Annotated in this window: 48 protein-coding genes and 1 pseudogene (2 of these 49 cut by a window edge); 18 read left to right on the plus strand and 31 right to left on the minus strand. The window is 43.2% G+C overall.

Going from position 1 to position 57671, the window contains the following annotated elements:
• The 5 genes from NSB03_RS00770 to NSB03_RS00790 all read right to left on the minus strand — a co-directional run.
• A protein-coding gene (locus NSB03_RS00770; RefSeq protein WP_257466142.1) for a glycoside hydrolase family 18 crosses the window boundary here: on the minus strand, positions 1-473 show its 5' end (the start). The gene continues 646 nt to the left of window position 1, outside the view; only the first 473 of its 1119 coding nucleotides appear in the window; its start codon is at positions 471-473; its stop codon lies off the left edge, out of view.
• Between the two features lie 19 nt (positions 474-492).
• Complete coding sequence (locus NSB03_RS00775; RefSeq protein WP_024986147.1) at positions 493-2112, minus strand: SusD/RagB family nutrient-binding outer membrane lipoprotein; 1620 nt, start codon at positions 2110-2112, stop codon at positions 493-495.
• Positions 2113-2133: 21 nt separating this feature from the next.
• Entirely contained in the window at positions 2134-5412 is a 3279-nt protein-coding gene (locus NSB03_RS00780) for a SusC/RagA family TonB-linked outer membrane protein (protein WP_024986146.1), read from the minus strand.
• A gap of 185 nt (positions 5413-5597) precedes the next feature.
• Entirely contained in the window at positions 5598-6587 is a 990-nt protein-coding gene (locus tag NSB03_RS00785) for a FecR family protein (RefSeq protein ID WP_172503519.1), read from the minus strand.
• Between the two features lie 52 nt (positions 6588-6639).
• Entirely contained in the window at positions 6640-7185 is a 546-nt protein-coding gene (locus NSB03_RS00790; protein WP_024986145.1) for an RNA polymerase sigma-70 factor, read from the minus strand.
• A gap of 269 nt (positions 7186-7454) precedes the next feature.
• On the opposite strand from NSB03_RS00790, the gene NSB03_RS00795 reads away from it, so the two are divergent.
• Positions 7455-8522, plus strand: a complete 1068-nt coding sequence (locus tag NSB03_RS00795; RefSeq protein ID WP_024986144.1) for a M20 family metallo-hydrolase — start codon at positions 7455-7457, stop codon at positions 8520-8522.
• Between the two features lie 86 nt (positions 8523-8608).
• Here the strand turns inward: NSB03_RS00795 and NSB03_RS00800 are convergent, their stop codons facing one another.
• From NSB03_RS00800 to NSB03_RS00830, 7 genes are all read right to left on the minus strand, one after another.
• Entirely contained in the window at positions 8609-10690 is a 2082-nt protein-coding gene (locus tag NSB03_RS00800; RefSeq protein ID WP_257466143.1) for a hypothetical protein, read from the minus strand.
• A gap of 31 nt (positions 10691-10721) precedes the next feature.
• Positions 10722-12125, minus strand: a complete 1404-nt coding sequence (locus NSB03_RS00805) for an O-antigen ligase family protein (RefSeq protein ID WP_257466144.1) — start codon at positions 12123-12125, stop codon at positions 10722-10724.
• Between the two features lie 201 nt (positions 12126-12326).
• Positions 12327-12998, minus strand: coding sequence for a TlpA family protein disulfide reductase (locus NSB03_RS00810; protein ID WP_024986139.1), 672 nt, complete (start codon positions 12996-12998; stop codon positions 12327-12329).
• 76 nt (positions 12999-13074) lie between these two features.
• On the minus strand, positions 13075-13590 hold the full coding sequence (locus tag NSB03_RS00815; protein WP_257466145.1) for a hypothetical protein: 516 nt from the start codon (positions 13588-13590) through the stop codon (positions 13075-13077).
• A gap of 4 nt (positions 13591-13594) precedes the next feature.
• A complete protein-coding gene (locus NSB03_RS00820) occupies positions 13595-14125 on the minus strand; it encodes a hypothetical protein (RefSeq protein WP_257466146.1) in 531 nt (176 codons plus the stop codon).
• Positions 14126-14216: 91 nt separating this feature from the next.
• Positions 14217-15224 (minus strand): Ig-like domain-containing protein, encoded by a 1008-nt coding sequence (locus NSB03_RS00825; RefSeq protein ID WP_024986137.1) that lies wholly within the window; start codon positions 15222-15224, stop codon positions 14217-14219.
• A gap of 49 nt (positions 15225-15273) precedes the next feature.
• Positions 15274-15642, minus strand: coding sequence for a DUF1573 domain-containing protein (locus tag NSB03_RS00830; RefSeq protein WP_024986136.1), 369 nt, complete (start codon positions 15640-15642; stop codon positions 15274-15276).
• A gap of 499 nt (positions 15643-16141) precedes the next feature.
• Between NSB03_RS00830 and NSB03_RS00835 the strand changes: the two genes are divergently transcribed.
• Positions 16142-16849, plus strand: a complete 708-nt coding sequence (locus tag NSB03_RS00835) for a hypothetical protein (protein WP_128824200.1) — start codon at positions 16142-16144, stop codon at positions 16847-16849.
• 275 nt (positions 16850-17124) lie between these two features.
• Here NSB03_RS00835 and NSB03_RS00840 read toward each other — a convergent pair whose 3' ends face one another.
• Together NSB03_RS00840 and NSB03_RS00845 are read right to left on the minus strand one after the other, a co-directional pair.
• A complete protein-coding gene (locus tag NSB03_RS00840; RefSeq protein WP_024986133.1) occupies positions 17125-17925 on the minus strand; it encodes a hypothetical protein in 801 nt (266 codons plus the stop codon).
• 221 nt (positions 17926-18146) lie between these two features.
• Positions 18147-18782 (minus strand): HU family DNA-binding protein, encoded by a 636-nt coding sequence (locus NSB03_RS00845; protein WP_024986132.1) that lies wholly within the window; start codon positions 18780-18782, stop codon positions 18147-18149.
• Positions 18783-19054: 272 nt separating this feature from the next.
• Between NSB03_RS00845 and NSB03_RS00850 the strand changes: the two are divergent.
• Positions 19055-19324 (plus strand): annotated as a pseudogene (locus NSB03_RS00850) (DUF3874 domain-containing protein); the annotation flags it as partial.
• Between the two features lie 126 nt (positions 19325-19450).
• Here the strand turns inward: NSB03_RS00850 and NSB03_RS00855 are convergent.
• The 4 genes from NSB03_RS00855 to dut are packed head-to-tail and all read right to left on the minus strand — an operon-like array spanning position 19451 to position 23540.
• The gene (locus tag NSB03_RS00855) at positions 19451-20752 is read right to left on the minus strand and encodes a murein hydrolase activator EnvC family protein (protein ID WP_024986130.1); all 1302 of its coding nucleotides are present in this window, start codon (positions 20750-20752) and stop codon (positions 19451-19453) included.
• A complete protein-coding gene (gene lolB1 / locus NSB03_RS00860; protein WP_136014393.1) occupies positions 20749-21315 on the minus strand; it encodes a lipoprotein insertase outer membrane protein LolB1 in 567 nt (188 codons plus the stop codon). Before lolB1 ends, NSB03_RS00855 begins: the two co-directional genes overlap by 4 nt.
• Entirely contained in the window at positions 21312-23084 is a 1773-nt protein-coding gene (locus NSB03_RS00865; RefSeq protein ID WP_024986129.1) for a tetratricopeptide repeat protein, read from the minus strand. The genes lolB1 and NSB03_RS00865 overlap by 4 nt, the downstream gene beginning before the upstream one ends.
• 24 nt (positions 23085-23108) lie before the next feature.
• Positions 23109-23540 carry a dUTP diphosphatase gene (gene dut, locus NSB03_RS00870; RefSeq protein ID WP_121765467.1) on the minus strand — a complete coding sequence of 144 codons (432 nt, stop codon included), beginning with the start codon at positions 23538-23540 and terminating at the stop codon, positions 23109-23111.
• A 124-nt stretch (positions 23541-23664) separates the two neighbouring features.
• Between dut and NSB03_RS00875 the strand changes: the two genes are divergently transcribed.
• Positions 23665-25011, plus strand: a complete 1347-nt coding sequence (locus tag NSB03_RS00875) for a deoxyguanosinetriphosphate triphosphohydrolase (protein WP_024986128.1) — start codon at positions 23665-23667, stop codon at positions 25009-25011.
• Here the strand turns inward: NSB03_RS00875 and glsB are convergent.
• Positions 24983-25996, minus strand: a complete 1014-nt coding sequence (gene glsB / locus NSB03_RS00880; RefSeq protein WP_024986127.1) for a glycine N(alpha)-acyltransferase GlsB — start codon at positions 25994-25996, stop codon at positions 24983-24985. The genes NSB03_RS00875 and glsB overlap by 29 nt on opposite strands.
• Positions 25997-26022: 26 nt before the next feature.
• On the minus strand, positions 26023-26841 hold the full coding sequence (gene glsA / locus NSB03_RS00885; RefSeq protein ID WP_024986126.1) for a lyso-glycine lipid O-acyltransferase GlsA: 819 nt from the start codon (positions 26839-26841) through the stop codon (positions 26023-26025).
• A 258-nt stretch (positions 26842-27099) separates the two neighbouring features.
• Between glsA and NSB03_RS00890 the strand changes: the two genes are divergently transcribed.
• The gene (locus NSB03_RS00890; protein ID WP_024986125.1) at positions 27100-27603 is read left to right on the plus strand and encodes an RNA polymerase sigma factor; all 504 of its coding nucleotides are present in this window, start codon (positions 27100-27102) and stop codon (positions 27601-27603) included.
• A gap of 151 nt (positions 27604-27754) precedes the next feature.
• Here NSB03_RS00890 and NSB03_RS00895 read toward each other — a convergent pair whose 3' ends face one another.
• The 5 genes from NSB03_RS00895 to NSB03_RS00915 all read right to left on the minus strand — a co-directional run bounded on the left by NSB03_RS00895 (position 27755) and on the right by NSB03_RS00915 (position 30212).
• Positions 27755-28219 carry a hypothetical protein gene (locus NSB03_RS00895; RefSeq protein WP_128824198.1) on the minus strand — a complete coding sequence of 155 codons (465 nt, stop codon included), beginning with the start codon at positions 28217-28219 and terminating at the stop codon, positions 27755-27757.
• 56 nt (positions 28220-28275) lie between these two features.
• Positions 28276-28809 (minus strand): DUF5043 domain-containing protein, encoded by a 534-nt coding sequence (locus NSB03_RS00900; RefSeq protein ID WP_121765470.1) that lies wholly within the window; start codon positions 28807-28809, stop codon positions 28276-28278.
• A complete protein-coding gene (locus tag NSB03_RS00905) occupies positions 28806-29441 on the minus strand; it encodes a peptidase M76 family protein (protein WP_024986124.1) in 636 nt (211 codons plus the stop codon). Before NSB03_RS00905 ends, NSB03_RS00900 begins: the two co-directional genes overlap by 4 nt.
• A gap of 102 nt (positions 29442-29543) precedes the next feature.
• On the minus strand, positions 29544-29741 hold the full coding sequence (locus NSB03_RS00910; protein ID WP_024986123.1) for a hypothetical protein: 198 nt from the start codon (positions 29739-29741) through the stop codon (positions 29544-29546).
• A 21-nt stretch (positions 29742-29762) separates the two neighbouring features.
• Positions 29763-30212, minus strand: a complete 450-nt coding sequence (locus NSB03_RS00915; RefSeq protein ID WP_242357393.1) for an O-antigen ligase family protein — start codon at positions 30210-30212, stop codon at positions 29763-29765.
• 538 nt (positions 30213-30750) lie between these two features.
• On the opposite strand from NSB03_RS00915, the gene rsmH reads away from it, so the two are divergent.
• From rsmH to NSB03_RS00980, 13 genes are all read left to right on the plus strand, one after another.
• Positions 30751-31665 carry a 16S rRNA (cytosine(1402)-N(4))-methyltransferase RsmH gene (gene rsmH / locus NSB03_RS00920; protein ID WP_024986120.1) on the plus strand — a complete coding sequence of 305 codons (915 nt, stop codon included), beginning with the start codon at positions 30751-30753 and terminating at the stop codon, positions 31663-31665.
• 6 nt (positions 31666-31671) lie between these two features.
• Positions 31672-32037 (plus strand): FtsL-like putative cell division protein, encoded by a 366-nt coding sequence (locus NSB03_RS00925; protein ID WP_024986119.1) that lies wholly within the window; start codon positions 31672-31674, stop codon positions 32035-32037.
• Positions 32038-32116: 79 nt separating this feature from the next.
• Complete coding sequence (locus tag NSB03_RS00930) at positions 32117-34246, plus strand: PASTA domain-containing penicillin-binding protein (protein ID WP_121765474.1); 2130 nt, start codon at positions 32117-32119, stop codon at positions 34244-34246.
• A 30-nt stretch (positions 34247-34276) separates the two neighbouring features.
• On the plus strand, positions 34277-35725 hold the full coding sequence (locus NSB03_RS00935) for a UDP-N-acetylmuramoyl-L-alanyl-D-glutamate--2,6-diaminopimelate ligase (RefSeq protein ID WP_024986118.1): 1449 nt from the start codon (positions 34277-34279) through the stop codon (positions 35723-35725).
• A gap of 77 nt (positions 35726-35802) precedes the next feature.
• Entirely contained in the window at positions 35803-37071 is a 1269-nt protein-coding gene (mraY, locus tag NSB03_RS00940) for a phospho-N-acetylmuramoyl-pentapeptide-transferase (protein WP_121765476.1), read from the plus strand.
• A gap of 139 nt (positions 37072-37210) precedes the next feature.
• Positions 37211-38545, plus strand: a complete 1335-nt coding sequence (murD, locus tag NSB03_RS00945) for a UDP-N-acetylmuramoyl-L-alanine--D-glutamate ligase (protein WP_024986117.1) — start codon at positions 37211-37213, stop codon at positions 38543-38545.
• A 15-nt stretch (positions 38546-38560) separates the two neighbouring features.
• A complete protein-coding gene (locus NSB03_RS00950) occupies positions 38561-39898 on the plus strand; it encodes an FtsW/RodA/SpoVE family cell cycle protein (RefSeq protein ID WP_257466147.1) in 1338 nt (445 codons plus the stop codon).
• Positions 39899-39942: 44 nt separating this feature from the next.
• Positions 39943-41064 (plus strand): undecaprenyldiphospho-muramoylpentapeptide beta-N-acetylglucosaminyltransferase, encoded by a 1122-nt coding sequence (gene murG, locus NSB03_RS00955; protein ID WP_257466148.1) that lies wholly within the window; start codon positions 39943-39945, stop codon positions 41062-41064.
• A gap of 74 nt (positions 41065-41138) precedes the next feature.
• Entirely contained in the window at positions 41139-42515 is a 1377-nt protein-coding gene (murC, locus tag NSB03_RS00960) for a UDP-N-acetylmuramate--L-alanine ligase (protein ID WP_024986116.1), read from the plus strand.
• Between the two features lie 5 nt (positions 42516-42520).
• Positions 42521-43267 carry a cell division protein FtsQ/DivIB gene (locus NSB03_RS00965; protein WP_136014262.1) on the plus strand — a complete coding sequence of 249 codons (747 nt, stop codon included), beginning with the start codon at positions 42521-42523 and terminating at the stop codon, positions 43265-43267.
• A gap of 7 nt (positions 43268-43274) precedes the next feature.
• On the plus strand, positions 43275-44741 hold the full coding sequence (gene ftsA / locus NSB03_RS00970) for a cell division protein FtsA (RefSeq protein ID WP_024986115.1): 1467 nt from the start codon (positions 43275-43277) through the stop codon (positions 44739-44741).
• 59 nt (positions 44742-44800) lie between these two features.
• Positions 44801-46111: a cell division protein FtsZ gene (ftsZ, locus tag NSB03_RS00975; RefSeq protein WP_121765482.1), complete on the plus strand. Its 1311-nt coding sequence runs from the start codon at positions 44801-44803 to the stop codon at positions 46109-46111.
• 58 nt (positions 46112-46169) lie between these two features.
• The gene (locus tag NSB03_RS00980; RefSeq protein WP_024986114.1) at positions 46170-46619 is read left to right on the plus strand and encodes a GatB/YqeY domain-containing protein; all 450 of its coding nucleotides are present in this window, start codon (positions 46170-46172) and stop codon (positions 46617-46619) included.
• A gap of 288 nt (positions 46620-46907) precedes the next feature.
• Here the strand turns inward: NSB03_RS00980 and NSB03_RS00985 are convergent, their stop codons facing one another.
• From NSB03_RS00985 to NSB03_RS01010, 6 genes are all read right to left on the minus strand, one after another.
• Complete coding sequence (locus NSB03_RS00985) at positions 46908-48389, minus strand: glycoside hydrolase family 30 protein (RefSeq protein ID WP_024986113.1); 1482 nt, start codon at positions 48387-48389, stop codon at positions 46908-46910.
• Positions 48390-48499: 110 nt separating this feature from the next.
• Positions 48500-50050: a sulfatase family protein gene (locus NSB03_RS00990; protein WP_024986112.1), complete on the minus strand. Its 1551-nt coding sequence runs from the start codon at positions 50048-50050 to the stop codon at positions 48500-48502.
• Between the two features lie 135 nt (positions 50051-50185).
• On the minus strand, positions 50186-51868 hold the full coding sequence (locus tag NSB03_RS00995; RefSeq protein ID WP_135038397.1) for a RagB/SusD family nutrient uptake outer membrane protein: 1683 nt from the start codon (positions 51866-51868) through the stop codon (positions 50186-50188).
• A gap of 13 nt (positions 51869-51881) precedes the next feature.
• Positions 51882-54644, minus strand: a complete 2763-nt coding sequence (locus NSB03_RS01000) for a SusC/RagA family TonB-linked outer membrane protein (RefSeq protein WP_135038399.1) — start codon at positions 54642-54644, stop codon at positions 51882-51884.
• A 38-nt stretch (positions 54645-54682) separates the two neighbouring features.
• Positions 54683-56515, minus strand: coding sequence for a RagB/SusD family nutrient uptake outer membrane protein (locus tag NSB03_RS01005; protein ID WP_024986111.1), 1833 nt, complete (start codon positions 56513-56515; stop codon positions 54683-54685).
• 17 nt (positions 56516-56532) lie between these two features.
• Positions 56533-57671, minus strand: partial view of a SusC/RagA family TonB-linked outer membrane protein gene (locus NSB03_RS01010; protein WP_024986110.1) — the 3' portion only. It continues 2005 nt past the right edge of the window; only the last 1139 of its 3144 coding nucleotides appear in the window; the start codon falls outside the window, past its right edge; the stop codon is at positions 56533-56535.

Genomic DNA, 57671 nt, shown 5'->3' on the forward strand with positions numbered 1-57671 from the left:
TGGAGCCCGTTGCCTACCTCCTCAATAATCCATCCAACTATCACCTTGGTACCTTTCTTCTGTACCTCTTTCATCTGTTTCAACCGTTTGTCGCTGATATTGAAACAATTTCCCCAAATGGAGACAATATCCATACTGTCGGGAAGCAACGTCAAATTGAAATATTCACCCGGAGCGGTCTCGTCCCATGAGTTGAACCATCCGAACATCACCGGATGCTTGGTCTTTTTATACTCCCTCAAATCTGCAAGATAGAGTTCATAGAGGCGTTCGTTCTCCTTGGCTATTCGTACGGAGTCCTCATAATTCTGTCGCTTCTGCTCATCTTCTTCCGCCCATTTATCCTTATCACGCTTGTTGTACAAATCTTCCACAGCCTGTTTTTCCAAGTCGATGGTCTCTACATCAGTGCAGGCAAACATACAACCCGCTATAAGCGATAGAGCAAGCCATATTTTTATGCTATTCATCATTTCTGTATGTATTTAAGAGTTAATTTTTTACTTTTTTATCCCACCATACATTTACGGCGGCATTGTCTACACCACCCAAATACTGCTGGATGGCTTTTGTCAGGTTCTCATTATTGAGTTTGTATTCATCTTCCGGATAGGGGATACGACGCACTCCATCCTTGTATCCGTCGGTTGTCTTCACACCGGCATTAGTAAGATTGAGCACCGGAGGAATCTGACGCGGATATCCTGTACGTCTCCATTCGCTCCACGCCTCTTGTCCATCGGGGAAAAGGGCAAGATATTTCTGCGTGATGATGCGTTCCAACTTCTTCTCCATTTCGTCTTCTTCCACCCACTTCACGGTAATATTGCTGGGAGCCGCATGATTATAGGCAGCCTCCTTCATATCCTTGAAATCTGCCGGAGAAGCGGTACTGTTCAAATAACTGCCCAAGCTTACCTTACACTCCTCAAACGATTTCTGGATGCCCGATTCATAGAAATACTTAGCACTTCCGCCTCCCATATTGAAACCGGCCAGCACACCTTCGGCACGCAGGAAGTCTACTTCCGAAGCTCTCATCCAGTAGACAGGATCTTCCTCTTGAATGTTGGGCAAAGATGCCGCGTCATAGGTGTTTGCAGTAACCGGCATACCAGCACGCACCGCAGATGCTCCATTATTTTGGAAATAGGTAGCAATACGCGGATCATTATACCCTTTCAAGTAAGATTGAATAGTGGCTCCCATGCGGCTGTCATTATATTGTCCGGGATTAGCAATCTGGAACATAGGGTTTCTGATTTCAAAATTGGCACCTTTATGCATTTTCGCCATATCATCTACGCTTTCCATCACACCCAGCGGGTTTGTAACAGCCATTTCAGCATATTTGCGAGCCAATTCTTCATCGGCATAGCGCACGCGGATAGCCAAACGTAACATCAAAGAGTTGGCAAAACGTATCCACTTCGCCACATTGCCTTCGTACACCATGTCCGAAGCCAAAGGAACAACAGCACCGCCTCTCATGTAGAAATCGTAAAGAATCTGAACCGCTTCATCCAATTCTTCAAAGAACGAATGATACACCGCTTCCTGCGAATCGTATTCCACAGTGAACGAACCACTTCCCGCCTTTGAGTAAGGGATAGGGCCATACTTATCGGCAGAACGGTGCAACCCCATAATTTTAGCAATCTGTACAATAGCATACAATTCTCTATTAGGATTATCACCATTCAGATTGATTTTCTTCAACTGAATCCAGGGAGTAAAGATCTTAGACGTAGCATAATCAAACATATGATTTGTCCGATTTACATGGAAAAAGAACGTAGTGGGATTAGCTCCTTCTTCCCATTTGTTGTCGCGCGGGGAGAAGTAGCCCACCCATGAGTCGCCACAAAGATTGATGGATACCTGATATGCATTAACCTCAGCTGTATTGTCTGTTTTTAAAGGCACAGGAATGACGTGTTTTTCCAAGTTAGGCACATAAGCACCATTGAGCACACCGTCCAACTGTTCCATTTCCGTGTCGGAGTAATACGGGTTCTTATTGATTTCTTCAAATTCCGAGCATGAGGTAATTGCCATGAGTTCCGCGCATGCCAATAGTACCCCTGTTATCTTTTTTATTTGTAATTTCATAAATCTGAATATATTTAGTTGTTACAAGCTGAACTTAACACTGAATCCTAAGTTTCTCAAACTAGGCGGCATAAAGAAATCGCTACGGTTGTAAGTACCTGTAGAACCATTCATATCAGGATCGAACGGAGCTTTGCAGTAAAACATAAAAAGGTTACGTCCTACGAAAGAAACAGTAGCGTTGCTGAACACATTGCCTAGCCACTTCTTCGGCAACGAATAGGTCAATGAAAGTTCTTGAAGACGAATGTTGGTAGCATCATAAGTATAGTAAGCCATCAGTCCCTGTCCACCTACAGTGTTATAAAAGCGTTCGGGGTCATACATATACCCATCAAGCATAACACCACCATTATCGCGCGCCTTGGCAGATACTTCGGACACGCCGAATGCGTCCATAAATGCCTGTGTCTGAGATGTAACGACACCACCGAAGCGTCCGGTAACCATCACACCCAACGAGAAGTTCTTGTAACTGATATCATGGCGCCATCCCATAGTGAAGTCGGGATCGGAAGAGCCCAGGCGAATACGCTGGCTGCGGTCTACCTGATAGCCATTTGCCTGTTCCACCAATTTGCCGTCTCTGCCACGTTGCAAAACACCTGTGGTGAAGATATCAGACATAGAATAGCCTTCGCGCAGATAAACGCCACCAGCTTCCTGCAACGAAAGTTCGGTAATACTAATTGATGTACCATCAATCGGATTAATCTGATTGTGCACCATCTCTTGAATCTTGTTCTTGTTGGCAGTGAACGTCAGGTGTGTAGAGTAGTTTACCTTACCATATTTGTCATTATACCCCCACGTCATTTCCACACCGCGGTTGCGCACCTTACCAGCCTGCACATAGAAGCCTGAATAACCGGTGGAAGAAGCCAACTGTGAGAAGAATGTCTGATTGTAAGTATTGGATTGGTAGATGGTACCGTCGAACGTAATACGTCCGTCCCAGAAACGTGCATTAAGACCTAACTCGTAGGACTTCGTACGCTCAGGCTTGAAATCGGGATACGGGAAACTACCTATCGGATCAATCGCACCACTATTGATGACATGAGTAATAGTACCTGGAGTGATACCCACCTGTGAGATAGGCGAACCTACCTCGGTGTAAGATGCGCGCAACTTTAAATAAGAGATAAAGTCGGGCAACTTCACCATTTCGCTGATAATACCGGAAAGTCCGATAGAAGGGTAGAAGATTCCCTCTACATCACCGTTACTAACCAATTGCGAGGCCCAATCACAACGTCCGGTAGCCGACAAATAAAGCATATTTTTCCATCCCAATTCAGCACTGGCAAATACAGCAAGGTTACGTGTACGATGGTAGCCTTGTGCTCTCTTACCCGAAGCAGGTTCCAAATTGGCAAGGGAGAAAAGGTTGGGTATTGTCATCAACTTGCCGCCCAAATCGACGCTACGCGTATAATGGTCTTCAAAGCTACCGCCCACATTGGCAGTCAGCGAGAAATCCTTGCCAAAACGTTTGTTTACGTTTGCCATCACATCAGCGTACGTCTGTGTGTAGAATTCTTCTTTCAGCTCATAGCTACCTTTGGAAGAACCGGTGTAGAGCTCAAGCGTAGAAGCGCTAAGCTTGCGTTCTTCAGTAGCGTGGCTCTTGTCCAACCGCACACGTCCGGCAATATTCAACCAGTCAAGGATGTCATATTGCAGTCTGGCATGAAGCATATAGCGGTTTTTCTTGGAGGGGAACATTTCGCGGTTGACAATCCAATAGGGATTTTCAAACGAAAGTCCTTGGTCACCATACTCCCAATGCTGCGTGGAAAAACGACGTTCTTCGTTGTAACGTTCGTATATCTTCACATTCTCGAAATCCTCACCACGGGGAAACAGATAAAGCGGGAACAACGGGTTGAAGTAGCGTCCGCCCGAAACCATGTTCTGCTCGGCTTGAATGACGTAGCTGGCACCTAAATCGACATGCAATTTATCGTTCAGCATCAACGCAGTATTTCTGAAAGAGAAATTGTAACGGTAATATTCGTTGTTCTTGATAATACCTTTAGAATTGGTAGAGGCCAAAGAGATAAACGTTTGATTAGTTCTGGTACCCGAAGAAATGTTCAGCGAATTGATGGTGTTCATACCAGTCTTGAAAAAATCCATGGGATCAAATGAGGAAGGTGTAGCCAGTTTCTCGCCCCAGCTTCGATAGGAGTTTTCCCGGTTACCATAACTGTTCTGAAATTCCGGCGACATCATCGGTTTGGAAAACTCTGTATTGGATGAGAAGTTAATCTTCATCTTTCCCTCTACACCCTTCTTGGTGTTAATCAGAATCACACCGTTAGCTGCCGACGCACCGTAAAGGGCTGCTGCCGACGGACCTGTCAGTACAGAGATGCTTTCGATATCCTCAGGGTTGAAATCGGAGATACCTTCACTACCAGCCACTGCACCATATTCTGTCTGGATGACACCACGTGAAGGGTTTCCAACAGGTATACCGTCCACCACATACAACGCATTATTGTCACCAACGATAGATTTGGAACCACGCATGATGACGCGTGTAGCACCGCCCACACCAGAGGAACTCTTCTGGATATTGACACCAGCCACCTTACCGTTCAAGCTGTTCATAAAGTTAGCGTCTTTGGCTGCGGTCAGTTCTGAATTACTTACAGTCTGTACATTGTAGGAAAGCGCTTTTTCAGCACGTTTGATACCTAAAGCCGTAACAACCACTTCATCCAGTGCCTGCGAACCATCCTCCAACACTACATTGATTACATTTTCTTTTACAGCCACATCCTTCGGCTGATAGCCGATATAGGAAAACACCAATACGGGAGTGGCACCTTGTGTGGTAATATGATAGTTACCGTCTATATTAGTTACAGTTCCGTTAGCAGTCCCTTTTTCAAGCACAGTAACTCCAATTAGCGGATCACCTTTTCCATCCACTACATTACCCGCCACATTTCTGCTTTTAGATTTTTTAGCAGCCTGTTCCGGAATAATCATTATATAAGTATCTTTTACGGTATACGTGAACCCCGTTCCGGCAAGAATAGTATTCAGCGCCTGCTCCAAAGGCTGGTTGTTTATATCTAAAGATATTCTTGTATTAGGGAGTTGAGAACTGTTGTAAGATACAGACATTTTGGTCTGTTCCCTAACGTCAGCCAAAGCTGTCTGCAATGAAATATTCTTCTTTTTTATTGTTATTTTACTATTACTTTGGGCATAAAGTATTGACCCTATTAATAATAGAAAAGTTATTAATATACTTTTTCTAGTGTTTTCCAGATATAAATTCATATCTTTACGACGTTTTTAGTTTTAAATCATGTATTTTTTCTCGTTTCTTAAACAAGCAAGAAGTTGCTTATTTGTTTTAGGGCTAAAAATCATTTCATATCCGGAGAGGGTGGAGCCTCTTCCGGATATTTTTTTACATAAGCATATTAGATTTAAGTTTAATAAAAAATATTTATTATTTTTCTCTACCAAATAATATAGCAGATACTGTCTTCCAATCGATAATTGAATTGCCCAATGACCACTTTCATCACCTCCAATGTCTCTTCCAAAGTCGCGTCTTTTCTGAATACAAAATTATAACGGTCTTGATTAGATTTCTTTGTTGAGATATGAAATGTGATTCCGTAATGACGTTCCAGCGTCCGCACAATTTCGGCGAGAGTGACCTTGTCGAACACAAGTTCGCCCCTCATCCATGCCGTTACATCTTTCATGTTGGCAGTCAGCAATTGGCAGTCAGCCGTACATTTATTATACACAACCTGATAACCGGGAGTTAAGACATAACTGGTCGTATCATTGCAATCCACACGCACTTTTCCTTCGATCAAAGAAGCTGTTATCACATCTTCTTCCGGATAAGCTTTCACATTAAACTCTGTTCCCAAGGCAGTTATTGCCATATTTGAGGATCGCACAATGAAAGGTTTCTCCGGATTTTTCGCCACTTTAAATTCTGCTTCTCCCATCAGATAAACCGTCCGGGTCTTTCCCTCCAGATTTTCAGGATAAAATACATATGAACCGGAATTCAGATGTACGGTAGTTCCATCCGGAAGACTGATTGTCTCTTTAGCTCCATTATTCACATAATGTTCCACCATCACGGCGTTGTCCCTGTCAAAATGGTTGTAACTTACCCACAAAGTAGCCGTCACAGACAGAAAGACGATAACAGCAGCTGCCGCAACAGGTTTCCACCACTTCCAGCGGTTGGTATTTGTAACCATTGGAGTGTATTCAATGCCGATTTTATCCAATATCTGCTGAAACGAATGCTCCATACCGCGTTCAGACTTTCCTTTTGTCTCAAACCATAGATTATGAAGTGCTGTTTCTTTCTCTTCTGCAGAATCAGAACTGATCATCCAACGGTGAAATCTGTCGATTGTCCGCTTTGAATAATCAAAGTCAATAAAAAAGCGTAGCTGTTTTTCCAATTTACTTTTCATCTATGCCAAATCAAGTGTTACATATAAGAGACAACTTGCCAGACATACCTACTTAGTCTAAATAGAAAAAAAATAAAAATAAAACGATTTTTTTCAGATCTTGAAGGGCTTTATAAATATGTTGTTCAACTGTACGAACCGAAACATTCAGTTTCTCAGCAATTTCCGGTGAAGTCATACCTTCCTCTCTGCTCATTAGAAAAACACGCCTACGCTGTTCCGGCATACGTTCAAGGGCCATCTGAACAAAAAGCTCAAGTTCATGAGCACAAAATTCATCATCCGGCGTAGGCAATCCCTGCTCCGCCATTCGCATTTTTTCTGCTGCGATATCCAAATAGTCATATTCTACAGCCTTGTGCTTCAAAAAATTATAGATATGGTTTCGTACAACTGTATATAAATAGCTATCCAATTTTTCACGTTCTAACCATAAATCCGGTTTCTCCCATAGCTTAACAAAAATATCTTGAGCTATGTCTTCTGCATCTTCTTCCGATTTTAACAATTGCCATGCGAAAGTCTTTACTTTGGGAAAATTCAGATCAAAAAACTTTTTAAAACGAAGAACTTTATCTTCCATTCGTGTGATAATCATCATGTATATCCATTAAGATTAACAAGTAAAATATAAAATCCTCCAACAAAATTAATTATTAAATAATTTATCAACAACCTTTTCATAAGAAAACATTCAAAAAAATAAGTTCTCAAGGCCCTCTTTGGCATAAACCACTAATAATCAACATATAAGTATTTCTTTATTAATTTTATTTGAAACAATTACGCAAAATGACTATCTTTGTGTAAAAATAATTAGTAACAATATAACATCTGAATCACAACGCTAAAGCAGTATATCCAACTATGAAATATGATATTCCGTATATGGCAACCGAGGCTGTAAGCCTGCTTAAATCATTGATTAGTATACCTTCCATCAGCCGGGAAGAGACTCAGGCAGCAGACTTTCTGCAAAATTATATCGAAATGGAAGGTATGCAGACCGGACGCAAGGGAAACAATGTATGGTGTCTCAGCCCGATGTTCGACCTGAAGAAGCCGACTATCCTGCTTAACTCCCACATAGACACGGTAAAGCCGGTGAACGGCTGGCGGAAAGACCCGTTCACTCCGCGGGAAGAAAACGGCAAACTGTACGGTTTGGGAAGCAATGATGCCGGTGCCAGCGTTGTCTCTCTGTTACAGGTGTTCCTGCAACTATGTCGTACTTCGCAGAAGTATAATCTGATTTATCTCGCTTCCTGCGAAGAAGAAGTTTCGGGAAAAGACGGAATTGAAAGTGTATTGCCGGGGCTTCCGCCCGTTTCATTCGCCATCGTAGGCGAACCTACGGAGATGCAGCCTGCCATTGCCGAAAAAGGATTAATGGTTTTAGACGTGACCGCGACAGGGAAAGCCGGACATGCGGCACGCAATGAAGGAGATAATGCCATATATAAGGTATTGGATGATATCGCCTGGTTCCGTGATTATCATTTTGAGAAAGAATCCCCACTGCTGGGTGCTGTGAAAATGAGTGTCACTGTAATCAATGCAGGTACGCAACATAATGTTGTTCCCGATAAATGCACTTTCGTTGTCGATATTCGTAGCAATGAGCTTTATTCCAATGAAGAACTATTTGCCGAAATCAAGAAACATATCACTTGCGATGCCAAGGCTCGTTCGTATCGTCTCAACTCTTCACGAATTGACGAGAAGCATCCGTTCGTTCAAAGGGCTATAAAAATAGGATGTGCTCCATTCGGCTCTCCTACCCTGTCCGACCAGGCATTAATGTCCTTTCCATCGGTGAAAATAGGGCCGGGACGCTCTTCACGCTCGCACACGGCAGAGGAATATATCATGCTGAAAGAGATAGAGGAAGCTATCGGAATCTATCTGGAGTTATTGGACGGGCTTCTGATTTAACAGAAGCCCATTCATGTTCTAAAATTCAATCTACTAATATATCACATACACTATCTCTCAATATTATCCCCATATTTCAAACATAATTAAGGATAGATAAATTTCTGTAGCCCATCACTATCCACATAAAATGGAAGTTCTTCTTTTCCTCCCGTCAGGTTTCTGAGCCATAAAAGTGAACCGGATGGAATACTGACCGTAATATAATTATATCTAGCCCGTTCACTCAGGATTTTCTTCCATTCGCCATTATTCCAACAAAACAATTCATATTGATTACCCGCTATAATACCATTGTCAGCATTCAATGGCATCATCCGTATCTTTGTAACAAATTGAGGTTTCTTCAACATGAAACGTATAGTCGGGTAAGGCTCCGGAGATGTTTGCGGATTACCGTCGTATTCGGCCTTCCATTTAATCCGTTCCAAAGGTTCATCCATTAGTCGGACTTCAGTTTTATCTTCTGATAAAGTATCCCCAGATGACAGTATCGGCAAAGGAGATGCCGCAATGACATTCTCATATCCATATCGGATGTCAGTTATAAATTCCAGTTCGGACAGGGCAGCATGTGGATATTCATCTGTTGTCTTTATCTGATAATATTGATAAGGTCCTTTATTCATGTCAAGTTTTATATCCTGAAAATAAGGTTGTAGTGTATCCGCTATTATCCCGACTGTATCACAGGGCTGAAAACCGGGGTCATTACTTGCCTGAATTACCGTTCCAATCAATTTTACCGCCTTATCCACCAATCCTTGCTTCATAGGGAACTTACGAAGCAATGTCACATCATCAGCCTTTCCTTCTATATGAGACTTTATTATCTTCCCACCTTTGTCCAGATAGAAAGGTTCTCCAAAAGAGAATGACTTGCCAAATGGTGAATAGTAAACAGGGAAATAGTATCTATCCGGAATTACGGACGAGAAAGTGACATTCTGCTTCGTACGGTTTATTTTCCCCCAAGTTACAGGAATGATGCCGGAAGGCACTCCACTATTAAAAGCGGCAAGATATGCCAGATTATTATTTCCGGTTTCCCGATAAGGAAGAATCAAAGGAATGGTCTTCAACAAATGCGAAGTAACATCTTTCAGAAATGGAGAATCAAAAATGTCCGGGACATATTCACCATTCTTCTCCATAAAGAAAGGCGTATCTTTTTGTTCTGAAAACATAAAACGATAAATATTCAGTATGTCTTTCGTATCAAAAGAACTATTGTCGCTAGTCGGTATTGACGATTCCGGATTAAACGCCAGCCAATTTCCATTTTTATCCAATACTACTCCATGATAATGCCTTCCCTGAAACTGTTTATAACATGCATTAAACTCCACAGCAGCAGGTATACCACAAGCCCTCAATATAGACACACCATAACTTGCAATCGGGATGCAGTCATGAAAGCCATAAAAAAACAGTTCCTGATAACCTATTTCTTCTTCATAAGGATATAACGGGAAAAATTTGCACAACTGATTTATTACGAAATTATATCGCTGAACCACATTCTGCACGGAATCTTTATCAATGTCCTTCAAATATTTATCCATAAAAGCAAAATAAATATCTGAAAAATCAGTCAATGAGTTATCGGGAATACTTCGATAAGGAAGAACATACTCATAAAAATCCTCTGTAGATAATCTTCGTACACTATTCATCTGCCTCTTCCATTCAAAGACATGATCTATATGATTGATTAATTGCTTGGCTGTAATCCAATTAAAATCATAATCTTCTTTCCAGAATATTTTGACAGATTGCTCCGAAACTCTGACATCATTCTGTATTCTGAATCCAATGCGAACACTATCTATCAATTTTTGTATATTCTCATTATGAAAACTATCAGTAGCCATATACACTGAATGATAGAAAAGAGAATCCGCGGCTTTTGTCAGTGAATCCAACAACGGATGTTGCCGCGGATTCCTTATGGAATAATACGAACGATGATACCGCATATTCGCAATTAAAAACTTTGCGGCTTTCAATTTTTGAGGTTCATGCTTATAATGCTTCAAAACCGTTTCCAACTCAGTCCTGTTCGCCCCAGATATTGACAAAACGGTATCAACACGCTTGTCTACTTCACTCGCACAGCCTGACAACAGAAACAGAAAAAAAGTAATAACAAGGCTATTCTTTATCATATTCAATACTATTTATAATATGAATCTTCAATCATTCAAAATTCTCTTCTGTCAACAATCTCGTTTGTTCTCTTTTCATCTCTCTCTTCATCATTCGGATAGTTGAAGTTTTAATTTTCATTGGTTTATCTATAATTGACTTGGCAACATCAAGCATACGCTCCCGGTTGCCCACATCCTTATATAAATAGAACAACTTATGAAGAGGCAGGAAACGGGAAGGACACATCATAGATGCATTATCATAATACTTCTCCGCCAACTCATGCTTATCCAACTCCTGATAGTTTTCACCTATCATAAGTTCCAAATCATAATCCGCCCAATATTTACGGCATTTCAACGCTACTTTCAGACTCTCTTCATATTGCTTATTCTCCAGAAGTATAGCTGCATAATTATAAAGAAAATACGGATTATTCTCAAATTCCCTCTCTAACCCCACATAGGCCGGAAGAGTTTTTCCGGACACTCCATAAAGTGCAAGTCCTGATACCTTTCCCCATTCCTTTTCTGCCATTACACGCTCTACCAATTTGTAAACACCTCCAAGTGAACAAAGAAGAATAAAGATACATATGACATTTTTTATCATCGAACGAGCAAGAATCTCTGTAATATATTCCCTTGTAAGGATGACAATGCACAAGAGCGTAACAATCCACGTAAAAGGATATGTGAACGGATAGGAGAAGAATGAAAATATACCTATTGATATAAGGGAATAAAGAGCTATCCGTTTCTCCAGACAAGGGTGTGTTTTATAACAGTACGTTATCAAAGTTATCATTGCAAGTATCACTAACAAGCCCACAAATCCAAAATTCAGGAGAACTCCCACATATTCATTAAAAGGATGTTTTACATTATCAGCTAACATAGAATAATGGTTCTCCCCGTGTTGCCGGAAATAACCTGCCTGATAATCCATATAACGAGCTTCAAAACTACCTACCCCGTGACCAAACCACGGCGCATCTTTTATCATATCTGCGCTGCATCGCCAAATAAGTAACCTACCGTCAGCAGAGTCTTTTTTCATCCAGTAACATCCTGACAATAATAAAGCGAAACATACTAAAGAAAGACATTTCATCCATCTTTTATGAAAGAACTTCATATTCAAAAGAATAAGACAGATAAAGGCAATGCTCATAATACCAGCTCTTGATTGTGACAGAACCACAGCTACTGCAATTACGAATCCTGTCATCCATCCTACATACCTGATATATTTATTCTTATCCGACAATAAGAATCCTGCAAAAGGGAAGCCTGCACATAGACATGCCGCAAAGCCCGCAGGATTGTCAAAACTCCCTGTAACCCCAAAAGTAGTAGATACCTGAAAGAAACCGAAAAACTGAACTACTCCGAATATTGCCTGCAAAAAACAAGAGACAACAATAACAAAGCCATACACTGATTTCCCCATCTCAGACTGCTTATTCCACCTACCAAACAATAGGTTAACAGCTTCATATACTAACACCACTAATAGCGCAAACACAACGAAGCACCATTTAGGAACAATATATGAATCCGTAAATTGTCGTGAATAGACAAAGAGACTGCCTAAACACAATATAGCAAACAGACAATGAGATATTCTTATCATGTTACCTATTTCCAACAATCATTTTTTAGAAGCTCCACTCAATCTTTCCAATGATCTCAAAAGTTTCCGTGTATCACCTCCGACTGTTGCTCCTTGGATAATTCTGTTTTTATCAATAATAACATTTGAGGGATATACATAAATATGTAATATATCATCAAATTCGTCTTTATAACCAGGAACAACAATTATATTTTCCCACTTCAGGTTCAATCTCCCCATCAACCTTTTTACTTCTCCACTAGAATCGGGCGTCAGTGCAACAAATCGAATATCCGGATAATCTTCGGCAAGTATATCTAAAGCTGTAAGTTCCCGTATACAAGGGCGACAATGCCTGTTCCAAAAACATATAACCGTAATATCAGATTCATCCATTTTAACGGGCTTTCCACTCATATCAACAAAATCAATCCGAGGAAGCGTCTTACCAATTAATGTCTCAAGCTTAGGATGTTTATAAGTTAAGTGAATTTCCGTTATTTCATCCGTTCCTTTGATAGAAAGGATATATTTACCCGTTTCTAAAGAGTCAGAATGCGCCTGTTTTGTTATAGGTCTTTGCTCTGCATCAAAATATATAATCGTGTCGCCTTCTACGGTAACCCGATTACTATTAACACGAGTTACCTTTTGGGCATGGCAAACACCCACGAAAAGGAATGGCAAAAGGAAAAAAAATAGTTTCATATTTCAAAGGTTTTATAGTATGTAACTGAATCAAACGATGTTTGAGTCAGTTACATAACAAATTATTCTAAAAAAATCACTTTTGTGTTTTTTGTACTTTACAAACACTTCTATCACCTTTTGAACAAAAACATTTGACCCCTTCTTGGGTTTTAGCAATCTCGCAATCAGGGCATTTATTTTTATCTTCGTTTTTACACGAATATATTGTTAAGCCATCCGTAATTCCGACTTCGCCTCGTGTTTTGACTTTTTTCATACCTAAACTTCCATCCAATGTTACATTACTCATTATCAAATTACTCGAATGTCCATCGTATGTCATGTATCTAATTTCAGCAATAAATCCTTGATCTGTATCATAATAAATCACATCATTAATCTCTACATCTTTATTTTCACCATACTTTTCCTCTATTACCTCAGTTACTAAATTAGTCAGTACTTCAATTGTTGCAGCGATTCTTTGACCATTAGGAGCTGTCAAGTTTATTGATGTATTACCATTATCTACAAGTTCATCCGACTCTTTATCACAACTTCCAAATGTAAATCCTAATATTGCTATTATTAATAGTAGTTTATTTCTCATATTCTTAATATTTATATTCATATAAAGCGCAGCCTTCCACAAGTCCATCATCACACGCACAGCGTACTTGACCATGTTCCTTGTCATTTATGACTCGACACTTCTTACATTTATTATTACTTCTTTTTTTACAGCTATAGCTTTCATACCCATCTTCAGAGCCTCCTTCTGTTCTAGTCTTTATCTTCGGGCCAGAGGTTGTCTCTTTTTTCACAAGAATTATGTTACTTTCTATTCCATCTTCAGTTACATATTCAATTTCAGCACAAAAACCAGCTTCCAATGAATCGTACTGAATACTTACTATTTCAAAGTCCTTATTTTCCCAATTATCTTCCTCAATAATAGGGGATAACAGTTCTTTCAATCTTTTTATATTTTTGGCAATATATTCACCACTGGGAGCTTGTAGGTTCAAATTCTTTTCTTTTACTGAAGTCTCACCTTCATATGAATATTCATCTGAATTACAGCTACTAAAAACTAGCATAATAACAAACAAGCTGACGTTTAATAGAATTATTATTTTCTTCATTTTTATCGAATTAATCATTTTAATATACATTCTGAATCTATCTTCATCGCATAATAAACCATTTAATACATAAAGCCTCCTTTCCTTTAATTTATGAACTATTTGCAACAATCCTTATTTTATGCATAGGATAAATGCTATTAGATTTTAAAATAAGATATCGTTCTACTTTTTCATCTTTATCAGCAGTAAATTCAAAATTGACATACTGAGATTCTTTTGGAAGAATAGTATACATTTCATCTCCTATAAGTTTTACACAAGAGCAGCTAAGTTGAATTTCTTTAATTTCTAGAGGAGTATTACCCGAATTTAATATTTTAATTTTAAATGGCTTAGCAACCCCTCTCTCACAATCGCCCAATTCGATAAATGTTACACATTCTAATACAGGTTCAACTTTTGAATTATAACAAGAATCAATGACACCTTTTGCTGCAATAAAAAGTTCTGGATAAATCTCAAGTTCCAAATCATTATCAAAAGCCAATAACTGTTTAGCTACCAATTGAGCTGCTTCATGTTTGCTATGTTTAGCTAAATTCATCATCTTCAAATAAGCTATATAAGGATAATTTATGGAGTCCAGCAATTTGTTAATTCGAAGTTCAATATTCAGTCCTTGTTCAAAGTCTAATTTACATAAGAGAACACTATTCAACAATGGAATTAGTTGTTCTTTATCCATATCAAAATTATTATAATACGCTAACTCTCTGCACATTTTTCCCGTTTTAACAACTTGTTCTATACAATCAAAGCATTTACGAGATGCTCCGGGTATAATATCTATTAAATTACCAGAGGGAGAGAAAATACATGTAATAGGATCTGAAATTGAATAGAGCCATTGCCCATACCAACAATTTTGGGGTAAACGGATATCTATCATATTAAATACAGTTTTAATATGATTCTTTACCAAACGTTCCTTATATATTTTAGAGGTCAAATTGGATGTATCTAAAAGAACTATACAAAAGTTCTCACTTCTGTTCATGGCAATTTGTTGAGCCTCATGGAAGTTTCCATTATAAAGAACTTCTAAATGTCTAGAAGAGCACCCCACAAAAATAAATATTATGACTAATATTGTCATTAAACAATTTCTTTGTATCAATTTCATAATAATATATTTGGCAATAAAACTATAGTGTATCCTTTTTCACGCTTCCTTTTATCAAGAGTTCCTCATAAGTATCTTCAGCATTAGAGATAAGATAAATTTTCTTGTGAAAATATCCTGATATCCTATTTAGATTCAAAACAACTTTTATTTTACTCGATTCTCCTTTCATTATCGGAGTTTTGACATAATCAGTTTCAATGCATCCACAAGACACATCTATTTTAGTTATCACTAGAGGTTTTTCTCCTGTATTAGTAAATTCAAAAAAAGTACTAACATACTCATTCTCCCCTTTATTAATAGTTCCCAAATCTATCTCATTTACCTCGAACGAGATGATAGGATATTTTTTATCATAATCTACTTTAGATATTGATGCATTTTCCATAGACCTTTGACCATTAATGCAACTACATAAAAAGATAGTAATTACTACTATAAAAAAAGGTTTCATACATTGATAGATATTAGGTAACTAAACTCATATAATTTCTTTGTAAAGATAGGAACCATTTTAAGGCAATACAATAGGGTGTTACACTGTTTCAAGAGGTACTAAAGCCTGTAGAGAGATATATCACAGTTTTTTTCTTATATTTCCTCTATATTGTAACAGTTCAAATAGATTCCAATTCTTCCTTAGAATCAAAATGAGTATCTACAAGATCGAAAACATTACTGCTGCTCATTAATGTTACACTTATAAAGTTAATATACTAGTTTAGAAAGAACTCTCATGACGTTTTCCCTCTTTATTCAACGCCACATTGTAACACAACAGATGTGCATATACTAAATATTCCCCTTTTTTTGTATCAAGATTATTTTTAGAATTAATCCGTTTTTCGTTACTTTGTTCTCAGAATTAAATAAAACACTTAATAATCATGAGAAAGAAAAGACATTTTTTGTATTATGCAATGACGCTTGCCTTTGGATTAGCGACTATCTTTATTATTCATAGCTGTAGCACGGACGAATACTATTCTGATGAACTACAAATAGAAGAAAACGGGATACCCCGAAAATCAGCGCTTTCATCAAACATAATAAATAATACAAATTCACTTATCGACTCTATTGCTATTTCTGATGAATTTTGGGAATTTGAAAGGAATAGTAGACTCTTAGCAGACAAGTTTCAGGCTTACACTTCAACTCTGAGTGAAGAAGAGCATGACAAACTCATGGAAAACTTGAACGATGATGATTACATGGAAGAGTTTATCAGAAAAGCGAATTTAGAAAAAGAACTTCAACAGATGAATGAAGCTAAGGAAAACTTGCTTCTACACACCGGATTCTCCAGACTAAGCGAAGATGAACGTATATCACTGTTCAGACAGTATGCCGAGAGCCATGAATCTACAGGTAAAACACTCATAAAAACACGCACTGAAGGCGGAGATGCTAATAGTTGTGAAGCAAAAAGACAAGCAGCCTATGCACAGGCAAAAGCGGATTATGATAATGCCATTATAAAATGTAAACAAGAGTCTTCTACAAATAATTATTGTTACACGCAAGCATTAGCTAACTATGAAAGATGCAAAAGAGCGTCTGATAGAGCATACGAAGAATGTATAGGAAAATAATTATATATATAGTTCTAAATAATGTAATGTGGCTTACCAGCATTGCAATGTGTTATCTAGATTGCTTTATTGACAACCTAAACTACACATTTCAAGATTTCCTCATTATCTTTTTCGAACTTCTTGCACGCATAGCACTTGTAGCAGGAGCTATCAGTATATTTCCACAAGAACCATACTCTAATAAAAGAGTGTGGTTCTATTATATCATCATGGGTGGGAGTTTGACTATTATTGATACATTTATACGACTGGCAGGCACTTTACAAAAGTTATTATTTTAGCGCTGTTTGCAGAAAAGATTCCAGTTCCTCGTCGCCAGCACCTAAACGCTTTCGGGCACGAGACTTCATCGTACGATACGTCCCGTCAGTAATACAAAATATAGATAGTATTTCATCTTTAGTCTTATACATCCGGATTAACACACAGAGTACAATATCCCGCGGTGGAAGTTGACAGCCTTGTTTCTTCAACCAAACAAAGAATTCGGAATCAATCATCCGGCATTCTTCTATCAGCAAAATATAGTCTTTGGCAGAAAATTGAGCGATAGACCGATTTTCAATAAGTTTGCGAAGGAGAACAATGTCCTTCTGTCCAGTTGGTGGAGAATCAAGTAATTGCTGCATTTTTTGAGTTTGAAGAACAGCCTGCCGCCGTTCATCCGCCAACTTCTGATACAATGTAATAGAGACTTTTATTGTAGCGGCTACCATTATACCAATAACGACCAACACAGGAATAGTATACTCCGACAACACAGGTGCTATTTCCATATGAATCTCCCTCGGCATAATCATATAAATTTCATCTGCCGTAATCAAAATAAAAGCAGCAATGAACTGCCAGTCTATCACTTCAGAAATACCAATACGTTCTCCCTTTGCACGAAATGTCCACAATAACGCCCCCACAAAAAGAATCAGCCACATCAATAAATGCATCGAAGACGAGAATGCATCAACATACATTCCGGGGAAAAAGGCCTGAAATATATAAGCTGCCAGTAGAATCAAACAGCAAAGCAAGCCGCCTGACAGTAATTGCTTAAAAGGATAAGTCGGAAATTTCATCACTCATTTTATCTTGTATTCTTGAATCACAAATATAGCGAAAAGAATATTCACATTGATAATCATCTTCAATATTCTTTTCATAAAACGAAAAAGTCCCGGATTACCCAACAAAGCCACTGTCCCTTCATCGCTTTCACCTTTTTCCCGAAACCTCTATCCGAAGCAGGAAAGCGGGTGAAAGCGATGCTGTAAAAGTCGCCTCACAGTGCTTTCACCACTTATCGCCGCACCAATTCGCGCGACACCCCGTAATACCCTGCCGCAGGTACATAAATCGGTTGCATGCGTTTACCTATATTCCGCAATTTCCCTTCGTCCTGCAATCGTCGGAGATGACGGTTCGCCGTAGTCCGCGTCATGCAGCACACTTCCTGAAAATCATAACGGAGCATTACATCATGCTCGGCAAAATACTCCTTCAACCGCATATCTATCTCTACTTCCGACAGAGATTCCGAATGGCGCGCATAGTTGCTCCGGCTAACCTTGACACCTCTAAGCTCACCCTTCAGACGGGCATCGGGACGGAAACCGATTGTTTTCAATTCCATTTTCGATGATTTGTTCTTTGTGCTACGAGTCACTTTCTCCGTGCTCCTCAAGATAGGGGCAAAATAGCCGAGCCCTTCGATATGCACTTCACGTCCTTCGCGCAGTTCCTCACCACAGATTTGGGCAAGCATCTCGAACGCATTTTTCACATCACCCACAGAAAGGGAACTGCGGTTGTGAATCATCCGGCACAATTTGTCCATCCCCAGCTTTCCATTCAAAAAAATGCGGGGGTGCAAGCCTTTCTCTTCCGAATCATCGGATTCACCGGGATTCTCATACCAATCGTAAAGTATAGCCATAAGCATTTAACGTCTTTATAATGAATACTTTTCATGCAAAACCTTTAGAATTACCAACGAACCACTACCGTGGTTCATTCAAACTACTACTGTTATTCAATTAAACAACTTTAGTCATTTAATTAAACCACACTAGTGAATCATTGATAAATCTAAGGCAAAGATACGATAAATAATAGTGAAAAGGGTGATAAGAAGCAGATATCTTCCGTTAAGGAAAAAATATCTTTTTTTATTGAGAAATACTTGCAAACCGGTATCGTCCTATTGTAGAATTGCAACGCCACAACACCGCCTTTTATCATCCTTGTCCGGCGGAAGAAGTCTTTCATGCCTGCTACCGGATGGCCGGAGACGATGAAGAAGGAAGTGAACGGCTTTCGGCTTCGGACATATTCAGGAGACTGAAAATGTATAACCCGGCTGCCATGCGCGGAAGTAATCCGGCTACATTTGCACAAGTGCTGCTCGCAGCGGGAGTCACCCGCAAACATACCAAATATGGGAATGTATATCTGGTGAAACCGTTGAAAGCGGCATAAAGCCCCAAGCAGAGAAAGGATTCACCCATAAGAGATTGGAAAATAATAGTTTACCAAAAAAGTGAAAGGAGTGAAAAAGAGATAGATGGGGAGGGAAATTATCAAGGTTAGAAACAGTCATCTATTTTATCGGTTGAGCCAAGGCTCCGGATTCAGTTTCTCTTTTTCCCGCCGCAACTGGAAGTGCAATACTGTCCGTCCATTATCCGTCCCGTCGGAGAAGACTTGTCCTATGGATTGCTTCGTTTTCACCGTATCACCGGTTTTCACAGAGGCCGACGAAAGGTTACAATAAACGGAAATATAGTTGCCGTGACGGATAAGTACATTGAATAATCCGTTCAACTGGAATACGGCTGCTACTTTACCATCGAAGATGGCACGCGCCTGCGCTCCGGGTTTTCCCTGAATGTCTATTCCTTTATTATCCAGTTTCACATTACGCAGCCCTTCCACTGCATATTGTCCGTAATGGCTGGTGATGATATAAGCACCGGAGATAGGCATGGGAAGTTTCCCACGGTTGGCGGCAAAGTTGCCGGACAGTTCCCGGTCCGCCTTGCTCATGGTGTAAGCTTCCAGAGGTTTTGAGTTTGTTTTTGCTGCTGTCCCCGTTCCGGAAGACTGGCTGCCTTCTGCCTTCTTACGTGCAGCCGCTTCACGGCGGGCTTCCTCCTGGGCACGCTTGCGGGCGCGTTCTATTTCCTCGGCAATGAGTTTGTCGATACGGGCATTCAGTTGGTTTGCCTCTTTGCGTTTCTTATTAATCTCGTTCTGAAGGCCTTTCTGTTTCTTTTGCAGATTGGCTACCAGTGTCCGTTTTTCTTTTTCCTGAGCTTCCAGTTTCACCTTTTCGCCTTCACGCTCTTTCAGCAGATTCTCCTTGGCTGCTTTCACCTGTTGGCGTTCTGCTTTTTTCTTGCGTATCTGCTCCTGCTTCTTCAGAATCTCTTCACCCTGCAAACGTTGGTAAGTGGCATACTCACGCACGTAACGCATACGGCGGTAAGTCTGTCCCAAGTTCTTGGCAGAGAAGATGAACATTAATTTCTCCTCTATCGATTTATTCTTGTACAAGTATTGGACGGAAGCTTCATATTTCCTCTTTTTATCTTTCAAGTCTTTCTCCAATGCCCGCAACTGACGCTCCAAGGTGTTCAATTCACGTTCGATGGCTTCCACGTCATTATTGATAGCCAGAATATAACGTTTCCGTTCCTCAATCTGCCCGGTCAATGCCGCCAAGCTATTCAGTTGGCTGCCTACATCCTTCTTTGTATCCTTCAATATAGATTCCGACTCGGCTATCTGCTTTTGCAGAGCACCGCGCCTGCTTTCCAACTCGCGAATCAATTTATTCGACTGGGCGGAAAGTGGAACTGCCAACCATAGGCAACTGATTAGAATAACAAAGAGACGTTTCATCATAACAAAGCCATCAGCATTTTTACTAATTCTTCCAAAGGAACTTGCCGGTATTTGGCGGTAAGTTCGGTCGGAGTCATGGAGAATTCTTTCGTAGAAAACTCATAAAGTTGGACTTTGGCCTTTTCCAACGAAGGAATGCCTATATCTTTTCCCGTCAGTTCCGTCTTTCCACCGGGCAGGGACGCATCCATCAATATCTTTTCCAGACGGGAGAACTCCGCGTTCTTTGGTAACATCCCTTTCAGTTCTTCTTTCGTCGCACGGACAAATCTCCTGTTCATCCGGTCTACCAGCAATACTTCATCGGGAGTGATTTCGATACGCGCTACTTCCGTACGCAAGATAGGCATCAACAAAGAGACTTGTACACGTTCGTGGGTTTTCATCTTCATCGTTCCCCCCACGGACATGCTCCCCCCCCCTTTATTGGGAATGGTCAGTTGAAGTTTGGAAGCCAGATAGCCGGATACGGGAGCCTTTGTTTCCGAAGTCGCCAGACGCTTCGAACTCTTACAACCTGCCAATACGACTACCACCAGCAATAGATATACAAATCTTCTCATTCTGCAATATATTTCTTCTTCTCTATTTTCCGTTTCAATGTTTTCGACTCACTGCCCATTTCGAGCGCCTGTTTCCAGTATTTCAACGCACCTTCCACATCACCGGTCATAAAATAAATATCCCCGCAATGTTCCACTATCACATCGCTTTTCTCGCCGTCGCTCTTCATCGCATTATCAATGTAGATACGTGCCTCGGCATAATTCCCCTTTTCAAAAAGAATCCAGGCATACGTGTCGAGATAAGTGGAGTTATTGGGTTCCGCCTTTACAGTTTTGTAACTCATTTCTTCCGCCTTGTCCAAATCACGGCGTTCCACAGACAAGTAATAAGCGTAATTATTCAACGCGCCGATATTGGAAGGATTGTACACCAAAGCCGAGTCATAGGCAGCATAAGCCTCTGCCATCTGGTTCTTTGTGTGGTAAATATCCCCCATTATCGAATAGAAATCCGATACAACTTCTTTTCTCGTATCGGGTGTCACGTGTTTCAGTGCTCTGTTGCAAACAGTCAATACGCTGTCAGTCTGTTCCGCCTGATGATAGGCAATTGCCAGATAATAATACAATCCCAAAGCATCCGGAGTAGCCTCGATACCCGGCTCACAAACTTTTATAATCTGTTTATAATCTTCTTTTTTCACAGCGGCACTGACCAGCATCAAGCGGGCAGCCTTGTTAGCCGGGTCTAAGTCAACCACTTGTTCCAACACCGGGACGGCTTCCTGCTCCATATTCTTCGACAGCAGATACTGCGCATAAAGCATCGGGACTTGCGGGTCATCCTGTTCCTGCTTCATCATCCGGTCAAACAAAGCAATCACTTGGGTACTGTCTTTAGCCGATGACTGTTCATTTTCCACAATTATCTGACGCATGACATTGATTTTCGTATCAGGAGTCACCTTCTTGTTCAGCAGCAGTGTATCCAGTTGCTGTTGGTGCAATTCCTTTTGTCCGGTCTGTTCATAATAAGAAGCCATCGAGAAGAGAGCCATCGGGTTGTCCGGCTCTGCCGCCAACACCTTCTGATATGTCTCGTAGGCTTCCTCTTTCTTGCCATTCTGAAGATATACATCTCCCAAAATCACCTGATACCGCATATCCATCGGATATTCCTGCACCAGGCTCTCGATTTCCTGAAACGCCTTCTTGTCATCTTTCATCTGGAGATAAATGCGGAATTTCTCCATAGACAACTGTTCGTTCTTGCCCAAACGCTTCTCCAAGCGATTCAGTGTGGAAATCACATCGTTATATTTTTCCTGACGGCTATAAATATCAAGCAGGCTGAACAAAGGTTCCTGCTTCGTCGGAAAACGGGTGACCATCTTCTCGAGCAAAACGACCGCTTTATCCAGTTCATTCTGCTGCTGATACAGATTGACCAACCCCTGGCTATACCAATAATTGTCGGGAGCATAGGCCACCGCTTGCTCCAGAGCCGCCTGACCTTGCGGAACCTGGCGAAGGAACATGTAATACTGGGAAACTTCGTAAAGCGCAGAAGAAGCACCCGGATTAATATCCAGACAATGCTGCAACAAGCCGAAAGCCGCGTCATATTCCTTCTTCTCCTTCATCCGCATGGCTTCCAGAAAGAAATAGTCATACTTCCGCTGTTGCTCCGCCGTTACATAAGTCTTTCCTATCGGGGAAGAAGCCCCCTCATCCTTTGCAGACTTCGCCGTACGCCCTGTACGTGCCGTCCCGCACGAGGTCAAGACCCATACCGAGACCAGCAGCCATCCTATTTTTATCTTCATTTCATTTTTTTAATTAAGCATTCATCATACTCCGGTATGACCGAAACCACCGGCTCCCCGTTCTGTTTCATCCAGCACTTCCACTTCCTGCCATGTCGGTTGCTCATGCTTCGCTATCACCATTTGGGCGATACGTTCGCCATCTTCAATCACAAAAGTTTCGGAAGAGAGATTGATTAGGATAATGCAGATTTCCCCCCGATAATCCGCGTCAATCGTCCCCGGAGAATTAAGTACGGAAATTCCTTTCTTGATAGCCAGACCGCTACGGGGACGGATTTGTGCTTCAAATCCCTTCGGGAGAGCTATATATAATCCTGTCGGCACCAGGCAACGTTGCAATGGTTCCAGTGTGATAGGTTCGGAAAGGTTAGCGCGGATGTCCATTCCTGCGGACAATTCGGTGGCATAAGCCGGAAGCGGATGCTTCGATTTATTGATAACTTGAATATTCATAAGTGCATGTTTACTATTTAACGGGCGAAAATACACATTTTGAACTGAAAAATAGTTAAGTTTGCAGTTAAATAATGTACCGTTCTCCAAATTGTAAATCGTAAATAGTCAAATCGTAAATAAAATGATGAATTGGAACCAATTAATATCAGCTAAACGTTTCGGGATGGAAGAATTCCACGAAGAACGTCAGGAAAACCGCTCCGAATTTCAACGGGATTATGACCGACTTATTTTCTCCGCGCCTTTCCGCAGATTACAGAATAAGACGCAGGTATTTCCTCTGCCGGGCAGCGTCTTTGTACACAACCGGCTCACGCATAGTCTCGAAGTCTCCTGCGTCGGCCGTTCCTTGGGCAACGATGTTGCCAAAGCTATCCTGCAACGCCAACCGGAACTTCAGGAATCTTTCCTGCCGGAGATTGGTTCTATCGTATCCGCCGCTTGCCTGGCGCATGACTTGGGAAACCCTCCTTTCGGTCATTCCGGCGAACGGGCCATATCCACCTTTTTCTCCGAGGGGAAAGGTCTGCGCCTGAAAGAGAAGCAACCGGACGGAGAGCAACTTTCTGCGATGGAATGGGAAGATTTGACACATTTCGAAGGCAATGCGAATGCATTCCGCATCTTGACCCACCAGTTCGAAGGACGTCGGAAAGGCGGCTTCGTCCTGACATATACAACGTTGGCTTCCATTGTAAAATACCCCTTTTCATCGAGCCTTGCCGGCAAAAAGTCTAAATTCGGGTTCTTCGTCAGCGAAGAAGACAGTTTTCATAAGATTGCGACGGAGCTGGGACTGACATTGCTGAACGAGCACCCGTTAAAGTATGCACGCCACCCGCTGGTCTATCTGGTAGAAGCCGCCGATGATATCTGTTACCAGATGATGGATATCGAAGATGCCCATAAATTGAAAATACTCACTACCGAGGAGACGAAAGAGTTGCTAATGGCATATTTCGACGAGAAACGGCAGGAGCATCTCCGAAAGACTTTCCGGATTGTCAATGACACGAACGAGCAAATCGCTTATCTGCGTTCTTCCGTAATCGGATTATTGATTCGTGAATGCACCCGCGTGTTTTTGGAACATGAGCAGGAGATATTGTCCGGCACCTTCGAAGGGACGCTTGTCAAGCACATTTCCGAGCGTCCGGCAGGAGCTTACATGCACTGCTCCGAAATTTCTTTGAAGAAGATTTACCGTTCGCGAGACGTGCTGGACATTGAATTGGCCGGATTCCGTGTCATCAGCACGCTGCTCGATCTGATGGTAGACGCCGTGACCTCACCCGAAAAGGCTTACTCCGAGCTTCTGATTAACCGGGTTTCCAGCCAGTATAATATAAAAGCGCCTGCACTCTATGAAAGAATACAGGCGGTACTTGATTATATTTCGGGAATGACCGACGTCTTTGCCCTCGACCTCTACCGCAAGATTAACGGCAACAGTCTGCCTGCGGTGTAACAACCTTAGGAGTAAACGCTTCATCATCCTCAAAAGGGATTTTCAGCGCATCCGGATGGCTTTCTATAAACGTCTGGATGTGCCGGATTCGCTTATCCTCCAGTATTTCATCCACGGCAATCAGGATTCCGGTCTCTTCCACATCACCGAATTCATAGTTGATGGCTGTGCCAAACATACGCATCGTAGGACTCAGGCTCATATAAGCGTTCACCAGCGGCGGAATGTTATAGCCCAGTTTGCGAATCTCACAATTCAGGATTTTGTAATCTTCCTTAAAGCTGTCCTTACAGAACAATGCCCGCAACTCCTCTTCCGGAGTCTCCAATACCAAAGGCTCCATCGGCGTGACGAGCCTTTCCTTATCGTGGAAATGTTTCTTAAGGAAATAAAGAATCATATCACGGCCGCGGCGGTGGTAGCTGGGATACATTGTCACCTTTCCGAAGAAGTACTTCACGTTCGGCATAATCACGGTCAATGCTCCCAATCCGTCCCATAGGTTGTCCAGCGCAAACAGCCCCTTGCTTCCGGCACGGGTAGACTGATATTCAAGCGTCACAAACGAACGTCCCAACTCTATCGTCTGCGGCAAATATTTTTCAATAAAAGTATCCGAGAAATCGAACATATGGGAAGTGGCAAGAATCGGAGCGCCTTTTTCGTCGAAACGCACGTCCGTCCCAAGCAGATAGCGGTAGCCGCCTAAAATCTCTTCGGCTTCCGGGTTCCACACAATGAGCTGCTTGTAGGGATGCTCCATTGTGTCGTATTCGTCTATATCCATCGACAGCCCGGTTCCTCCGCCGGCAGCCCGGAAAGCAATTTCGCGCAAACGTCCAATCTCTTTCATCACATTGGGTGCATTCTGATGAGTAATAATGTAAATCTGGTTATTACTCTTATTGGTCATTCGTAAGCGTCTGTCTTCCGTCAATTCAGCCTTCAGCAGTTCTTTGCTTATCGGTTTGATAATCTCTTCCATATTTCTTGTTATAGTTGTTCTATCAATTACAGTTTATATACAATGTCCTTTACGTATTCCGCCCATTGTACCGGTGTTTTCGATTTGTCGAAAGTCTGCCAGGGTATCGGCTTGCCAAAGGTGACGGTAAAGGTTTTGTGGCGGTTCTTAAACATCTCATCCGCAAGATACAACATGGCGATGTTGAACTTAATGCCCAGTGCCTTGCAGATATTTGCCAGATTGTAGAAGAAATCGGAGTTTCTGCCCCCGAAGTGCACCGGTATCACGTCGCGTTTTGCTTGTATGCTCTTTACTATAAATGTCTTTTTCCATTCCAGGTCGCGAATCACTCCCTCCTGCCGGCGCGAACAGAGCCCGGCGGGGAACATGATAAGCTGGTCGTCGGAGTTGAATCCGGCTTCCACCATCTTAGGGAAATCTTTCGACTGCTTGCCTGTCTTATTAATAGGTATGCAGAGCGGAGCCAATCCGCGCAGGTTCATCAGCAAGTCGTTGACCAGGTATTTCACCTTCCCGTCATAATGACGTCCCAGCACGTAGCCCAGCGCCACACCGTCCTGTCCGCCCAACGGATGATTGGAGACAAAGGTGTACAAACCGTCTTTGGGAAGATTTTCGAGTCCTTTCACCTCTACCTTCGCATCCAGAAAGTCCAGACACGCTTCGAGGAAGTCGACTCCGACCTTATCTTTCGACTCATCCAAAAACACATTAATCTCATCCTGATGAACTATTTTCTTCAGATAAGAAATCACAAACTTAGGGATGTACTTGTATTGCTTCGGCGCTTTGGTCCGAAGAATTTTATCGACATCAATCAAAAATAAAGAGTCATCTGTCATTCTTTTCAAATAAAATGATGCTACAAAATTAGCGGTTCTTTTTTATTATTTGCAATAAATTAGTAGAAAATGCAGGATTTAAGCTCATAAGCCCCCGAAAACAACACCCGAAAACTATCAAATAACACATGAAAACTGTCTGCAGACAGTTTTCAGGTGTTATTTAGCCGGATTCTCCCCGTCCGGTTCTCAAAAATCCCCGTAAACTTGCACCATCGAAATTAACGAACGAATATTCACCATTTAAAAGCAACGTATATGAAAAGTTTAAGCTTCAGAAAAGATTTAGTAGAAGTACAGGATGAACTACTTCGCTTCGCCTACAAACTGACAACCGACCGCGAAGAAGCAAATGATTTGTTGCAGGAAACCTCATTGAAAGCATTGGATAATGAAGATAAATACACGCCCGATACAAACTTCAAAGGCTGGATGTACACTATCATGCGCAATATATTCATCAACAACTACCGCAAGGTGGTTCGCGACCAGACATTTGTCGACCAGACCGACAACTTATACCATCTGAATCTGCCACAAGACGCAAGCGTGGAGAGTACAGACAGGGCGTACGACCTGAAAGAGATGCACCGGGTGGTAAACAACCTTCCGAAAGAGTACCGCATTCCGTTTTCGATGCACATGTCGGGGTTCAAATACCGTGAAATCGCAGATAAACTGGAGCTTCCGTTGGGAACAGTGAAAAGCCGTATCTTCTTCACCCGGCAGAAGTTGCAGGAAGAGTTGAAGGATTTCCGTTGAACCGGTTCTTACCGATAAATAAAAATCTGCTCTCCGTTGCCATTTATATAAAACGGAAGTTCTTCCTTACCTTCGGTCAGGTTTCTGAGCCATAGGAGCGACCCGGGTGGGACTTCCGCTGTTATATAGTGGTATACAGCCTGCTGACTGGTTATTTTCTTCCATTTTCCATTACTCCAGCCATACAATTCATACCGATTGCCCGGCACAATACCGTTGTCGGCTGTTCCAATATCTTTTCTCCATCGCTTACTCTGAATTTCAAGACAAGTTCAAATCCCTTCCGGCTATACAAGCTATCGGGGTTTTCCACAACGAGTCCATAAAGAAGCGAATCGGCAAGATTCGTCAATGAATCCAGCAAAGGATGTTGCTGAGAGTTCCTTACCGAGTAAGGCGAATGATGATAGCGCATATTGGCTATCAGAAACTTTGCAGCCTTCAGTTTCTGAGGTTCGTGCCGATAATGCTGCAATACTGTTTCCAACTCACTTCTGTTTGGACCGGAAATTGCTAAAATGGTTTCCACACGTTTGTCCATTTCGCTTGTACAGCCAATCATCAGTAACCATGCAAGAACAAAGAAAAGAGTCTTATTTTTTGTTTTTAATTTCATAACTATAAAAACATTTTTCAATGAGGGGACTTTCGAGTCCCCCATCAACTTACCTATCATTTTACATGATGCTTCCAATACACAAGAATGTAATTTCGTCTTTTACCCTCCTCCGTAGGAACAAATCGTATCTCTTTTTTCAAACCTAATTCAATTTTACGATAAACAGAAACAGGAATAGTCGCAAATGGATTAGTACACGGAAAACTAAATTCAACTTCTGCTACACTTCCATTATCCGGATTAATATACATCGTAATAAATATGAATGTTTCTCTTACACGGTTTTTCTCTGTATCCGAAAAACAACTATTAACAATAGAAATACATTTGGGCTTTGTCCAACTATCTTTTTCCAATTGATCACTCATGTTTTCTTCAATGGATATGTATTTCCCGGTATACCTATCAATCTGATCTACATATGTAAATTTATTCTCTTTGTTATACAAAGTTACCATACCAAGTTGATCGCTCTGATAGGTGTAACCATTTTCGTAAAACGTCTTAGTTTTATCATAATATCTTGTTTGCGCAGAAGCAAATAATACCATGAATAATTGTATAAATAATATTGTAATAGTCTTCATATGCAATTTTCTGTTATTTTTCTTAAGTTGTTAAAATTAACCATTCTATCTTCATAAGGGGTATATTTATAATTCTCATACCCTGGATATGTTTTAAAACAATTAAGGAGAGTATAATCCCAATATATTTCAAAATTAATAGAATCTCCATAAAAGTTCCCTTTTTTATCAATATAGTATTCCAATTTTTCCGTTGATAACATACGTTTATCTCCTCTAATTTTCCCTTTTATCCAATCGCTTTCATTATATGAAACAGTATCTCTACAATAATAAAGATATTGTGTATAATGTGATTCTATTTCCGAGTTTATTGTCTGATTTCTCCAAATATCAACATCATTTTTTTGTTTGTATTGATACGCGTGCATCATTTCATGCAACAAAGTTCCACTTTCCATATTAGGATTAAAAGTAATAACATTATTTATAGGAGAATATTTAGCACCTTTTTCTTTATCTGAAAAATTAAAGCTAATTTTGTTATTGCTATTAAATATTTTAGATAATTCTTTATACAATCCTTCTCCCATACAATCATTTATTATCTTCTTTAGCATATTTTCCAGTTTCTTCCATTGTTCTTCTGTTAAATCGCCGGAAAAAATTTTTCTTGCGTTAGGAGCAGTCATAGGTTGAGTGCCTCCTTCTGGGGGAATAGGTACATAGCCACCATTACCTCCATTACCGCCGCCGTTACCACCACCTTCACCGGGACCGGGATACCACGGTTCCTATACATAAACAAGTTCGTCGTGACAACGTTCCACCGGCTCCCATTTTCCCACTTTACGACATTCTGTACCGAAGCCTAATCCATATTCCGGGTCTTCATAGGTAAATCCTTTACAATCATTGTATTCCACGTAAACAAATTCCGTGTAACATACTCTCTGCATTTCCCATCCACGAGTCTTTATCTCCTCTTGCATACGCACTCCCTCTTCCGGAAATCAAGATTCCTCAGCCCTGAATCCATGAGACCCGAAACCGGCAAGAGGCTTTTCTTTCACCATCTGCATAGTGACTTTCCAAATCAGCAACCTGCCGTCGGCAGAAGCAGCCTTAAAATGATACAGCCACCCCATGAACAACACAAGCACAACACATCCTGCCATTTTCCACCGCAAAGGAATATCAAAGCGTTTGCAGGCGGAAAATACGACAACGACCATCACGGCTATCCACGCCGAACAGCATCCGGCAACCCACAAGTCTACAACGGTCAGCCGTGAGCCTGCTTCCTTCGCAGGCAGACAAGTTGCTGATATTCCTGCAATACCCGACAAGAATATGCATACAAACAGAAACGATAGATGGATTTTATCAGGAATATCTTTCATAGGATTGAACGGCAGACTCAATATAAGAATGCCGACAGACAAAGAAACTATATTCTTCAACGTCCTCATGTTTTCAAGTATTAGATATTCCTTACGGTCACAAATATAATAAAACATTCATAACAAACCACATACGCCACTCTTTTTTATTTCAAAAAGTATACATCAGCATCGTCCATCCCACTGCCCCGTCCCGCCACCGCGACGAATTAGCCGTTTCTCAGGCAAAATCTATTTTCCCGAAGCCTATTCCCTACCTCCCGCATTGCGAACAAGTATTCGTCTGACTATAGTTAACGTTTCGTCTAACTATAGTCAGACGAATAGTCGACCGCATGAAAACAAACAGTTCCTAGACAGGCAACAACCAAACTCCAGCGATTAAACGAATAAGCCACGGCATCCCGCCTGCAAAGCATCTACGAAGCATCTTCATTTTCAAGCAATAAGCATTTAACAATCTGTTGAAAACTTCTCCGAAAGTTTTCAATGGGAAATGACGGGGAATTGTGGGGAATTTCATACTTTTACAGCCACTTTTTATAATAAGGTAGTGAGATGTTTTTTTAAGAGACAAAGAAGGATGGAAAAAGACAAGATGGAAAAAGACGAACTGATATATCACGTTCCGGTGTTACTCAAAGAAAGCGTCGACGGGATGAATATCCAGCCGGACGGAACGTATGTAGACGTTACATTCGGAGGAGCGGGACATTCGCGCGAGATTCTTTCACGGCTCGGCGAAGGCGGACGCCTCCTGGGATTCGACCAGGACGAGGATGCCGAGCGGAATATTGTCAACGACCCGCATTTCATCTTTGTGCGCAGCAACTTCCGCTACCTGCACAATTTCCTGCGCTATCACGACATCGAACAGGTAGATGCGATTCTCGCCGACCTCGGTGTGTCTTCCCACCACTTTGATGACAGCGAACGCGGCTTCTCTTTCCGTTTCGACGGAGAACTGGATATGCGTATGAACAAGCGTGCAGGAGTTACGGCGGCAGACATCGTAAACACGTACGAAGAAGAGCGTCTCGCAAACATTCTCTACCTGTATGGAGAACTTAAAAACAGCCGCAAACTGGCTTCTGTCATTGTCAAAGCCCGAAACGGACAGCCCATCCGTACTATCGGAGAGTTTCTGGAAATCATCAAACCGCTTTTCGGCCGTGAACGGGAGAAGAAAGAACTTGCAAAGGTATTCCAGGCATTGCGGATTGAAGTGAACCAGGAGATGGAAGCGCTGAAAGAGATGCTGCTCGCGGCAACCGAAGCGTTAAAACCAGGTGGCAGACTGGTAGTTATCACTTATCACTCACTGGAAGACCGCATGGTGAAGAACATCATGAAGACAGGCAACGTGGAGGGCAAGGCAGAGACAGACTTCTTCGGCAACCTGCAAACGCCTTTCCGCCTTGTCAACAATAAGGTGATTGTGCCCGACCAGGCAGAAATAGAAAGAAACCCGCGGTCGAGAAGCGCCAAGTTACGAATTGCAGAAAAGAAATAAGAGAAAATGGAAAAAGAAAAAGAAGAAGCAGTAAACAAGAAGGCAGAAGAGGGCAAGAAGAAAAAACGCACTTCGCTGAAAAGCATCCTGGGTGGAGACATTCTGGCCACCGACTTTTTCCGTCGCCAGACCAAACTACTGGTGCTTATCATGGTGTTCATCATCTTCTACATCCACAACCGCTATGCCAGCCAGCAGCAGCAGATTGAGATAGACCGTTTGAAAAAGGAACTGATAGATATTAAGTATGACGCACTGACACGCAGCTCGGAACTGATGGAGAAGAGCCGCCAGTCGCGCATCGAGGAATATATATCAAGTAAGGAAAGTGATTTGCAGACATCGACCAATCCCCCTTACCTTATTAAATAAGTAGAGAATAGAAAATTGAAAATTGAGAGCAGAGAGTTTTTAAAAGACAAGCACTGTGGCAGTTAACAAAAAAAATATAATGACCCGTTATTTCTTCGTCATCCTCCTGATGGCGTTGACAGGCGTGGCAATTGTCGTGAAGGCAGGCATCACCATGTTTGCCGACCGCCAGTATTGGCAGGACGTGGCCGACCGTTTCGTAAAGGAAAATGTGACGGTGAAACCCAACCGCGGAAACATTATCTCTTCCGACGGCAAACTGATGGCTAGCTCCCTGCCCGAATACAGGATATATATGGACTTTATGTCCGGTGAAAAGGACGAAAAACGCAGAAAGAAAGACCAGGCACGACGGGATTCCATCCTTACCGCCAACATGGATTCAATCTGCATCGGACTTCATAAGATATTCCCGGATAAGAGCGTAGCCCAATTCAAGGCACATCTGAAGAAAGGACGCCAGGCGAAAAGCCGCAATTACCTGATTTATCCGAAACGCATCTCTTATATACAATATAAAGAGGTAAAGAGATTGCCGGTCTTCTGCTTGAACCGCTACAAAGGGGGATTCAAGGAACTGGCTTACAACCAACGGAAGAAGCCTTTCGGTTCGCTGGCGGCGCGTACGCTAGGCGATGTGTATGCCGACACCGCGAAAGGAGCGAGAAACGGTATCGAACTTGCCTTCGATACGATTCTGAAAGGACGGGACGGATTGACCCACCGCCAGAAAGTGATGAACAAATACCTGAACATCGTAGATGTGCCGCCGGTTGACGGTTGCGACCTCATATCTACCATCGACGTAGGCATGCAGGATATTTGCGAGAAAGCACTGGTAGACAAGCTAAAAGAACTGAATGCCAGCGTGGGGGTCGTTGTATTGATGGAGGTGGCTACCGGAGAAGTGAAAGCCATCGTTAATATGATGCAGGGCAAAGACGGTGGGTATTACGAGATGCGCAATAATGCCATCAGCGATATGCTCGAACCGGGGTCAACTTTCAAGACGGCTTCTATTATGGTGGCCCTCGAAGACGGGAAAATCACTCCGGACTATGTAGTGGATACCGGCAACGGGCAAATGCCGATGCACGGCCGTGTGATGAAAGACCACAACTGGCATCGCGGAGGATACGGAAAATTAACGGTTACCGAGATTTTGGAAGTGTCTTCCAATGTCGGTACATCTTATATTATAGACCATTTCTACGGCAGCAACCCGCAGAAGTTCATCGATGGATTGAGACGTATGAGCATCGACCAGCCTCTTCACCTGCAAATTGCGGGAGAAGGCAAGCCGAACATTCGCGGTCCGAAAGAGAGAAGTTATTTCTCCAAAACCGCCCTGCCATGGATGAGTATCGGTTATGAGACGCAAGTCCCGCCGATTAATATTCTTACATTCTATAATGGAATAGCGAATAATGGGGTGACGGTACGTCCGAAATTCGTAAAAGCTGCGGTGAAAGACGGGGAAATAGTGAAAGAGTATCCGACAGAAGTTATTAATCCGAAGATTTGTTCGGACAAGACATTGACACAAATCCGTGAGATTCTACGGAAAGTGGTAGGCGAAGGACTTGCCAAACCCGCGGGTAGCAAGCAATTCCACGTTTCGGGTAAGACCGGAACGGCACAGATTTCACAGGGAGCGGCCGGATACAAGACAGGAAGAACAAACTATCTTGTTAGTTTCTGCGGTTATTTCCCGTCGGAAGCGCCCAAATATAGTATGATTGTTTCCATTCAGAAACCGGGCTTGCCGGCATCAGGTGGTCTGATGGCAGGCAGCGTATTCAGCAAAATCGCCGAAAGGGTGTACGCCAAAGACCTGCGTTTGCCTCTTACCAACGCGATTGACACGAATTCCGTAGTCATTCCCAATGTAAAAGCGGGAGAAATGAGGGAAACACAACGGGTGCTGGAAGAACTGAATATTCAGGTTCAGGGCAAAATAGCCGACACGGGAAAAGAGGTGTGGGGGAATACCCATTCGGCCCCCCAGGCGGTAGTTCTCGAAAGCCGGAGCAATATGCAGAATTTCGTGCCGAGCGTTATAGGCATGGGGGCGAAAGATGCCGTGTACCTGCTGGAGAGTAAAGGATTAAAAGTACATTTGGTTGGGGTCGGCAAGGTGAAAAGCCAGTCGATAGCCAACGGAACGATAGTAAAGAAGGGGCAGACGATTACCCTTTCCATGCATTAAAAGTAAAATCAAGTATTTAAAAAAGAGACTATGTTGCTAAACAAGTTACTGAAAGCAATTCAACCGGTACGGATAACCGGGGATTCAGACATAGAAATCACCGGAATCAACATTGATTCCCGTTTAGTAGAAGCCGGTCAACTATTCATGGCTATACGCGGCACACAAGCCGACGGCCATGCCTATATACCTGCTGCCATCAAAAAAGGAGCTGCTGCCATCCTTTGCGAGGATATGCCGGAAGAGCCTGTGGCAGGGGTTACTTATGTCCAGGTAAAAGACAGCGAAGATGCGACAGGTAAAATCGCCACTACATTCTATGGAGACCCGACTTCCAAGCTCGAACTGGTCGGTGTCACCGGAACAAACGGCAAGACAACTATCGCCACCTTATTATATAATACATTCCGTTACTTCGGATATAAGGTGGGGCTTATCTCTACCGTTTGCAACTATATCGACGATGAAGCTGTCCCGACAGAACATACTACGCCCGACCCCATCACGCTGAACCGCTTGTTGGGACGGATGGCGGATGAAGGATGCAAATATGTGTTCATGGAAGTCAGCTCCCACTCGATTGCACAGAAACGTATCAGCGGACTGAAATTCGCGGGGGGTATCTTCACCAATCTCACCCGTGACCATCTCGATTACCACAAGACAGTAGAGAATTATCTGAAGGCCAAGAAGAAATTCTTCGACGATATGCCGAAGAATGCATTCTCTCTTACCAACCTCGACGACAAGAACGGACTGGTAATGACACAGAACACACATGCCAAAGTATATACTTATTCATTGAGAAGCCTCAGCGATTTTAAAGGTCGGGTGTTGGAATCCCATTTCGAAGGAATGCTGCTTGATTTCAATAACCACGAGCTGGCTGTCCAGTTTATAGGCAAATTCAATGCTTCCAATCTATTGGCAGTGTTCGGGGCTGCCGTCCTGCTTGGCAAGAAAGAAGAAGAGGTGCTTGTCGCTCTCAGTACACTTCATCCGGTGGCGGGACGCTTTGACGCTATCCGTTCGCCAAAAGGCATTACGGCGATTGTGGACTATGCCCACACTCCGGATGCGCTTATCAACGTGTTGAACGCTATCCACGGAGTGCTCGAAGGAAAAGGAAAAGTCATCACCGTGGTAGGTGCAGGCGGCAACCGCGACAAAGGGAAACGCCCCATCATGGCGAAAGAAGCAGCCAAAGCCAGTGACCGAGTTATCATCACTTCCGACAATCCCCGTTTTGAAGAACCGCAGGATATTATCAATGATATGCTGGCAGGACTGGATGCCGAGGATATGAAGAAGACACTAAGCATTGCCGACCGTAAGGAAGCAATCCGCACGGCTTGTATGCTGGCAGAAAAAGGAGACGTAATACTCGTTGCCGGAAAAGGACACGAGAATTACCAGGAGATAAAAGGCGTGAAACATCACTTCGACGACAAGGAAGTACTCAAAGAGGTATTCCAATAACGTCGTCTGCATAGTAAATTGTAAAATCGTAAATTGTAAATCGTAAAATAGTAAATCGTAAAACAGTAAATTTCATCATGCTATATTATCTGTTTGAATGGCTGCAAAAGCTCAATTTTCCCGGAGCGGGAATGTTTGGTTACACCTCATTCCGTGCTTTGATGGCTGTCATCTTCGCATTGCTTATTTCAAGTATATGGGGAGACAGATTTATCAACCTGCTGAAGAAGAAGCAAATAACGGAAACGCAGCGTGACTCGAAGATTGACCCGTTCGGTGTCAACAAGGTAGGTGTGCCGAGCATGGGCGGTGTCATTATTATTATAGCCATTCTCATCCCCTGCCTATTATTGGGCAAGCTGGAAAACATATATATGATATTGATGCTGATAACCACCATATGGCTGGGCTCACTCGGATTTGCCGACGACTATATAAAAATCTTCAAGAAAGACAAGGAAGGATTGCACGGCAAGTTCAAAATCATCGGACAGGTAGGTCTGGGATTAATTGTCGGGCTTACTTTATATCTAAGCCCGGATGTGGTAATCCGCGAAAATATCGAAGTACATACTCCGGGACAGGAAATGGAAGTGATACATGGGACAAACGACTTGAAATCGACCCAGACTACCATTCCTTTCTTCAAGAGCAACAACCTTGACTATGCCGATCTGGTCTCTTTCATGGGTGAGTACACACAGGCAGCCGGATGGATACTGTTCGTCATCATCACCATCTTTGTGGTTACCGCCGTATCCAATGGTGCCAACCTGAACGATGGAATGGACGGAATGGCAGCAGGAAATTCCGCCATCATCGGAGCTACGCTAGGCATATTGGCCTACGTTTCGTCGCATATCGAGTTTGCGAGTTATCTGAACATCATGTATATCCCCGGCTCGGAAGAACTGGTAATCTATATCTGTGCCTTCATCGGTGCACTTATCGGTTTCCTTTGGTATAATGCCTATCCGGCACAAGTATTCATGGGCGACACCGGCAGTCTGACAATAGGCGGCATCATCGCCGTATTCGCCATTATCATCCACAAAGAGCTGTTGATACCGATTCTTTGCGGTGTATTCCTCGTGGAAAACCTGTCGGTCATCCTGCAACGGGCTTACTATAAGGCAGGCAAGCGGAAAGGAGTGAAACAACGGTTGTTCAAACGAACCCCGATTCACGACCACTTCCGCACTTCCATGAACCTGATAGAACCTGGCTGCACAGTCAAGTTCACCAAACCCGACCAACTGTTTCACGAATCAAAAATTACCGTCCGCTTCTGGATTGTAACGATTGTTCTGGCAGCCATAACAATTATAACGCTAAAGATAAGATAGCCGGCAAGGTGCCGGAGCCGGGTTTCCATTCGGAAGCCAAGTTTTTATAGAGAATATTAACCCGATTATTAACTTTTAAAGAATGTGCACAACCAATAAAGCAATTCAGCATATTGAAAACAAGAGCACATTATTGTAGATGAAAAGAATAGTAATTTTAGGAGCTGGCGAAAGCGGCGCAGGTGCAGCCGTACTCGCAAAAGTCAAAGGATTTGAGACATTTGTTTCGGACATGTCCGCTATCAAGGACAAGTACAAGAAACTTCTCGACAGCTACAACATCGCCTGGGAAGAAGGACACCACACCGAAGAACTCATTCTGAATGCCGACGAGGTTATCAAAAGCCCTGGTATCCCGAATGACGCCCCGCTCATCCTGAAACTGAAAGCTCAAGGTACTCCGGTCATATCAGAGATTGAGTTTGCCGGACGCTATACGAACGCCAAGATGATTTGTATCACCGGCTCGAACGGGAAGACAACCACGACTTCCCTGATTTACCATATCTTCAAAAGTGCAGGTCTGAACGTAGGTCTGGCAGGCAACATCGGCAAAAGCCTTGCTCTGCAGGTGGCCGAGGACTACCATGATTATTACATCATCGAACTGAGTTCTTTCCAGTTGGACAATATGTACAACTTCCGTGCGAACATCGCCGTATTGATGAACATCACTCCGGACCACCTCGACCGTTACGACCACTGCATGCAGAATTACATCGACGCAAAATTCCGCATCACCCGGAATCAAACTCCGGACGATGCCTTCATCTTCTGGAACGACGACCCTATCATCAAACGCGAACTGGCGAAACATGGCCTGAAAGCCCATCTGTATCCTTTCGCCGCAGTGAAAGAAGACGGAGCCATCGCCTACGTTGAAGACCACGAAGTGAAAATCACCGAACCGATTGCCTTCAACATGGAGCAGGAAGAACTGGCTCTGACTGGACAACATAACTTATACAACTCCCTGGCAGCCGGCATCTCGGCCAACCTGGCAGGTATCGCCAAAGAGAATATCCGCAAAGCCCTCTCCGACTTCAAGGGAGTGGAGCACCGTCTGGAAAAGGTGGCGCGTGTCCGCGGAATTGACTTTATCAACGACTCGAAAGCCACGAATGTCAACTCCTGCTGGTATGCCCTGCAAAGCATGACCACCAAAACGGTATTGATTCTCGGCGGCAAAGATAAGGGAAACGATTATACGGAAATAGAAGATTTGGTACGCGAGAAGTGTTCGGCACTCGTATACCTGGGGCTGCATAACGAGAAACTTCACGAATTCTTCGACCGCCTCGGCCTGCCCGTAGCAGACGTGCAAACCGGCATGAAAGATGCCGTAGAAGCCGCCTACAAACTGGCTAAGAAAGGAGAAACCGTATTATTAAGCCCCTGCTGCGCTTCCTTCGACCTCTTCAAGAGCTACGAAGACCGTGGCGACCAGTTCAAAGAATGTGTAAGAGAACTTTAAACAACGTTTAGTAAAGTGGATTTATTAAAGAACATATTCAAAGGCGACAAGGTAATCTGGATTATCTTCCTCTGTCTCTGCCTCATCTCGATTGTCGAGGTATTCTCGGCAGCATCGACACTGACTTACAAAAGCGGCGACCACTGGGGACCGATTACGCAGCACTCCATCATCCTGATGGTGGGTGCCGTAGTGGTGGTATTCCTGCACAACGTACCCTACAAATGGTTCCAGGTATTTCCGGTCTTCCTGTATCCTATATCCTTGGTGCTGCTTGCATTCGTCACATTGATGGGTATCATCACAGGCGACCGCGTCAACGGGGCAGCCCGCTGGATGAGCTTTATGGGACTACAGTTCCAGCCCTCGGAACTGGCTAAGATGGCAATCATCATCGCCGTCTCTTTCATCCTGTCCAAACGGCAGGACGAATATGGTGCCAACCCGAATGCCTTTAAATATATCATGATTCTCACCGGACTGGTATTTCTGCTCATTGCGCCGGAAAACCTTTCGACAGCGATGCTACTGTTCGGAGTAGTATGCATGATGATGTTCATCGGACGGGTATCTTCAAAAAAACTGTTCGGCATGTTGGGGATACTGGCACTTGTAGGCGGAGTAGCCGTAGGAATACTGATGGCCATCCCCGCAAAAACACTGCACAACACCCCTGGTCTTCACCGCTTCGAGACCTGGCAGAACCGTGTTTCCGGTTTCTTCAAGAAAGAAGAAGTACCCGCCGCCAAGTTCGATATTGATAAAGATGCGCAGATTGCGCATGCCCGCATCGCCATCGCCACCAGCAACGTGGTCGGCAAGGGACCGGGCAACTCCATACAGCGTGACTTCCTCAGCCAGGCATTCTCCGACTTTATCTTTGCCATTGTCATCGAGGAAATGGGACTAATAGGGGGTGTCTTCGTCGTATTCCTTTACCTATGGCTATTGATGCGCGCCGGAAAAATCGCGCAGAAATGCGACCGGACTTTCCCCGCTTTCCTCGTCATGGGCATTGCCTTGCTACTGGTATCGCAGGCGATACTGAATATGATGGTTGCCGTCGGGCTGTTCCCCGTCACGGGACAACCGTTGCCTTTGGTCAGCAAGGGAGGAACAAGCACATTAATCAACTGCGCCTATATCGGAATGATATTGAGCGTAAGCCGATATACCGCTCATCTGGAAGAACTGAAAGAACATGACGCACAGATTCAGTTGCAGATAACAACAGATGCGGCAGCCTATTCTGAAGCACAAACTGCCGCCGAACCGACTGCCCAGATTCTGAACAACGATGCCAAGTTCGAGGACGAGAATGATTATTTAACAAGAACTGTTGATGAACGATGAGCGCATCGGAAAAGGCGGACAACGGATAGAAAAAAAGGATTGGAATGGAAAAAGAACTTAGAATTATTATCAGTGGTGGAGGTACGGGAGGACACATTTTTCCCGCCGTCTCCATTGCGAACGCTATAATGGAACTGCGTCCCGACGCCAAAATACTTTTTATAGGTGCCGAAGGACGTATGGAAATGCAACGGGTTCCCGATGCAGGCTATCAGATTATCGGTCTGCCGATAGCCGGTTTCGACCGCAAGCATTTATGGAAGAATGTATCGGTAGTAATAAAACTGTTGTGCAGCCAGTGGAAAGCACGCAGCATCATCAAGAACTTCCGCCCGCAGGTGGCGGTAGGCGTAGGCGGCTATGCCAGCGGCCCTACCCTAAAGACTGCCGGAATGATGGGCATCCCGACCCTGATACAGGAACAGAACTCGTATGCCGGAGTAACAAACAAGCTACTGGCACAGAAAGCCCGGAAGATTTGCGTTGCCTATGACGGAATGGAAAAGTTCTTCCCTGCTGATAAGATTATCATGACGGGAAATCCGGTACGGCAGAATCTGACAAAGGCGATGCCGGACAAGGAAGACGCACTGCGTTCCTTCAACCTGCAACCGGACAAGAAAACAATCCTCATCGTAGGCGGCAGCTTGGGAGCACGTACCATCAACAATACATTGACAGCCAGACTATCGGCTATCAAAGCCAACAGCGACGTGCAATTCATCTGGCAAACAGGAAAATACTATTACCCGCAGGTGACCGAAGCCGTGAAAGCGGCAGGAGAACTTCCGAACCTGTATGTAACGGATTTTATCAAGGATATGGCAGCAGCCTATGCCGCCGCCGACCTCGTTATCTCCCGTGCAGGAGCCGGTTCCATCTCTGAGTTCTGCCTTTTGCATAAACCGGTTGTCTTAGTGCCTTCGCCCAATGTGGCAGAAGACCACCAGACCAAGAATGCACTGGCCCTGGTAGACAAGCAGGCAGCTATCTGCGTCAAAGACAGCGAAGCGGAAAGCGCCCTGATGGACATAGCCCTGTCCACCATCAACGACGGACAGAAACTTGAAGAATTAAGCAAGAATATTGCCAAGCTGGCTTTGCCCGACTCTGCGAAAATCATTGCACAGGAGGTAATAAAACTGGCTGTATCAGCAGCCGATTAACCTCTCTGTCATTAGAGACTACCGGTTAACATATTACAAACATAGATTAGAGAATATATTTAGCAACTAAAGAAATGAATATCGAAACAATAAAATCAGTCTACTTCGTAGGTGCCGGCGGCATCGGCATGAGTGCGCTCGTCCGTTACTTCCTCTTCAAAGGAAAAGTAGTGGCAGGATACGACCGTACCCCTACTTCATTGACTGAAACCCTAATTGCTGAAGGCGCGCAAATACATTACGAAGAAAATGTCGACCTGATTCCCGAGGCCTGCAAGGACAAGGAAAGCACTCTCGTCATATTCACACCCGCCGTTCCGCAGGAACACGAAGAATTAGTCTATTTCCGCAACAACGGATTCGAAATACAGAAACGTGCGCAAGTATTGGGCACGATTACCCGTTCAAGCAAAGGACTATGCGTGGCTGGCACTCATGGCAAGACCACCACTTCCACCATGACCGCCCACCTGCTCCATCAGTCACATGTGGAATGTACCGCCTTCCTCGGAGGAATCTCTAAGAACTACGGAACCAACCTGCTGCTTTCCCAGCAAAGCCCCTACACGGTCATCGAAGCCGACGAGTTCGACCGCTCCTTCCACTGGTTGTCGCCCTATATTTCCGTCATCACCTCGACAGACCCCGACCACCTCGATATCTACGGAACAGCGGAAGCCTACCTCGAAAGTTTCGAGCACTACACCACCCTTATCCAACCGGGCGGTGCATTGATAATCCGCAAAGGCATCTCCCTGCAACCGAAAGTGCAGCCCGGCGTACGTGTCTACACCTACTCACGTGACGAAGGAGACTTCCACGCAGAGAACATCCGCATCGGCAACGGAGAGATATTCATCGACTTTGTAGCTCCGGACACCCGCATCAATGACATCCAACTGGGAGTCCCGGTAAGCATCAACATAGAAAACAGCGTAGCCGCCATGGCATTGGCACACCTGAACGGAGTGACTGCCGAAGAGATAAAAAGAGGCATGGCAAGCTTCCGCGGAGTAGACCGTCGGTTCGACTTCAAAATCAAGAACGAGCGTGTTGTCTTCCTGAGTGATTACGCACACCACCCCTCTGAAATCAAACAGAGCGTGCTGTCTATGCGCGAACTCTATAAAGACAAGAAAATCACAGCCATCTTCCAGCCGCACCTCTACACCCGTACGCGCGACTTCTACCAAGACTTTGCCGACAGCCTGTCGCTGCTCGATGAAATAATCCTTGTAGACATCTATCCGGCACGCGAAGCACCGATTCCCGGCGTCACAAGCGAGTTGATATATGACAATCTACGCCCCGGCATCGAAAAAAGTATGTGTAAAAAGGAAGATATACCGAACATTCTGAAAGATAAAAACATTGAAGTATTAATAACTTTGGGAGCCGGAGACATCGACAACTATGTCCCCGAAATATGTAAAATCCTCGAAAACCGATAAAGCTTATGGTAAAGAGAATCCTTCTGTCCATTGTCATGTTGGTGCTCATAGCCTACCTTGTCGTAGCTGTCAGCGCCTTCAACCGCAAGCCTGCCGACCAGACCTGCCGTGACCTGGAATTAGTCATCAAGGATACCGCTTACGCCGGCTTCATCACCAAGGACGAACTGAAAGGTATCCTTCAGAAAAAAGGCATCTACCCCATCGGGAAAAAGATGGAACGCATCTCCACCAAGTCGCTGGAACGCGAGCTGGGCAAGCATCCGCTGATTGACGAGGCAGAATGCTACAAGACCCCCAGCGGCAAAATCTGCGTGGAAGTGACTCAGCGTATCCCTATCTTGCGGGTGATGGACGCCAACGGTGGGAATTACTATCTCGACAACAAAGGAACCGTCATGCCGCCGGAGGCAAAATGCGTCGCCCACCGGGTAATTGTCACCGGAAACGTAGAAAAATCATTTGCAATGAAGGATTTATATAAGTTTGGTGTATTTTTGCATAATAATAAGTTCTGGGATGCGCAGATAGAGCAAATTCACGTGTTACCCGACCGCAACATCGAATTAGTGCCACGTGTGGGCGACCACCTTATCTATCTCGGCAAACTGGACAATTTTGAAAACAAACTGGCACGCCTGAAAGAATTCTATAAGAAAGGACTCAACCAGGTAGGCTGGAACAAGTATTCACGCATCAACCTCGAGTTCAGCAACCAGATTATCTGTACGAAACGAGAAAATAATAAATAAAAAGGATATGGCAACAACAGAATTTATCGCCGCTATTGAACTTGGTTCATCGAAGATAACCGGTGTGGCCGGAAAAAAGAACAGTGACGGAAGCATGCAGATATTGGCATATGCCCAGGAAGACTCTTCTACGTTTATCCGTAAAGGAGTGATATTCAACCTGGACAAAACGGCACAAAGCTTGACTTCTATCATCAACAGACTGGAAGGTGAGTTGAAAAACTCAATCGCCAAAGTATATGTAGGTATCGGCGGACAGTCACTTCGCACAGTCCGCAACGTGGTAAGCCGCGATTTGGAAGATGAAGCTATCATATCGGAAGAGCTCGTAAGCGCCATCGGTGACGAGAACATCGCCATCCCGGTGGTCGATATGGACATACTGGATGTAGCCCCCCAAGAGTATAAGGTAGGCAACAACCTGCAAGCCAATCCGGTGGGTCTGGTAGGAAGCCATATCGAAGGCCGTTTCCTCAATATCGTAGCCCGCGCTTCTGTACGCAAGAACCTGGAGCACTGCTTCCAACAAGCTAAAATAGACATTGCCGACCAACTGATTGCCCCGCTCGTTACGGCCAACGCCGTACTGACGGAAAGCGAACGCCGTTCGGGTTGCGCACTGATTGACTTCGGAGCGGACACGACCACTATCTCCGTCTACAAGAACAACATTCTCCGCTTCCTGACTGTACTACCGCTGGGTGGCAACAGCATCACCCGCGACATCACCACCCTGCAAATGGAGGAGGAAGAAGCCGAACGCCTAAAGAAAGCCTACGGTGACGCCCTCTACGAAGAAGACCCGGAACAGGAAGAAACTACCTGCAAACTGGACGACGACAGCCGTACCATCAAAGTAACCGACCTCAATAACATCATCGAAGCCCGTGCCGAAGAAATCATCGCCAACGTATGGAATCAGGTACAGCTATCCGGCTTCGAGGATAAACTGCTGGCAGGAATCATCCTGACAGGAGGAGCCGCCAACCTGAAAAGCCTTGACGAAATGCTACGTAAACGCAGCAAAATAGAGAAAATACGGATGGCGAAACTTCCGCGTAACACCGTCCATGCTCCGAGCAATATCCTGAAGAAAGACGGTTCGCAGAACACCCTCTTCGGACTCTTGTTCGAAGGGAACCAGAACTGTTGCCTGACAGAAACCGCTCCGCAACCTGCATCGACTTCTGCCACTTCGAAACCGGAACCGGAAATCCACAAAACAGTAGATATGTTCGAGGACGACCAGGAACTGAAAGAGCAGGCCCGCCTTGCCCGTCTCAAGAAGGAGGAAGAAGAACGTAAAGCCAAGTTAGCTTCCCAAGAAGCAGAAAGGAACCGAAAGCAGAAAGAAAAGGAAGAACGAAAACGAAAAAAAGAAGCAGAACCCAGTTGGTTTAAGATCAAAGTAAAGAAAACCATTGAAGAAATGACCAATATCTTCAGCGAAGATGAGAATGACAAAATGAGTTAATTTCTTCTCTAAACACAGTGTGCAATTTGTAAATAGTAACTAGTAATTAGTATAAGATTATGGACGAGATAGTACAATTCGATTTCCCGACAGACTCACCGAAAATCATCAAAGTGATTGGTGTAGGCGGTGGCGGCGGTAACGCCGTAAACCACATGTACCGGGAAGGTATCCATGATGTAACGTTCGTTCTTTGCAACACGGACAACCAGGCATTAGCCGAATCACCCGTCCCGGTGAAACTGCAACTGGGCCGTAGCATCACACAAGGGCTTGGAGCCGGCAACCGTCCCGAACGGGCACGCGACGCCGCCGAAGAGAGTATAGAAGATATCAGAAACCAACTGAACGATGGCACCAAGATGGTGTTCATCACTGCCGGAATGGGGGGTGGAACAGGAACCGGAGCTGCTCCTGTCATTGCCCGCATCGCGAAAGAGATGGATATCCTGACTGTCGGCATCGTCACCATCCCTTTTATCTTCGAAGGAGAAAAGAAAATCATCCAAGCATTGGACGGTGTGGAGCGCATCGCCCAGCACGTAGACGCCCTGTTGGTCATCAACAACGAACGCCTGCGTGAGATATACACCGACCTTACTTTCATGAATGCCTTCGGTAAAGCCGACGACACGCTTTCCATCGCCGCCAAGAGCATTGCCGAGATTATCACCATACGCGGTACGGTCAACCTTGACTTTGCCGATGTGAAAACCATCCTGAAAGATGGCGGAGTAGCCATCATGAGTACTGGATTCGGTGAAGGAGAAAACCGTGTGACGAAAGCCATCGATGACGCCCTGCACTCTCCGTTGCTCAACAACAACGATATTTTCAACGCCAAGAAGGTGATGCTGAACATCTCTTTCTGCCCGTCGTCTGAACTGATGATGGAGGAGATGAACGAGATACATGAGTTCATGAGCAAATTCCGCGAAGGTGTAGAAGTTATTTGGGGAGTTGCTATTGACAACTCGCTGGATACAAAGGTGAAAATTACCGTACTGGCAACCGGATTCGGTGTAGAAGACGTCCCCGGAATGGACAGCCTGCACGCCGTGCGCAGCCAGGAAGAAGAAGAACGCCAACTCCAACTGGAAGAGGAAAAAGAAAAGAACAAGGAACGTATCCGTAAGGCATACGGTGAAAGCGCCAGCAACATCGGAAGCAAGAGTCTCCGCAAACGCCGCCACATCTATCTCTTCAATACGGAAGACCTGGACAACGACGATATCATCGCTATGGTAGAAGACTCTCCAACGTATATGCGTGACAAAACGACTCTGACCAAAATCCGCACAAAAGCTGCCCTCGAAGAGGAAACAGCTACGGAAGAGGCTACAGACAATAACGGTGTCATCACCTTCTGATAACTGATAACAGACAACTGATAGTTCATCATATATAAACATCATAATATCTAAAGATATGGATTTATTCGATCAAGTCAGCGAAGACATTAAAAACGCAATGAAGGCAAAAGACAAGGTTGCCTTGGAAACTTTGAGAAATATAAAGAAGTTTTTCCTGGAAGCCAAGACCGCTCCGGGAGCTAACGATACACTGACAAATGACGCAGCCCTCAAGATTATCCAGAAATTGGTGAAACAAGGAAAAGATGCTGCTGAAATCTATATCGGACAGGGACGCCAGGACTTGGCTGACGTAGAATTAGGCCAAGTAGCCGTTATGGAAAAATACCTTCCGAAACAGATGTCCGCCGAAGAGTTGGAAGCTGCATTGAAGGAAATCATCGCCGAGGTAGGTGCTACCAGCGGTAAGGACATGGGTAAAGTGATGGGAGTTGCCTCTAAGAAATTGGCAGGACTTGCAGAAGGACGTGCTATTTCCGCAAAAGTGAAGGAACTTTTGGGATAATCCTCATTCTCTACACAAAGTTTTTTATCTGCCATCTGCGACATTTCCGTTTTTATACATTTATAATCAGCCAGTTATAGCGTTGCAGATACCTATTGCAGCTATGTTACAGATTCTTTTATCAGCAACATAGCTGCAACAGTTTTTTTATAGTCTGAAACAGTTGATTCTCCCTATACTTCCAAACCGAAAAGCCAATACATAAAACATCATTTCGCAGTAGAAAAACTATCGTTTCCTTACGCGAGAGAACAACTGTTCTGATATGGGGAAACGGAAGTTCAAATATTATTTCATACTAAATGTATTGAAGGAGTGTGCTTTTAAAGTTACATCTAAAAACTTATCACCTAACTTCACTGTTAAATTCTTCGGCTCGTCATTAAAATTGGCAGCTACAACCAAATATCTTTTCTCCGGTGTAAGGAATATAACAACAGGCAGTTTATCTTCACCTTTTGCTTTATATTGTAATACTTTAGTTCCCGAAACCACCTTGTTGCTGAAATGTTTTACTGCATAATACTCTGGAGTATAAGTAACAGAAGCAGTCTTTGAGTCTACACGAATCAATGCATTCTGTTTCCAGCCCCAGCCACTTGTCCCTGCATCACACAAGATAGCATTCCAGAAAGTATATTCCTCACAGCCATTTCCTAAATAATGACTGATTAGGTTGAAAGTATGTTCGGCAGCTTTCCAATCGAATGTACCGGAACCACATTCACTTTCAGTCTGCATATATTTATAATCAGGATACTTTTTACGGATTTCAGGGAGAATTTGTCCACCCCACCATTGGAAACCGACACCTTCGACGGCATCTTTCATGCGGGGATCAGAAAGGACTTTTTCTACCAGTTCAATACGGTTTGTATTGAGCGTACCCAAATAAACTTGAACACCAGGATGCTGTTTCTTTATTGTCGGCGCAAAATATTCCACATTGAAACGAATAATACCCTCTGGAGTCCATGCACAAGCCGGATAGATGGAATAAGCCCACGGCTCATTCTGAAACATTACACGAGAAATAGCAACTCCTTCTTCCTGATAAGCAGATACGAATTTACAGAAGTAATTGGCATAGGCTTGCAAATAGCGAGTATCTTGAATAAAATAGTCGTTGACAGCTACTTGCTTGGGATAAAATGTCTTATCTACATTATCAGTACCTTCATAAAGAGCTATTTCATGCTTAGCCGGCAATTGGTTCACCTCGGCATTGCTCCTCACAGAATAGTAATTATTGACTTTCATCCAAGAAGGAGGTGACCAGGGAGAAGCCCAAAAAGTCATATCGGGGTTAATACGTTGAACTCTCTTTATATAGGGTATCAATGTTGTTTTATCACGGTTAATATTGAAATATTTCAATTGGAAATCACCAGGCACCTCATCACAACTGTACCAGTTACGGGCATAGTCATTAGCATTCATAGGAATACGTCCCATGGAAAAGCGCAAATCTCCATCAGGAGAAAACAGGTTGTTTAAAACAGCGTCCTGTTCTTTAGGAGGCAACATATTGAGAGCATCCCAACCTAATTCATTAAAACAAGTTCCCCACTTCTTGAATATCTGTATATTTTCAGTACCATCTACTGACAATAAAGGAATATTTTGACTATCTGCCTGTAATTTGGTTTTAGTTTCTTTCCAAACATTATTATCTGTACTGCTAATCCAGATAAAAGATTGAGCATATATACCGGAAAAAAACGCTAAAAGAGTTCCCAGCGTACATAATTTCTTTAAATTCATTTTCATTAGTATTTTGTTAAGTAATAATTCAAAGCAGGTTAATGACAATTTATCGAGACAGTCTGAAAGGTTTAAGAATACAAAAGCCTGCAATATTAGTTCTGTATAATATCATTTTAATAAGTTATCCTATCAGGGAATTTTTGTTCCTTACCCCAACTGTCCTCCGACACCTTCAACCAGTTGCCAAGTTCCTTTTTCAATAGCTTAGCTTGTTTTACCGAAATCTCTTCCATCTTCAAGGCATGCATTTGGTAGGGATCTTTCAAATTATCAAAAAGCTGATAATTTCCATCTTTTGTCACCAAATACGAATAACGGTCGGTACGAACACCTTTTTCTTTCTGCTGATAAAAGAATTGAGAAACAGGCTTCTTTACATTCTTATATTTACCAGTAAGAATGCCTTGCGAATAATCTTTTCCCTTCACTGTCTCGGGTAGTTTGTCTCCAAGATTCATCATACCCAACAAAGTCGGCATAATGTCTGTAGCACCTAACATCAGATCGTCCACTCCCGGTTTCAGCCTACCAGGATAACGTATAAAGAATGGAATAGAGAACGATTCATTGTAAATCACACTCTTCGCCATACGTCCGTGACTACCCATCATTTCTCCATGATCGGCGGTAAATATCAAAATGGTGTTCTCTGTCAAACCTTCTTCATCCAAAACCTCCAATACACGACCTATTTCGTCGTCCACACTCTTCACTAAAGAGAAATAAATTTTGGCTTGAAATGTCAGTTGTTCCAGATTTTTCACCTGTGTACCCTCTCCAAACTTCACATTGGGACGAAGCAAGACTTCTTTCGGTTTCAAATCCTTGTAATATTGGTTAAACACCTCTTCCCTACAATCTGTAAGCCTATGATAAGGTGTGTGAGGCGGATTCATACTCCAAAACAAACTGAAAGGTTTAGATGGGTCCCGTTCCTCTTGTTTATTCCGCAGATAGCTTATTACTACATCTGCTTCCACTTCCGGAGTAAATCGATGATAACGAAATGGTTCACCATCCTTCTGTCCACCCACCAGTTCCGGACGATTGGAATAGGCTGTAGCGTTAAAATGACTATCTTTCAACTGCTGAAACCAATATTTATTACTCTTGCGCCCTCTTCCTTCGGGAATATAGGTATCGTATGGGTATACACAATGCCCACCGGGCGCTTTATTTGTACCCACGTAGTTATTTTCCTTATCAAACAAAGCTTCTGTACGATGCCAATGCGTTTTTCCTACATAAGCCGTTTCATAACCGGCTGTCGCAAGTACATCTGTGAAACAAACCAAACTATCGGGAATACCATTCTGATTATTCACGTGGCAGTTACCCGGCACCCCATTCTTCTCCGGAAATGCACCCGTCATCAGCATGGCACGATGAGGACTGCTCAACGGGCAAGTACTGCACGCCCGATTAAAAACAACACTCTGTTTGGCCAACCTGTCCAAATTAGGAGTATGAACCGGATCACCTACCGTATTCAGAACATTGCGATATGCCGGATCGCTCCATAAACTCAATGCGTTCAACCGATATTGATCCGGGAAAATATAGACTAGGTTCGGTCGTTGCTCCTGCCCAAGAAGCTGTGTACACGTTCCTGCAAAAAGAGTTGTAGGAAGTCCCCAAATAAGTTTGTGCAAAATTCGTTTCATTTCTATTTTAATTTAAACAAAGACTATTTATACATTACTTCTTCTGACTAAAGCGAACTCAACGAGCTATAAACTAATAACACAGCTCCTATGCCCTATAAAAGCAACATAGGACTGTGTTATATACAAAAACCATTACCAACCCGGATTCTGCCCCAAATTAGGATTTTTGTATTTCTCCGTATTAGAAATCGGATAGAAATACAAGTTGTCCGTCATGTTTCTGGTTTCCATCAGGAACTTGGAATATTCAAACTTTCCAGCTTCGTCCTTAATAACTTTCACGCCATAAATATCAGCAGTCTTATCCAAATCTTTCCAACGACGCACATCCCAAAAACGATGTCCTTCAAAAGCTAATTCCACCCGTCGTTCGTTCTTCAGACGTTCTATGAAATCAGCTTTTCCCATACCTGCAGGATAAGGAGGCATTTCTACCTTACCACGCGCACGCACTTTATTCACTGCTTCGCGGGCAGTCATAGGATAATCCGTATCCGCATAATCAGGATTTCCAAAAGCATTTATCATTGCTTCCGCATAATTCAGCAAAATTTCAGCATAACGAAACAAGACCCAGTTATGTTGCGCTTTAGTAGTCGTGGAACCTGACACAAAGCTGATATTGGGATTAAGATATTTGTACAGATAATACCCTGTAGTAGTAGCGTTAGTCAAAGGAAGCCCATTAGCACCGCCTTCCCATATCTGAAGAGGAGCACCACACCAATTCATATTATTGTAAGCCACAGTTCTTGCCAGACGTGGGTCACGGTTACTGTAAGGATTGGCTGCCATAGTAGGATCGTTCCAGTCAAATTTGGAACCGTCTTTCATCTCAAAAGCATCCACCAAATTCTGTGTGGGACAAGTAGAAGTTTTTCCACCCTCTACTCCCATGGGGAAGTTGGCTTTCTCAAAATCTCCCGTTTCACCTACACCACGGGCTAAAATCACTTCGGCACATGTGTTGTTCACTTTACGAAACTGAGCTGTAAGATCATCCACCAGCTCATACCCCAACTCAGAAACATTACCAATGATCTCATAAGCAGCGGATGCAGCTTTTTTCCATTTTCTGGCATTATCTTCCGAATAGAGAGGACTTGCCATATAAAGCGTAACTCTGGACTTCAATGCCAAGGCTGCCCCCCGAGTAATACGACCAATATCTTTACTAGCAAAACCTTCCGTATAAGTAATAGGCAATTTACCTTCAGCTGTAATTTCTGTTAGCTCTTTTATAATGAAGTCCGCTACTAAATCACAACTTTCACGTTCCAAGCTGTTCACCTCGTCCTGAGTGAGCACTGTAGTAACCAACGGCACATCATGATAACGCTTAATTAATTCAAAATAATAAAACGCACGAAGAAAACGTACTTCATAAGGAAAGTTATTAAATTCCTTCATCATATCCTTATACTTCTCTGCATTTTCCCAGTCCTCAAAAGTCTGTCCTTCAGCCTCCTTCAGATAAAGGTTGGCAGCACGAATGGCTGTATAGTATTCACTCCAGACATCATCTACCAATCGATTTGCTGACCAAGTGCCGTTTACAAAATAATGGATAGCTGAAGACTTGTATACATGTACGGCATCGTCTGTTGCCGCATCCAGCATAGCGCCTTCTGTATTACAAAAATCTTGAGGTAAATAACTGTAAATATTAGTCACCATCTTCTTGGAGCGTTCAAAGCTCGTAAAGATGTTTTCCTTTTGATAGTCGTTTGACTCATCGCAGTCCATGAAGTCACATCCGCTCAATATGCAGACCGACATAAGTAATGCTATATGTTTCAATTTCATAAGTTTCATTTCGCTTAAATTATTAGAAACGTAAATTAACGCCAAATGTATATTGAGTCATCAACGGATGACCGGTACCTGTCATTTCAGGATCTATCACACCATCCATTTTATCAATGCTGAACAAATCATGCCCACGGGCAAACAGTCTCATATGGTTCACACCGGGTAACTTATTTACCCACTTTTGTGGTAAATCATAATACACTTCCAATGTACGCAACTTCAGGTATGAGGCATCAGTCACCCACAAAGAATTCGTATTATAGTTGTTCTTGGAACCATTATAAGTGAGACGCGGATACTTGCCATCAAGATTACTTTCCGTCCAACGATTATCATAATAATATTGAGAAACAGTATTATTGTTTACCAGAGGACGATAGATACTGCGTGTATCAAGCATCTGACTATAATTGGCAACCCCTTGGAATAAAGCAGTAAATCCTAATCCTTTGTATTCGGCTCCAAGACTGAAACCGTAATAAATCTCAGGACAGACTTTATTATATCCTAATGCTACCTGATCATATTCATCAATTACTTTATCACCATTCTGATCCTTGAATTTCAAGTCACCGGGACGTACTTCATCCAGTATCTGTTTCACTTCACGATTTTCAATATCATCCCAACTCTGATAAATCCCTTCCACTTCATAACCAAAATATTGGCTTACAGAATGTCCGGTACGTTTCAAATAATCATACGGACGATACACCTCATTCATCTCCTTAATCTTATTACGATTGAAACTGAATTGCCCGCCTAACCGATAAGTAACATTTCCTATTTTATCATTCCAATTAGCTGCAACTTCCACACCGTAGCTATTCACAATACCACTGTTTATATCAGGAGCTGCAATACCTAATACAGAGGAAAGAGCGCCATCTCCATCTACCAAAATATCTGTACGATGATCATAATAACCATCTATTGATAAAGAAAGACGATTCCATGCCATAAAATCAATACCCGCATTCAACTTATGTGATTTTTCATAAGTTAACCCATCTACAGCAAGACGAGCCTCTTTCATACCGCTGATGGAAGCCGGTGTTTCACCAAAATAATAACTTCCACCACCACTATATGAACCACGGAAAAGTTGTACACCATAGTCAGCACGCCCTGCAATACCATACGAAGCACGAAGTTTCAACATATTCAGCCAGTCAGCTTTAAAAGCATTCTCTTCTGAAAGAATCCAACCTGCACCTACCGAAGGAAAAATCCCCCATCGATCATCCGGTTCGAGAATACTGGACGCAGAACCTGCCAAAGAGAAATCAAGCAAGTAACGATTCTTATAAGTATAATGAATTTGCCCCGCAATATCCATAAAGGCTCTGCCTGCATTCTGCCCACGCTTCATCAGCTTGTCCATACTATAAAACACAGTAGCGTTCAACTTATGATCAGCCTTCCAGATACGATCATAATTCACCTGTGCGTTGATAGTCAGACGGCGAACCACATCCTTGATACTGCTACTAAAGTCTAAAGCAGTCTCTTCAGTCAACTTCTTATAAGAATTTTCTTCACCGTCCCAACCCATAGTAGCTTGTTCGGTTGCATATTTATGCTGGTTGCGTTCCCAATATCGCGCCTCGTTGTCAAAACCTAGACGAGCAGTAGCAGACAAACCTTTAGTAATGAAACTCAAGTCCTGTGCAAAGTTTATGTCTGCATAAAGGTTACGAGTCTGCCCACGTTCATAACCCGTATCAGAAATCATAGCTATCGGGTTGCTGCCATAAATAGAAGTTGCTCCCCATCGACCACTGGAAGTCTTGACAGGCATAGCACCCGACGGAACTTTATACAACATATCGAATATGTCAGCGGTAGTGGTATAGGGACGATTATCCTCCGCAAAGTTACCACGCATATTAAGTTGCAATTTAGTGGTATTTCCCAACTTAATGTCGAGATTGGTCATAAAGTTCAGTTTAGAGTACTTAAACTGCGTAGAATACCCTTCATTCTCCTCGGTTGGTTGCAAAATACCTTTGTCGTTCAGGTAATTCAGCTGAGTAAAATACTGTACAACATCACCACCTCCACGGAGGGAAAAATTCACATTGTTACCGAAACTATGGTCTCGAAGCGCTTCGTCCATCCAATCCACATTAGGATAGAACTCCGGATAAGTTTGGTCACGGAAAGCATCCAACTCACGCTGGCTGTAACGAGGTGTCGTGGTACCATCATTTTTCAAGCCTTCATTCATGGCCTGAGCATAAGTATAACCATCCACAAATTCCGGTAAACGGTGTGGTATACCCATCTTAAACTCATAGTCGAAGGTAATGACCGGTTTCCCCACATGACCACGTTTGGTAGTGATAAGAATCACACCGTTAGCGCCACGCATACCATAAAGCGCCAGTGAAGCGGCATCTTTCAGTACACTGACAGACTCGATGTCTTGCACAGCAAGATTATCGATGCTACGTTCATAACCATCAATCAATATCAACGGACTCTTACTACTAGTAGTACCTACACCGCGTACATAAAGTGTAGCACCGTTTTCCCATTCATTCCCTCCATTCTGCAAAACCTGAAGACCGGGAATCAGTCCAAACAAAGCGTTGGAGGCTACCGTACTGGTACGGTGACCCAATTCATCAGCCGTAGCCATGCCACCGGCGGTAGTCGCTTCCTTCTTGCTGAACGAGATACCCCGTCCGTAATGCTGTATGCTGTCTGCTACCTGAGCTGCCGCAATGGAAGAACACAGCAGCCCTGTAATGATTAGCTTTATACTTTTTTCCATAAGGATAGTATGATTACTTTATTCAATAATATATTATGTTATTCCCAACCAGGATTTTGAACCAATCCGTACCCTTTATTCACCTCTTTGGGAGGGAATGCACTCAAATACCACTTCGGAGAGAAGCCACCGGCCTTCTGCCAAGCTCTTTCTTTCAGTTGCGGGAACTCAAACAGATATTCTCCTGTTTTCTTATGCTTATAGAAATAAAGACCATGCAGATGTTTAGTAAAGTCCGTCTCACGTTTCCAGCGAATAAGATCATAGAAACGAACTTCCTCAAAGCCAAATTCACAGGCACGTTCACGAAGTACTGCTTCACGGAATTCGTCCTTGTTCAAACCTGCCTTCAAATCACCCAGACCTACACGATTTCTCACCGCATTGATATAAGAATAAGCCTCACCGGTACGATTACATTCATTCAACGCCTCAGCATATGACAAATAGACCTCAGCCAAACGCAACAACGGCCACTGAATGACACGACCACTCCATTCCCCTTGACGGTCGAGTAAAAACTTACGTGCTGTCAGACCGTTAGTAGTTAGCCCTTTATCATCCAGGTTGACACTTTTATTATTATAATGTTCACCTTTCGGATAATTTGTCTTATCTTTTGAATATTGCCGATATATAGCAGCCACACCGCTACCGAACTTGTCACCATCCAACAGAATAGTTTCACACAAACGAGGGTCACGATTAACAAACGGATTTTTAGCATGTTCTTGATTATTCCAGTCAAAATCGCTTCCATCTGCCATAGGGAACATATCGAAGTACTCCTTGGTAACTCCCCAAGCACCCCAACGTGCACTTTGCATGATCCCCCCGATATTGTTGGTCTTATAATGGCGGCGTACCGAAATCAATGATTCTGTCGTACCTCGTGTATAGTAAGCGTCACGGAATGCCATACGCGGTTCTCCCCCTTTCACCAAATCGTAGAAACCTTCCTTATTCAATGCCTTAAAAAAGTCTTCGCCTGCTTTTGCGGCATCTTCCCAACGTTTTGGGTCATATCCCCCAAACCAAGTCATCAATTTTTCGGAAGCTTCGCCCTCATAATAAGGCATCTCATTATTAAACAAGGGACTTGCAGCAAACAAAAGTACACGCACTTTCAATCCCATAGCAGAAGCACGGGTCAGGCGGCCACTCCAGTTGTCAGATTCTTCTTCAGTAACATTCCAGGGAAGCTCTTTACAATCAATAGCCTCATCCAGCAATCTCACGATAAAATTTACGGTCTCCTGCAAAGTGGCACGGGCAGGAAATCCCAAACCATCTTCTGCGGAAATAGCTCGGTCTACAATAGGCAGACCACCAAAGTGACGAAGCATCTCGGCATATTGAGTAGCAATCACAATTTTAGCCTCCGCTTTCAAACGCAACTTCTCAGCTTCATCCATATCAGGCACACGGTCTACATTCTCTATAAACACCCAAGCCATGCGGATACTTTTCCAGCTATTACGCCGGGTAAAGCCGTATTTGGTAGCTCCGTCTCCATCGGACGCCTCTTCCGAACCGGCATTGTAAGCACCACTGTAATAAACTTTATTAGGACCATCCCAGGTCAAAGCTGAATTACACAAATCCGTCAAATCTTCCTGAATTCCAAACCACATATTGGTAGAAAAACCATAACTGTTACTTGCCCAAAATGCGTATGGCAAATTACCATAACTATTCCACAGCACCCGACGCGCATATACCGCTGTAGAAAAGATGGTATCAATGGTAACATCCGAACTAGGAGGTTTCTGAAGGAATTTTTCACCCAGCGCAAAGTCCTCGCATGATATTGTGGTAATCAGTAAAGTCCCCAACATCAATCCTTGAAAATATCTTGTAAGTGATTTCATATCATTCTATTTTTTAATTAAAAACCTACTTTCAAACCAAAGTTGATAACCATCACCAATGGATAATTAGCTCTTGCAGCAGATTTCGACTCCGGGTCTATCACGTCCAATTTATCAAATGTAAGCAGGTTATAACCGGTAGCATATACACGCAAACTGCCTAAATGCATCTTATTCAAAATTTTCTTGGAGAAACTGTAACCTACTTCCACATTCTTCAGACGTAAGTAAGAAGCATCACGCAACCATAAATCAGAGTCATAGTAATTGTTACTTCTGTTCACAAACGAGATAGCGGGATATTTAGCCGCACTCCCCTTTTGTGTCCAAGTATCGGTAACAAAATATTTCATCAGTGAACGTTGGTTAGTCTGCCCAAAAGGATAACGGAAAACGTCGTCCAACATACGTGAAGTCTTGGCAGCCCCCGCCCAAGTCATGCTGATGTCAAATCCTTTGTAAGAAATACCATAGTTGATACCATATGACAACTGCGGATAGTTAGTATTACCGATAGCGGTAATATCATTCTGGTCTATCTTTTTATCACCGTTCAAGTCCATATACATCACATCGCCAGGCTTGGGAGTAATGCCATGATCAGGAATACCTCCATGTCCTTCGGTGGCATATCGTTCCACATCCTCCTCGGAGAAATACCCGGCAAACTTACGACCAAAATGCTGACCGACAGATTTACCGGTACGTTGCATATAAGCATACGGATAAGTCACCTCGTCCATATAAATAATCTTGTTTTTGGTACGCGAAATATTAAATCCGATATTATATCTCAATTTGTTAATTTTATCTCTCCAATTCACATTGATTTCATATCCCTTATTGTCTACCTTACCGATGTTAGCGGTAGGAAGCGTCACAGCCAAATAACCGGGGTCAGTTCCACGGGAAGTCAGGATATCACGGCGGTGTTCGATGAAGTAGTCAAAGTTCACCTTCAATTTGCTATTAAAGAAATAAGCGTCAACACCATAATTCTGTTTAGCAGCCGTTTCCCAAGTCACATTGGGATTTCCCTTCTTTGCCTCGTTGGCACCTGTAGTAATAGAACTGCCACTACCGAAGTAGAAACCACCATTAGAAGCATTGTATACGTCCGGCAGATAGAGGAAACGGGACTTATCACTCACACGAT

It is taken from the genome of Bacteroides acidifaciens, from assembly GCF_024623065.1.
GTDB classification, from domain to species: Bacteria; Bacteroidota; Bacteroidia; order Bacteroidales; family Bacteroidaceae; genus Bacteroides; species Bacteroides acidifaciens.

Excerpts from the sequence above, each read along its gene's own strand:
- NSB03_RS00840 (WP_024986133.1), bottom strand. The coding sequence starts at position 17,925 with ATGAAATTTCCGACTTATCCTTTTAAGCAATTACTGTCAGGCGGCTTG.
- NSB03_RS00795 (WP_024986144.1), top strand. The coding sequence starts at position 7,455 with ATGAAATATGATATTCCGTATATGGCAACCGAGGCTGTAAGCCTGCTT.
- NSB03_RS00790 (WP_024986145.1), bottom strand. The coding sequence starts at position 7,185 with ATGATTATCACACGAATGGAAGATAAAGTTCTTCGTTTTAAAAAGTTT.
- NSB03_RS00825 (WP_024986137.1), bottom strand. The coding sequence starts at position 15,224 with ATGACAATATTAGTCATAATATTTATTTTTGTGGGGTGCTCTTCTAGA.
- NSB03_RS01000 (WP_135038399.1), bottom strand. The coding sequence starts at position 54,644 with ATGGAAAAAAGTATAAAGCTAATCATTACAGGGCTGCTGTGTTCTTCC.
- NSB03_RS00895 (WP_128824198.1), bottom strand. The coding sequence starts at position 28,219 with ATGAAATTAAAAACAAAAAATAAGACTCTTTTCTTTGTTCTTGCATGG.
- NSB03_RS00805 (WP_257466144.1), bottom strand. The coding sequence starts at position 12,125 with ATGGGGAAATCAGTGTATGGCTTTGTTATTGTTGTCTCTTGTTTTTTG.
- NSB03_RS01005 (WP_024986111.1), bottom strand. The coding sequence starts at position 56,515 with ATGAAATCACTTACAAGATATTTTCAAGGATTGATGTTGGGGACTTTA.
- NSB03_RS00905 (WP_024986124.1), bottom strand. The coding sequence starts at position 29,441 with ATGACTGCTCCTAACGCAAGAAAAATTTTTTCCGGCGATTTAACAGAA.
- NSB03_RS00910 (WP_024986123.1), bottom strand. The coding sequence starts at position 29,741 with ATGCAAGAGGAGATAAAGACTCGTGGATGGGAAATGCAGAGAGTATGT.
- NSB03_RS00995 (WP_135038397.1), bottom strand. The coding sequence starts at position 51,868 with ATGAAACTTATGAAATTGAAACATATAGCATTACTTATGTCGGTCTGC.
- NSB03_RS00890 (WP_024986125.1), top strand. The coding sequence starts at position 27,100 with ATGAAAAGTTTAAGCTTCAGAAAAGATTTAGTAGAAGTACAGGATGAA.
- NSB03_RS00925 (WP_024986119.1), top strand. The coding sequence starts at position 31,672 with ATGGAAAAAGAAAAAGAAGAAGCAGTAAACAAGAAGGCAGAAGAGGGC.
- ftsA (WP_024986115.1), top strand. The coding sequence starts at position 43,275 with ATGGCAACAACAGAATTTATCGCCGCTATTGAACTTGGTTCATCGAAG.
- NSB03_RS00810 (WP_024986139.1), bottom strand. The coding sequence starts at position 12,998 with ATGAAACTATTTTTTTTCCTTTTGCCATTCCTTTTCGTGGGTGTTTGC.
- NSB03_RS00980 (WP_024986114.1), top strand. The coding sequence starts at position 46,170 with ATGGATTTATTCGATCAAGTCAGCGAAGACATTAAAAACGCAATGAAG.
- NSB03_RS00935 (WP_024986118.1), top strand. The coding sequence starts at position 34,277 with ATGTTGCTAAACAAGTTACTGAAAGCAATTCAACCGGTACGGATAACC.
- NSB03_RS00780 (WP_024986146.1), bottom strand. The coding sequence starts at position 5,412 with ATGAATTTATATCTGGAAAACACTAGAAAAAGTATATTAATAACTTTT.
- NSB03_RS00985 (WP_024986113.1), bottom strand. The coding sequence starts at position 48,389 with ATGAAAATGAATTTAAAGAAATTATGTACGCTGGGAACTCTTTTAGCG.
- lolB1 (WP_136014393.1), bottom strand. The coding sequence starts at position 21,315 with ATGAGAAGATTTGTATATCTATTGCTGGTGGTAGTCGTATTGGCAGGT.
- NSB03_RS00900 (WP_121765470.1), bottom strand. The coding sequence starts at position 28,809 with ATGAAGACTATTACAATATTATTTATACAATTATTCATGGTATTATTT.
- NSB03_RS00820 (WP_257466146.1), bottom strand. The coding sequence starts at position 14,125 with ATGAAGAAAATAATAATTCTATTAAACGTCAGCTTGTTTGTTATTATG.
- NSB03_RS00865 (WP_024986129.1), bottom strand. The coding sequence starts at position 23,084 with ATGAAGATAAAAATAGGATGGCTGCTGGTCTCGGTATGGGTCTTGACC.
- dut (WP_121765467.1), bottom strand. The coding sequence starts at position 23,540 with ATGAATATTCAAGTTATCAATAAATCGAAGCATCCGCTTCCGGCTTAT.
- glsA (WP_024986126.1), bottom strand. The coding sequence starts at position 26,841 with ATGACAGATGACTCTTTATTTTTGATTGATGTCGATAAAATTCTTCGG.
- NSB03_RS00875 (WP_024986128.1), top strand. The coding sequence starts at position 23,665 with ATGATGAATTGGAACCAATTAATATCAGCTAAACGTTTCGGGATGGAA.
- rsmH (WP_024986120.1), top strand. The coding sequence starts at position 30,751 with ATGGAAAAAGACGAACTGATATATCACGTTCCGGTGTTACTCAAAGAA.
- glsB (WP_024986127.1), bottom strand. The coding sequence starts at position 25,996 with ATGGAAGAGATTATCAAACCGATAAGCAAAGAACTGCTGAAGGCTGAA.
- NSB03_RS00965 (WP_136014262.1), top strand. The coding sequence starts at position 42,521 with ATGGTAAAGAGAATCCTTCTGTCCATTGTCATGTTGGTGCTCATAGCC.
- NSB03_RS00775 (WP_024986147.1), bottom strand. The coding sequence starts at position 2,112 with ATGAAATTACAAATAAAAAAGATAACAGGGGTACTATTGGCATGCGCG.
- murC (WP_024986116.1), top strand. The coding sequence starts at position 41,139 with ATGAATATCGAAACAATAAAATCAGTCTACTTCGTAGGTGCCGGCGGC.
- murG (WP_257466148.1), top strand. The coding sequence starts at position 39,943 with ATGGAAAAAGAACTTAGAATTATTATCAGTGGTGGAGGTACGGGAGGA.
- ftsZ (WP_121765482.1), top strand. The coding sequence starts at position 44,801 with ATGGACGAGATAGTACAATTCGATTTCCCGACAGACTCACCGAAAATC.
- NSB03_RS00855 (WP_024986130.1), bottom strand. The coding sequence starts at position 20,752 with ATGATGAAACGTCTCTTTGTTATTCTAATCAGTTGCCTATGGTTGGCA.
- NSB03_RS00835 (WP_128824200.1), top strand. The coding sequence starts at position 16,142 with ATGAGAAAGAAAAGACATTTTTTGTATTATGCAATGACGCTTGCCTTT.
- NSB03_RS00845 (WP_024986132.1), bottom strand. The coding sequence starts at position 18,782 with ATGGCTATACTTTACGATTGGTATGAGAATCCCGGTGAATCCGATGAT.
- NSB03_RS00815 (WP_257466145.1), bottom strand. The coding sequence starts at position 13,590 with ATGAGAAATAAACTACTATTAATAATAGCAATATTAGGATTTACATTT.
- mraY (WP_121765476.1), top strand. The coding sequence starts at position 35,803 with ATGCTATATTATCTGTTTGAATGGCTGCAAAAGCTCAATTTTCCCGGA.
- murD (WP_024986117.1), top strand. The coding sequence starts at position 37,211 with ATGAAAAGAATAGTAATTTTAGGAGCTGGCGAAAGCGGCGCAGGTGCA.
- NSB03_RS00800 (WP_257466143.1), bottom strand. The coding sequence starts at position 10,690 with ATGATAAAGAATAGCCTTGTTATTACTTTTTTTCTGTTTCTGTTGTCA.
- NSB03_RS00930 (WP_121765474.1), top strand. The coding sequence starts at position 32,117 with ATGACCCGTTATTTCTTCGTCATCCTCCTGATGGCGTTGACAGGCGTG.
- NSB03_RS00785 (WP_172503519.1), bottom strand. The coding sequence starts at position 6,587 with ATGAAAAGTAAATTGGAAAAACAGCTACGCTTTTTTATTGACTTTGAT.
- NSB03_RS00990 (WP_024986112.1), bottom strand. The coding sequence starts at position 50,050 with ATGAAACGAATTTTGCACAAACTTATTTGGGGACTTCCTACAACTCTT.
- NSB03_RS00830 (WP_024986136.1), bottom strand. The coding sequence starts at position 15,642 with ATGGAAAATGCATCAATATCTAAAGTAGATTATGATAAAAAATATCCT.